We start from the raw sequence: 57,087 nt of genomic DNA on the forward strand, positions 1-57,087 counted from the left end.
CGTCCTTCATGCATGACCATGATGCGGTCGCTCATGCCAAGCACCTCGGGCATTTCCGACGAGATCATGATGACGGCGACGCCGTTGCGCGCCATCTCGGTAACGAGACGATGGATCTCGGCCTTGGCGCCGACATCGATGCCACGCGTCGGCTCGTCCAGGATCAGAATGCGGGGATTGGTGAGCATCCACCGGCCGATCAGGGCCTTCTGCTGATTGCCGCCCGATAGATTTTCGATGCGCTCGTCGAGGTTCGGCGTCTTGACGCGCAGCTTGCGTGCCATCTCCTCGCAGGCCTCTTCGATCGCGCCCTCCTGCACGAAGCCGCCGCGCACGAACTTGTCGTGCAGCACGGCCACCTGCATGTTCTCGAGTACGCTCAAGATGAGAAGACAGCCCGTATCCTTGCGGTCCTCGGTCAGGAAGGCCATGCCGTGGCGGATTGCCGCCGCCGGCGAGGAAATCTCGGCCTTCTTGCCAAAAAGCTCGATCGTGCCGGACGTAGCAGGCGTCACGCCGAAGATGGTCTCGGCAACATTCGACCGACCCGATCCGACAAGCCCGGCCACGCCGAGGATCTCGCCGGCCCTCACATCGAAGGACACATTAGAGAAGACGCCGTCGAGGCTCAAATCCTTGACCGACAGCACGGTCTCGCCGATTGGCACTTCCTCCTTCGGGAACATCTGCGTGATCTCGCGGCCGACCATCATGCGGATGATGTCGTCGCGCGTCACATCGGTGGAGGCATGCGTGCCGATATATTTGCCGTCGCGGAACACCGAAAACTCGTCGGCGATCTCGAACAGCTCGTTCATCTTGTGGGTGATGTAGACGATGCCGATGCCCTGGGCGCGCAGGTCGCGGATAATCTGGAATAGATGCGCCACCTCGCGCTCGGTGAGCGCCGAGGTCGGCTCATCCATGATCAGCACGTCGGAATTATAGGAGACCGCCTTGGCGATTTCGACCATCTGGCGGCTTGCGACAGAAAGCTCGCGCACCTGGATTTCAGGATCGATGGAAATATTGAGGCGCTGGAAGAGCTCCTCGGTCTTGCGGCTCATCTCCGCATGATCGACGAGGCCAAAACGGTTCTTGGGCTCGCGGCGGATCCATATATTCTCCGAAACCGTCATGAATGGCATCAGGTTCAATTCCTGATGAATCATGGCGATGCCGTTTTCCAGTGCGTCAAGCGGTGACTTCAGCCGGATTTCGACGCCCTTGAGGCGTACCTCGCCCTGATCGGGGATATAGATGCCGGCAAGGATCTTCATCAGCGTCGACTTGCCCGCGCCGTTTTCGCCCATCAGCGCATGCACCGTTCCACGCTTCAGGCGGAAGGAAACGTCATCGAGGGCGAGCACGCCGGGAAATTCCTTGCGGATGCCTTCGGCGCTCAACAGATAGGCGGCATTGGGGACAACGCCGCTGGCGCGCACCGCCGCCATGGTGGATGGGCTCACAACCATTTTTCCCTCCCGGGCAGATCGGATTTCAAAGGATACGGGCTTTTTAAGCCCGTATCCGTCGATCACTCTCGTCCTCAGTTCTTCTTGACGAAGTCCTTGACGTTAGCCGGCGTGACGAGCTGGAAGGGGATATAGACCTTCTTCTCGACCTTATCGCCCTTGGCAAGCTTGAGTGCGGCATCGACTGCACCCTTGCCCTGGCCGGCGGCATCCTGGAACACGGTGACCTTCAGGTCGCCAGCCTGCATGGCGGCAAGCGCGTCCTGCGTGGCGTCGACGCCCGCAACGACGATCTTGTCCAGCGACTTGCCGGAAGCTTTTAGTGCCTGGATAGCGCCGATCGCCATTTCATCATTGTTGGAGATGACGGCATCGAATTCGATGCCGCTGGAGAGCCAGTTGGTCATCAGGTCGGCACCCTGGGTGCGCTGCCAGTTGGCGGTCTGCTCCTGAACGATCTTAATGCCCTTGCACTCGTCGGTCGCCACGACATCATGGACGTCCTTGGTGCGCATGCGGGCAGCCTGGTTGGAAAGCTCGCCCATCATGATGACGGCCTTGCCCTTCCCGCCCAGCAGCCGGCAGACTTCCTTGGCTTCCAGCGTACCGGATTCCTGCTCGTTCGAGGCGACGAAAGCCTGCTTATCCGGAAGGCTGTCGACGTTTGCCGGCTCGCGGTTGACGTAGACGAGCGGGATCTTTGCGTCGGCGGCGAGCTTGGAAATCGCAGCCGTCGCGTCGGTATCGACCGGGTTCACGATGATGGCATCGACCTTACTGGCGATGAAGTTCTGGATCTGGCTCTGCTGCTTGGCGATGTCGTTCTGGGCGTCTTCGACCTGCAGGGTCACGCCCTTGTCCTTGGCGTAGTCCTGCATGCCGTTGCGCAGAACGGTCAGGAAGTTGTCGTCGAAGAGCGCCATCGAAACGCCGATGGTTTGGGCGTGGGCAGCGGTTGACAGCAGAAGAGCCATCGCGGAGCCAAGGATAAATTTCTTCATGTTTTCCTCCCAGATAAGGTGCCCGGCCACACCCCTCCAAAATGCCGGAGCCCCCAGTTTCGACTGCGGGGCCTCTAGTCAATTCAGCCGCCACTCCCATGGCGACCACATCGAAAAACGGAACAAACAAACCGTAAAATTCTCTATCCGGAATATTCATTCCATTTTTCAAGGGAAAGGTCAACAGCAAATTCTAGTCCCCGAAACGGGACCTCACGACGACGAGTTTTCTCGTGTCCGCTGGTGCAAGAATAGGCGGTCAAAACCTACATATGAGCGCCGATACCGTGGAACGATTATTCCATCGACATGGAAACGGAATAGAATGTCGGCAAACCCACCAGCCGCGCCGCGGCCCGCAATGGAGAAAACGCATGCCCTCGATGTACAGTTTCTCAGTCCCCATCTTTCAACGCGGCCTGCAAAACCTTTCGGCCTATCTCGACAAGATCGAAGCCTATGCCACGGAGAAAGGCATTGCGGCGGAGGAACTCGTTTCCGCGCGCCTGATCGACGACATGCTGCCGCTCTCCGGCCAGTACCAGCGCGCCTCGGATACGGCGAAGCTCACCATTTCCCGTCTCGCCGGGATCGATGCGCCGCGTTTCGAAGATAACGAGACGACCGTCGCAGACTTGCGGGAGCGTCTGAAGAAGACGCAGGATTTTTTGGCGACGATCACGCCGGCCACCATGGAAGGCAGCGAAACCCGGGAAGTGACGATCACGCCGGGAGGCAACAAGATCACCTTCAAGGGCGAAGATTACCTGGCGAAATTCGCGCTGCCGAACTTCTTCTTCCACGTCACCACGGCGCACGACATCCTGCGCAGCCGCGGCCTGGCGGTGGGCAAGATGAATTATCTCGGCGCACTCGGCTAAGACGATTCAGGGCCGGAGCGAGACCGGCCCTTTTTCCGTCAGTTCCGTATAGGCGAGCGTCTGGTCGAGATGCTCCGCCCGTAGGCAGAGCAGCTTTTCGGCATAGGCGAGCCTGATCGCCATATAGGCGCCGTCTTCGGCGACATTGGACAGCTCGGCCGGATCCTTCGCCAAATCGAAGAGCAGCGGCGGCAGCCCGGCGCAATGGACATATTTGAAGCGCTCGTCGCGAACGACAGCCAGATTGCAGGCGTTGGACCGCAAGCCGAAATGCTGCTCGGGGACACCCTCGGCAATATCGCGGAAATCGAACTCCCAGAAAGCCGCGTCGCGCCAGTTTTCCGGCTCGGAACCGGAAAGGAACGGCAGCAGGCTTTCGCCATCGACATGATTTGCCGGGGCGATGCCAAGCCGGTCGCACAGGCTCGGGAAAATATCCGCAGCACTGGTGAAATGCTCCACCTGCCGGCCGTGCGTGGCAAGCTGGCCGGGATTGCGAATAACGAGCGGCACATGATAGCTGCCGTCGAAGAAACCGCCCTTGCCGAGCATCCAGTGGTCGCCCATCATCTCGGCATGATCTGATGTGAAGACGATGATGGTATCGTCCCAGGCGCCGGCATCCTTCAATGCCTGCCAGATCCGGCCGAGCTGCGCGTCGACCTCGGCAATCATGCCGTAATAGATCGCGCGGATCGTCGCAAAGTCTTGTGACGTCCAGTCGCTGATGGAGCCTTTGCCGCCATAGATGAAGCCGCTCTTGCCGATCAGCGGTAGGCCAAAGGCGAGCAGCGGATGCGCTGCCATTTCCGTCTCGCGATCGGCGGCGCGCGCAAAGGCCGGGCCGTCGGCGGCCGAAAACATACGGTTATAAGGCTCCGGCACCGAGAAAGGCGGATGCGGCCTTAGGAAGGAAACATGCGCGAACCAGGGCTGATCCTGTTCGCCGAGCCAGCGGATGAATTCGCCCGCCAGAAAGGCCGTCTGCGTCTCCTCCTTGGAGTAGGCGGGTGCGTTGCTGGAAATCTCGCCGGCTCCGGCGCCGACGGGAATATGGATATCCCGGCTGACGGCATCGGCATGGCCGCGCGACCGCAGCCAGGAAAGCCATTGTTTCTCGTGCTCGGGCAAAAGCTGCCGCGGCGTGAAGCCGGGCAGTACGCCCTCATAGGTGGTCAGATGCGGATCGTGGGGATCGCGGCTGCGCGGATCGGGTGCCGTGTCGGTATAGCCGAACAGCGTCGGGTCATAGCCGGCCCGCCGCGCCGCGAGCGCGACATTGTCGAAACGGCCATCCAGCGGCGAACCATTGCGGCAAACACGATGGTTCATCTGGTAAAGACCGGTATAGAGCGTCGCGCGCGCCGGCGAACAGGGGGCCGTTCCGGCATAGTGCCGCCGGAAGAGCACGCCTTCCCGCGCGAGCGCATCGACATTCGGCGTCTTCACGCATTGATGCCCGACGGCGGAGAGGCAATCTCCCCGCCACTGGTCGGCTGAAATCAGCAGGACATTCGGGCGTTTGCCCTCAACACCAGCGACAGAACGCCGTTTAGTGCTGGTTGGATTTGGCATGCCAATTCCAAGCGGATTGGATGATCTCGGTCAGGTCATATTGCGGCGACCAGCCAAGAATATCGCGAGCCTTGTCGTTATTCGCGACAAGCGTCGTCGAATCGCCCTCGCGGCGGCCGACATACTCGACCGGAAACGGCCGGTTCGACACGGTCTCGATCGTTCCGAGCAATTCCTTCACCGTCGTACCGGTGCCGGTGCCGAGGTTGAGCGCGACGGAATCGCCGCCATCAAGCAAATATTGCACGGCTCGCACATGAGCGTCTGCGAGGTCTAACACATGGATGTAATCGCGCACGCAGGTGCCGTCGCGCGTGTCATAGTCGCTGCCGAAGACCTTGAAGCCCTGACGGCGACCAAGGGCGGCATCGATGGCGAGCGGGATCGCATGGGTTTCCGGCGTATGCCATTCGCCGATGCGCCCCTCGAAATCGGCGCCGGCAGCATTGAAATAGCGCAGAACCACGGAGCGCAGCCCCTTGTATTGGTCATAATCCGCCAGCGCCTGCTCGACGATATATTTCGTGCGGCCATAAGGATTGATCGGCACCTGCTGATGGCTCTCGTCCAGCGGCACGCTCTGCGGCAGACCGTATGTTGCGCAGGTCGAGGAGAAGACGAAAGCCTTCACACCGGCCGCCTGCGCTGCGGACAGCAGCGTCAGCGTGCCGATGACATTGTTTTCGTAGAAGGCGACGGGATCCTTGACCGACTCGCCGACCTCGATCAGTGCGGCGAAATGCAGGATAGCGGCAGGCTTGTGCTTGGCCAGCACCTCGTCGAGGCGCGCCCGATCGCGGATATCGCCTTCCTCGGCCGGACCCCATTTGACGAATTCGCGATGCCCATTGGAGAAATTGTCGTAGACGACGGGTTTGAACCCCTTATTCGCCAGATCCAGACAAGTGTGCGAACCGATATATCCGGCTCCGCCGACCACAAGCACCGTTTCTCCTGCCATGACCATCCCTTCTTAACTCACAAGGATTTGCCGCCTCGAACGCGGCGGACCGGTTCGATCCGACGCGTACACTTAGAGAGCTGTAGCCGACTTGCAAGGCGGGAGAAAGGAGCAAGATTGGTAGTCTCAAGAATGGACGTAGGCGAAAAAGCTAAGCCGGCTTCACCTCCGCCTTACCGCTATGCATGAGAATTCCCGCAAGCGCCAGAACCGGCGGCAGCAGGAAACAAGCCATGCCGACGATCAGGAAAAGCGCCGCCGCCAGCGCGCAGCCGAAGGCAAAGCCGCCGACGGCCGCTCCCATGCGGCGAAGCCGCGCCTGCATCGCCGCCTTTTCTTCTGGCTTGGCACCATGGAGCAGATCGGCGATGTCGATCATGATCTGCGTCGTCGTGCCCGTCATCATGGTCGTCGGTGGTGTCGAGCCGAGGTGAATGCGATGCGCCGTCGTCTGGATGGCCATGGCCGCGACAAGGGTCATGCCCGTCAGAAGCGGCTGCCAGCCGTCTCCATCGCCAAACGGACCGAAGCGCAAAGCGAGGATCGCCGCGAACGCTAATAGCAGCAATTTCAGCGAGAGGATGATCTGCAGCGTCGGCAGATTGCGCCGCGAGAGATCGCCGCCAAGGAGACGGGCGAGAATGACGACGACGCAGAAAACCGGCAACGCCAGAAGCTTGGCGAGAGCGCCCGACGTTCCAAGCGCCAGGGAAGCGCCGAGCGTGACGAAATTGCCCGTGACATGCGCCGTGAACAGGCCATGCAGGGCAAGAAACCCCGCGGTATCGACATAGCCGCCATTGATGCTCAGAAGGGTGGGCAGGCTCGGCTTCATTGCTTTCTCGCTCGCTTCGATCGTCTCCGACCTTATCGCGCCGAATGACCTCCGATGTCGAGACGTTTGCGCGCTGGAGAAGCGAAACATCGCCGTGCGGCGCCGGTCGGTCCGGATATAAGCCTATCGTTCCCTCTAAAATCTCCGGATGCTCTCAGCGATCAACGCCACGGGCATGGTTGATCGTTCGAAGTTGGCGCTCGGCGATAATCTCTTCTGCCCTATCTGTAGCGACGACACGTTGGACCATGCGCAATTGGCCCAGGATGGCCTTGAAGTCCGTCTGCTGAGACTTTGAGACCATGTTGGCAGCATCAGCTTCATTGCGCAAAATGACACCGGGTCCGAAGCGAGCATCAAGTGCCTTGCTAACGAGAGAAAATTCCTGACGGACATCTGCCGACAACGACCGGACCAATCGTGCCAGTTCGCGCGGCTTCTTCTCCGTCTCGGACGAAATGTGTCGCAGCGCTGTCTGAGCGGTTCTCGTCAACGCCGGAATAGGTATTGCCATCCGTTCCCGCTCTATCATGACCGCCGCTTTTTCGTCCTCAAAAGCGCTCAAGTAAAATCGCCCCAGAGAGCGTACATTAGCACCAACTGCTTCAACCGCCCGCAGAGCTTCCCTACGCTCGCGGCCACCAGCGAGCAGCCTATCCAACGTTCTGCCGCTACCGCGCAAAGGGCCATAGGCAGTTGGCTCTGTGGCGACGGCACGTGCAATACGCTCAGGGTCGATCTGCTTATGCACCAGATCTTCGATCATCGCCACAGCGGCTGCGGGATCGCGCCAGATCACGGACCCAGTCGCGGTGAGTGCTGCTCTCGCCTGTTTGTAATGCTCAGTCTCGATTACGCGTGTTCGGGCCTCCTCGTCGAGGCTTACATTGAATTTCGTGACCGCCGGCAACATCGCAGGAGATGCGAGTTGGGCGAGACGCGCCTCTTCTGCAAACGATGGGCTAAGGGAGTTCACTGCGGGTAATAGATCGGAAGCATCCGCCCCCGGAACGGGCAAGGCGTCTCTGTCGTGTGTTGAGTGAATAAAAGCATTCCCCCCTGAAGTTGCGACTGGCACCTCCAGGGGCACGTTCGCCCGTCGCCAGAGCCGCGCCACATGATCACTTTTTGCCGTGAGCCAATTGGATAGGCGCTCCACCTGTAACTCGACGGCGTAACCATACTCCGCGATAGTGTCGATGCCGCGCCGCCGTGCGAAATCGAAAGCTACGGATTGATAAGACGGCTCGTTTTCGAAATCGAGCGTCGTCGTCTTTTCGCCGGGGCGCGACAGCCGTTCAATCAATTGCGCAAAGAGCGTCGGCGGGCGGTGTTCGGCGTCAATTTGCTCCATCCGAGCCTCGGCCTTATCAATTGAATATGCCGTCCAAATATTGCGGCCGACAATGCGATCCTCGAAATGCCTCGCCCCCGTTTCCTCATCAACAACGGGCATTTTAACGGTAACTTTTTCAGTCCCCTCCTTGCGCATGGTCACTATATCCCCGACCCCGACGCCGGCCGTCTCAAGCGCCTTGGGCAGATTGACGCCCCAAAGGCGATGCGTGGTTCCATCGGTCGTTCTGACGTCGACATAAGGAGAAGGACCAGAGTCGTCCCGCTTGCGAAACTTCGCAAGTCCGATTTCAACAACCTCGCCGGTGATGCCAGTGGCATGCTCGACGCGTGTCGTCTTGGCCCGTTCGAACTTTGGCTGAAAATCTTCCCTTGCCGCATAAAGATCGACACGCTCGCAATGACGCGTCATGGCAACATATGTCAGGTGTCGGTCCATCATGCCTGTTGCCAGCACGAAAGCGCGGTTGAAGGTCGATCCTTGAGTCTTGTGAATCGTTGCAGCGTAGCCATGGTCGACGTTGCGATAAGTCTCCTCGGAGAACATGACATCCCGACCACTGTCCAACCGAACCAAAAGCAATGGTACCCCGCCTCGACCCGCTGTCGATATGACCGTTCCAAACATGCCGTTCTTGACGTGCTGAACAGTTAAGTGAGGGGCTTTGGGTTCGACGAACCGTGCATTTTCGAGGAAGATGATCCGGTCTCCCTCGCTAAACTCACGTATGCCGCGCTCTGTACGAAACGACCTACCCTCCCCAAGCGCATCCTGTTGCAACAGGATCGCACGGATCGCGTCGTTGAGGCGTCTCACATCGCTGTTGGTGTGGGCCAGAACCATCAACTCGTCGCCACGCAACTTACGACCTTCGACCTGCGCCTTGGCAATGACCTCAAGGCGAGCGCTGGCCCAGTCGGAGACGATGCGTTGAACCGCATCATTGCGCGTGTCACTTTCAAGGAGATGGCCATGGGCGCTATAGGCCTTCAAGGCTTCCTCAACATTTCCACGGGCAAACAGACGGGACGCCTCTCGCGCCCATTCGTGCCGCTGGCGGCGAACGCCGACCAATTCGGCAAAGCCGATCCGCTCGATGATGGCACGGAAGGAAGCCCCCGCCTGGATCGGCTGAAGTTGCATTGCGTCGCCAACAAGAACTGCTTTCGCGCCCGCATCCTCGACGCGTTTGAGAAGACCCGCCATCTGTTGCGACGATACCATGCCAGCTTCGTCTAGAACCAACACGTCGCCCTTCTGCAGCAGGTCATAGTCGTTTTTCCAGGCAAGCTCCCAAGCGGCAATTGTACGCGAACGGATCCCGGAACTGCTATTCAATGCCTCCACCGCCTTACCGGCGAGCGCCGCTCCGAGGACGCGCCTGCCGTCTCGCTCCCAGGCAATACGTGCCACGCTCAGCAATGTCGATTTGCCAGCGCCCGCAATACCGACGACTGCGGCAATGCCGCTATCAGCTGTGACATGCCGAACCGCATCGAGCTGCTCAGGGTCAAGGCGAATGGCCTTGTCGGGCGCCGCCTCAATCTCAACAATCGCAGCATCAACTTGGGAAGGTGATACCGCAAAGCCACCGATGTTCGAGAGATTGAATGCCGACCGCGCCATGTGGAATTCGGTTCTGATCGTCGCGCGCGTCGTGAAGACTGCCGGCAGCTCGACCGCACCAGTTTCCGCACTCACCTTCTGCGGCCGCAGCATTACCAATTCCTCAGACGCCATCAGTTTCGCGCGGATATTGGCAAAGACGATTGGATCATCAACATGGCGGTGCAGGGCGCGGGCAATCTCGGTTTCATCGAAGGTCGAGCGCTCATTGCTGAGTTGCCTAAGCAGTAGCCCGGGGTCGGCAGTGAGGCGTTCCGCCGTCTCGTAACGCTGTGCCAATGCCGCCGGCGCGAAATAGACATTGGCACCTTTGCGTAGAAGCGCCGTACGGGCAGGACCGATATGGCGCCGCCCCATTCCCCGCAATCCCTGCTCCTCGTAGGAGCGGCCGTCTATGCGGATATCGTGACCGGCAAGTGCCAGATGGCGCGTTAGCGTTTGAGCCCAGGCAAGCTTCCACTCCTCCATCGTTTCCTTGTTGCCTGCCCACGGACGGTAAATGATTGTTCCTTTCGGCCTATCTGGGCTTTTGAGGCGCAGAGGCTCGCCGGTGTCGTCGACGATAGCGATCTGCTTCGGCCCAAACCCTTCCGCGGTCAGCGGACGCAGTGTGGTCATAACGTGGACGTGCGGATTTCCCTTCTTATCGTGATAGACCCAGTCTGCAACCATTCCGCACGACAGGAGGTTCTCGCGAACGAAATCGCGCACCAGCGCAATATTCTCCGTCCTGCTGAGCTCGTTTGGAAGGGCAAGGATGATCTCGCGCGCAAGCCGTGCATCGCACCGGGTCTCGAAACGATCGACAACATTCCAGAGCGCTTCACTGGCGCCGGCAACCGATCGTCCGTCGATCAAAACTCGCAACCATGCCGGCGTATCATCAGGAAGAGCGAGTTCCTCGTATATGAGTTCGGCCGCGCCTGCGGAGTAGCGGAACTTGGTCCCCACCTGCTCATCCGTCATCTTGGTACGATGGCGATAGGCAGCAGCCGAGACAACGCTCTGTCCCGCTCCGCGGCTGATCATTTTCGCTCTCAAAAACATAATAGCCAAATTTGACTCTTCCTTTTCCAGCACATCGGTACCGCATAGATATCGAGAGACCTGGCGAAAAGGCCCATAATAGGCCGGTTTTCTAGGATGAATTCCACTTTCCTATATTATTTCAGTCCATTTGACTACTGCATTTAATGCAGTATAAAAGATTCCATTAGATTTGATCCCGATGAAAGAAAGGACAGGGCATGCGTGCAAGAAGCACGGCTTCCGAGATGGACACGCAGATCGAGCTGCTCAGGGAGAAGCGCAAGAGGATGGTCGCCAAGGCCAATGAACGTTTCGCTAGCGCGGCACGGAGGGCAGGTCTCGCGGAACTGGACATTTCCGACGCCGAGCTCAATGAGGTTCTCGCCGAAATCACAGCGCGATTTCGCGACGGTGAAAAAAGGAAAACGGGCGCATCCACTTAAGAGGCTAGATCAGCGGATTATGCTTCTCGAACGCAGGCAGCAGCGTGACATGATAAAAGATCGCAAGCGCGAAACGCGCGAAAAGATGATCTTCGGCGGATTGATCATCAAGGCTGGCTTGCGAAAGGCCGATCGTGCGTTCCTGCTCGGCGCCTTGATCGAGGCGAGCCGGATCCCGCCTGATACCGCGCAATACCGCCATCTACACAAGATTGGTATGGAAGCGTTCCGCGCCGATGCACGCATGACGAATTCGGAAAGCAAGGACCTAGCATGACGATAAAGTGAGGTGGCGCGCGCAAATCTTACTCCGCGCGTTCGGCCTCGAGAGCGGCAATCTCGTCGGAGATTTCCGCGATGCGTTGACGGAGCTCCGCCTCGGTACCGTCGTCCACCTCGCCTTCGCCAAAACAATAGCGGGCAATGTGCAGCTCAAGCTTGGCTTCAAGCTGCTCGCGCTGTGTGCGCAGATGTTTGAGATAGCTGTTTCGCATTGCGAATACGCTTTCAAAGAAATGAAGTCACTCCCAATAAATAGGTTCGAAATCAGAAAGTTTCGATAGACGTCCCATCACCCACCTGAAACTCTTGTCACGAAATGCCGCAATGCCGCCGTTTCACACTTGTTTCAAAGTGACCGACCGGTCATCACATTCATGCGACTGCGGCTGAAATGATCCCGAGGGCAAATATTAGGCGCTGACATCAGCTTCAAATTCGGGCTAATTCAGGCGGAGTGTTCGAGGTATGTTGTGTTGAACGAAAAAATTGCCGTCATTGGCCTCGGTTATGTTGGCCTACCTGTCGCGATTGCGCTTGCCGAAAAATTCCATGATGTGGTCGGCTTCGACATCAAAGCCTCTCGCGTCACTGCGCTGCAGGCGGGCAAGGACGATACCCGGGAGATTTCTTCTGAACGGCTGCGGTCGAGCGGACTGCACATCAGCAGCGAGATCGAGGATCTCAAGGATCGCGATATCTTCATCGTTGCCGTGCCGACGCCGATCGATCGGAACCGCCAGCCCGACCTGCGGCCCATGATTTCCGCCTCGCGCACCGTCGGCAAAGTCCTGCGCAAGGGTTCAATCGTTGTCTATGAATCGACCGTCTATCCCGGCGTTACCGAAGAGGTCTGCGGCCCGGTGCTGGCGGAAGTTTCCGGGCTGCGCCAGGGCGAGGATTTCCATGTCGGCTATTCGCCGGAACGAATCAACCCTGGCGACAAGGAACACACCTTTGAGCGCATCGTGAAGGTCGTCGCCGGCGATGATGCGGAAACCTTGGAAAAGATCGCCGCCATCTATGGTGCCGTGGTCGAGGCGGGCATTCATCGCGCCCCGAGTATTAAGGTGGCCGAGGCCGCCAAGGTGATCGAAAACACCCAGCGCGACGTCAACATCGCACTGATGAACGAGCTTTCGATCATTTTCGAGAAAATGGATATCCGCACCGCCGATGTTTTAAAGGCGGCACGGACGAAATGGAACTTCCTGCCCTTTACTCCCGGCCTGGTCGGCGGCCACTGCATCGGCGTCGACCCCTATTATCTGACTGCCAAGGCAGAAGAGCTCGGCTATCATCCCGAAGTCATCCTCTCCGGCCGCCGCATCAATGACGGAATGGGCGCCTTCATTGCCCAGAAGCTCATCAAGATGCTGGTTGCGGCGAAAAAGCCGATCAATGGCGCGCGCATCGGCATATTCGGTCTGACCTTCAAGGAAAATGTGCCTGACCTGCGCAACAGCCGCGTTCCCGACATTATAAGCGAACTGCATCAGTTCGGCCTGGAGCCGCTGGTGCACGATCCGATGGCGAGCCATGCGGAAGCCGAGGAGGAATACGGCATTCGCCTGATGGAGCTGAAGGATTTCGGCAAGCTTGATGCCGTCGTGCTTGCCGTTCCCCATAAATCCTATCTGGCGGAAGGTGCAGCCACTATCCTCGATCTCTTGAGCGAGAACGGCGTCGTCGTCGACGTGAAGGCAGCTCTCGATCGGAGTAATCCTCTGCTGGAAGGTCACTCAGTCTGGAGTCTGTAAGGCTGAAACGCTAGCTCAGCGCGCCTTTATCCCCGCCGGCGACCGTTGCCGCCAACCCTTCTTCGACGGAGTAAGGCGGCGACCAGCCGGTGAGCGCCCGCGTCTCGCCAATATCGACCTGAAGCGAGCTAAGCAATCGCCGCGCGGCGGCTCGACGTCCCAGAATTGCGGCAAGTCCCTCAAGCAGCGCAGGCGGCAGCGGTAGTATCCAAGCCTTGCGCCCTGCAGCCAGAGATAGTTTGGAGATCAGCTGGCCAATCGAAAGATCTTCGCCATCGCTGACCAGGAATACACGATTACTGACGGCAGAGTGGCTGGCGCAGAGCAGCATGAAATCGACGAGATTGCCGATATAAACGAGCGACCTGCGGTTTCGAACCGCCCCAAACGGCCAGGGAAACGGCCGCGCAGCCCACCTCATCAAGCTTGCGAAATTCGCCTTAACGCCGGGACCATAGACGAGCGGCGGCCGGATGATGACGACCTCCATGCCCGTTTCCGCTGATATCGCGAGCAAGGCCTCCTCCGCCTCCAGTTTCGAGCGGCCGTAGGCATCTTCCGGATTCGGTATATCGGAAGCCTTGAAAGGCTCCCCCTCCGCCGTCTCCTCGCCATTGACCTTGATCGAGCTCAGGAAGACGAAGCGTTTTACGCTCGCGGCCGCGGCTTGTCGCGCCAGGTTGACGGTCGCATCGACATTGACGGCTCGGAACGCAGCCAAGGGATCGGCGGCGCTCTCGTTCATGACATGGACGCGGGCCGCCAGATGCATGACGACATCGACGCCGGCAAGCGCATCGGTCCAATCCGTATCGCGATCCATCGTCCCGATGGCGACGAAGCCTGGGCGGAAGTTGCGGCTGACCGGCCGATACTCCATTCGCCGGCGGGAAAGCTCCGTGCACAGAGCTTGTCCGACAAAACCCGTCGCACCCGTCACCAGGATCATCCGCCAGCTGCCTCCACTTTTCCGCACCATGATTAATTGGGACATGCTTTGCACGGGATGTCTGCTTAGAACAAGGGCGGGGAATCTTGCCGGGACTGGTTGTGCTTGAAATCGCGATATGAGATGGACGGAACACTGACGACCTTGATCACCCTCAGAACAGAGGGTGATGCAACGACAAGAGACGATGTTTTATACGATCGCCAAGCGCCTTTTCGATTTTCTCGCCGCTCTAGCCGCGACCATCGTTTTTTTCATCCCGATCCTGATCGTCGCACTTGCAGTGCGTCTGACCTCACCTGGTCCGATCCTCTATTGGTCGGATCGGGTCGGCCGGAAAAATAAGATCTTCCGCATGCCGAAATTTCGAAGCATGCGTACGGATACGCCGGCGGTTGCGACCCATCTGTTGAAGGACCCCAAGATCTATCTGACGCCGATCGGCTCCTTCCTGCGCAAGTCGAGCCTCGACGAGTTGCCGCAGCTTTGGTGCATCCTGAGAGGCGAGATGAGCATCGTCGGCCCGCGCCCGGCGCTATTCAACCAACACGATCTCGTCGCACTGCGCACGGAACGTGGCGTCGACGCTTTGCTACCGGGCTTGACCGGTTGGGCGCAGGTCAACGGCCGCGACGAGCTGCCGATCCCCGAGAAGGTGGCGCTGGACGAGGACTATCTGCACCGACGCTCCTTTCTTTTCGATCTGAAGATCATTTTCCTGACGGTATTGAAAGTGGTCCGGCGCGACGGAGTTGCTCATTGACAAACAATCAGCGAAATCGGCATCAGTGACACAACGGCGCGGGAAAATTGCCGTATTCCTGCCCCTTTGCGACCATACGGCCCGTGACGGGGCGAGGAATGCCGGATGGTGAACCGATTCTGGACAAAGGCGGATGACGACATTGGACGACTCGCGCATCAACAAACCGCATGCTGATCTTGCAGCCGAACCGATCGGCGTCACGAAGGCAGGAAGCAACATGACGAAGCCGCTCGCCATCATCGGCGGCATTCTCTGGCTGCTTGTCGCTTCGCCGACCGTCGTCGAGAGCGACGCCTACCGGTATGCCACCGCGCTCCTCTCTCTGATCGCCCTCTACTACTATATGAAGGCGCCGATACGGCCGCGCACCGATTGGATCGGCTGGCTCTGCATGGGCTGGGCCTTCTATGTCATGGCGCGTTTCTTCATCACCTTCTGGCTGACGCCGCAGCACGATATCGGCGCTTCGGATTGGCTCTATGCCTTCCCCTTCTTCTTCCCCATCATGGGCGTCGCCTTCCTGCTCTACGAAGAGCTGATGGAAAAGATCGTCGCGGCCTATTTCGCCGTGGTGCTCGTCATGCTGGTCGCCACTCAGCATCTGCGCGAGGTCTTTGCCGGCGAAACCATCCGCCCGCTGATTATGAACAACCAGATCCACGGCGCCGTCGCCTGCGGCATGATCGTGATCTTCACCCTATTCTGGCTGTTGCATTACCTAACGAACAAATCGAGCGACCGCCGGATCGCCCGCTTCGCCTATATCGCGTCGCCCTTCATCTTCGCGCTCTGTTTCATCGCCATTTACGGTGCCAAGTCGAAAGGCGTCTGGCTGGCACTCGGCATCACACTGCCTGTCCTTGCGCTCATTACGCTGACCTACCTGCGCCTGAGGAGCGGTGCCATCATTATTATCGCCGTCGCGGCCCTGTTGATCGCAGGGATCTATGGCGTCAGGCACAATCTGGACAAAACGGCCGGCCCAACTGTATCGGCAGCCCTTTCCATGGTCGAAAATGTGGCCAATGGCCATGAGATGGGCGGCGTGGTTTCAAACGCCATCAGCTCCAGCAATACACCGGTGTCGATGGACGAACGCCTGCAGCTCTGGTCGAACAGCTGGGAAGTCTTTTCATCGGCGCCGATCTTCGGCTGGGGCAATCGGTGGCTCGAACGCTGGGCCGAGACGCGCTACTCGCATGTTCAGTACACGCTGCTGCACAACGGCTATCTGGAAATCCTAGTACGTTACGGCCTGTTCGGTGCGGCAATCATGGGCTTTATGCTCGCCACCTTCATCCGCGCCGTCTGGCGCGCCCGCACGGCCGGCATTATTCCGCGCGCCGCATGGCACGCCTATATCGCCTGCCTTTTCTTTTTCTCATTGACGCTCCTCAGCAACTCCAACAACCGCCTGGCGATCGGCGAAAGCCTAGCCTTCGCAAGCTCCGCCTTCGCCTGCTGGTGTCACATGCGGCTGAAGGGGGAGTATTTGACGATCTCTAAAGGGGAACGGCAAGAAGCGGCCGTGAGAGCGTGAGCATGATAGTTGCACGACTGCTTCGGGTAGCTGGTTGGCATAGCGCACAGGCCGCCGTGACCGATCCGTCAGCGCCTCCAGGCCATCGTCCTTGTAGCGGTTGAAAACCTTGTAGCCGGTCTTGGGCGAGATCCCGAACTCCCGGCACACATCGCTCATGCCTTCGCCTCCAGCAGCCGGGCGACAGAGCGTAGAGGTTCCTCGATCACCGAAGGCTCTCTCCACGGCATCAACACCTCCCGCCAAAAAGCCGAAAGTGTTACCACCCATATCTCCGGTACAATTCGTCACCTATCTCTCAGGTCGGGCACCGAGGCCTCCAAAGCCGTCCATACCCGCCGAGCTACGACGCACGAAGAGCGACTGATGGCCCCCGCGTGAAAAGCGTAGAAACTAGCGCGTTTGGTGGTGGAAAAGTTCGAACGCTGCCGGCGAGAAGTCGTTTTTGACGCGAGGCGGAATTCAAGTTCATCGTTGGATGATCTAGGCAACATTTCATCACAAGCAAACTCAGCGCCTTGAGATCACCCTTCTTCGCGATTGGCGACAAAACGTTCGATCTATGTCGTATCGGGCCAGGATCGTTCCCGACAAATCCGCGTCCTGCGCATGCAGGAAGTATTCGGTTCCGAAAATGCACCCTCTGCCAAAGCGGTGATGTCTAGCAGACCTTGTAAACGCCGATCGAATACCTTCCTCCATATCGGTGGTTGAGCATCGTCCGCTGAGCCCGAAGAAGCCATTCGCTGACACAGCTACCCGCCCAAAATGGTATCGCTCCGCCATTTAAGGGCGCTTAACTTAGCTCAGCCCCTATTTAAGCCAGGAGCCAATTGCTTAAATAACACTGCACTCTCGTAATTGGACATGTCCGTTTCAGCTTCTAACCTTCGGCTAGGCCGCTTCGTCGAGACCCCTATAGCGGGCGAATCGTGCGCGCCTTCGTGCCGCCCCCCATTACCGCTTGAACCGTCGATCGACGTGCTGGCCCTATTGGAAAGGCTGAGCCTAGCCGAGCGGGCCTTTGGGCGCGCCATCCTCATTCGATAGGCTGATGTCGAAGGCGTCGCGAACCACCGCTTCCGCTGACGTTACCTCCTCGTCCGTCATCTTTTCGAATTCACGACTGCGCCGCTTCTTGGAAAGCGTACCCTCGTTCTGACGGATGAAATTGATGAGACTGGAGATCATCCCGTCCGGCATCTCAAGGAAATCCTGAATGCGTCCCTTCGCTTCATCGAAGCGCGCGAGGTGATCGATCTCATTTGGCAGGTCATGCCTGATCGTCTGTACGACGCAAGCATAGAGAAATTCCGTCAACTTCGTATAATCCCCGAACCTGTAGAGATCGGCAGTGTCGTTGAGGACACTCACGTTTTTCTCCGGTGTCGGCACCCATTCGATAAAGGGCAACAGCGGTCCGGTGTAACCGCGCAGGCGCTCGCCATACTCCTCCTGGCGTTCAAGAAGTACGGAAGAAATGGGAAAAATCATGCCAGCGGGCGTATATCCGCGCTCAGACAGAACATGGTGTATGAGGTACCGATGCAGGCGACCGTTTCCGTCTTCGAAGGGATGGACGAAGACGAAGGCGAAGGCCATGACCGAGGCTTGAAGTACGGCATCGACCCCACTCTCCGCCATCCTGCTTCCTGCGGCTATGATCCCTCCGAGCAGATCGCTAATGTCTTCGTGCCGGGCTGAAATGAATTCGGGGAGAGGATCGTCGTTCCAGTCGCGATCGCCAATAAAGCCGCCGGCGTCTCGCAGCCCGCGCTTGATGAACCGGCTCTCCTCGATCACAATGTGCTGGAGGCGCACGAGTTCGTCCACTGTGATCGGCCGCTTTCCCGCTTGAGCAACAGCCCTCATCCAACGCTCGAGGCGGCTTCGCGGCGGGCGTTCGCCTTCGATCTGGTAGGATGCCTGGCTATCCGACAGAAGCAGAAAGCTTGCCGCGCGCGTAACGATCCCCTTTCCGATCTTTCCGATGAGCTCTTTGGCTTCAGCGTCCCAGCGGTGGGCGACCGTGTCGACGAGATATTCGGTACGCCTTAATACGGGGCAGAATGCTGGTGTGCCAAGGAGATTGTCTCGCACGCGGTGACGGGGCGAATTCACGGGGGACGATGTGAAGTAGCTCGCGGTGTCAAGCGCTTCAACATAGTTCCCCCGTTCCGCGTCCGGAATGTCAAGGCGCGTACCTGTCAGCCATTCATAGAAAAACCAGATCCTGCGCGTCGCACTGCTCGTCGGTTCGGCTTCGATCAGCGCTGCGATCTCACTTGCCGGGACGATGTGAAATAGCTTTTTTAGGATCAACAGATCGATCGTCTCGTGCCTCAATGCGAAAGACAGATGTCCAAGCAAGCTGTCCTCTGGAGCGAAGCGCTTGTCGAAGATCGTCCAATCCTCATGTGCTCTCCTCGAGCCATAGACGAAGCCCTTCGCGACGCATGAGGGGTGACGAACAGGGGCTGCAATTCCGTATTTCTGAACGAGAGCTGCATACCCAACGGGGACCGTATCCATTGGCACAATACGTTCTTGGAAGACCGTTGGATTTGCGGGATTGGCTGTCATGCCGACTTCCTTCCTCATCGAAAAACAAGTTACACCATCGAACGATGATTATTTTCGAGGCATAATATCGAAAATCGCTTACATCGGAAATCAGTTATTCGCATCGAAAAACGCTTATATACGATTAATTATATCGAAAATTGATTAACAGTGGGCATAAGCCTCATCGAAACCGTAAGTTTTTATCGAAAATCGATTAATAACGGACGCCGTTATAGAAAATCAATTAGAATCCCAAAGCGACTGACGAAATCGCCTTTTCGCTCAACAACACACTAAAAGCGTCATTGCCAAGTCGATGATGCTGCGACCGACCGGCTCGCCACCGCGAAATTAAAGTATTTGCACGCCAATGCTCTCGATATTTTTCGGATAACCTGCGGGCAACTACGAGGCTGCGCGACGAAAGACGGCGTGTGGCCCTGGAGAGCGCTCACGTACCCGAATTCGCATTCACATCGGCCATTTTTCAGCTCAGTTTTCCGATGAGCGAGGCGGTTCGCTTGAACCCGAAGAAAAGGAAAGCTCTAGAAAATCGGTTAGGCCTGTTTTCCGTTTACAAGGAACCTCGGCTGAAGCGAACAAACCAAAATGCAGGAACTAGTCATTTCTCCGCTCGATCACGGCTCAAAGTAAATCTCGCTCACCCGAAACTTCCCGTCGATCCGCCTGCACTGGACAATGATATCGACCGCGACCTTCAGCAAACCATGAATATCGCCGCGCTCAAGGTCACGACCTCCCTCCGACTCTTTTACGAGCAACGTCAGTTGCTCAAGTGCCAGCGCCGCAGAATCGGCATGCACCGTTGTGATCGATCCAGGATGTCCTGAATTGACATTGCGGATGTAGTAGAAGGCCGAGCCGTCGCGCAGCTCCTGTAGAAGAATGCGATCGGGTCGCATCCTGAGGCACGATTCGAGCAGATCTTTCGCGCTGATTTTCGCCAGCCCCTGCCCTCCTTTCGAATAGAAAAGCTTGACGTGATTGGGCTGCGAGATGACTAGCTCCGGCGTATCCTCGATCGAGATTATCCGCTCATGCTCCGGGATATGCCGGATCAATGCCTTCGACAGGGTGGTCTTGCCCGATCCGGTCGCCCCCGAGATGATAATGTTCTTGCGCGCAAGAACCGCCGCACGCAGAAACGTCGCGTAATCGCCTGCCTTGAGGATCTTGTCCAATCTCGCATCTGAGGATTCGCTATGACGGTTCGACGAGGAGACATTGGAAAATAATTCACCCCTTTCGAGATCATCCAACGTCAGCGTCACCGACGACGGCTTTCTGATCGTGACGCTGACCGTGCCCTTGCTCGTTGCCGGCGGAACAACAATCTGAATCCGCTCTTCATCTGGCAAGGTGGCCGACAGGATTGGCCGGGCCTCGTCGATTGCCTGGTTCGAATAGCTTGCAATGGCCCGGGCCAGACGCATGAGCTTCTCGAAGCTAAGATCCGGCAGCGCATGGCGTCGCCATCCCTCCGTTCCCTCGGTCAGGACTTCACCTGGGCGGTTAACGACGATCTCATACAGCGACGTGTCCTTCAGGAAGCGAGACAATGGCAAAAGCAATTCACGCACCACACGAGCATCTGAAGCTTCCGCCATCTTCCGCCCTACTTGGTCACGAGCGTTGATCGAGGCCCGAAATCCCCCGATACCGCGCGATCGAGGATCCTGTTGCGGGGTTCGGTGACACGCAGGCTATAGACGTCGGAAAAATCGAGATCGCGGGCGACAAAAATCGAGACGAGTTCGCCTTGATGCTTTGTCAATGTCGGCACAATATTGATGGATTGCTCGACGGCGATCGCTGCCGCCTGCTGGCCAGCCGTCGCCGTATTCTGCGCTTGAACGTCACTATCCTGCAGCCGGCTGCCGGCATAGGTCGTCGCGTCCCCGACGATGGAGAGCAGTATGGCACTGCCGAAGCGCTCCCACCAATGCGTGTCAACATAGCCATCCATGCCCGCCCGCCCGAGTGCGTCGGTCGCAGGCGAGGCGAGTGTAATAATCACACCTTTTGGCGTCTTTGCGCGATTCCAAAGCACGAACAGGCGCTTCTGGCCCCGGTTCAAGCCGCCTCGATATTCTCCGACGATCTGAGTTCCTTTCTCCATCAGGACCACGCGGCCGTTGTCGGAAAGAACATCGCGATTGATGACGCAGCTGGCGAAGCCCGGCTGATCGGAAGCGAGCGCCGTCTCGAGCACGCATGGAATGGAAGTTCCCATAGCGACAATGAAGTCGCGGTTGCCGAGCGTGCCGGCGCGTGATCCTTCCAGATGAGTCGGCGTCAACATCCTGTTGAACCGCTGGTCCTCGGTTTCAGGTTGGGCGCCCCCAAGGCTGCCAGGAACGGGCAGGTAATTGGAGCCGGGGTCTTGCGACATCGCGGCTGCTGTGTCGCGGCGTTGCGATGATGACTGCTGTCCATTATAGGCCATGACGGGCGCACGCCGGGCGGAGTCCAACAAGGTGTCCTCAGCGGGTGTGACCTGCTCCTTTGATGCAGGCGTCGGTAGCAACACCTCAGGAAGGGGTGTGGCCGGCTTTACCTCTTCCTTCGCCGGCTCGAAGTCAGCCGTCTGGCGAATGACGACATGGTCGGGCTCTTTCGTCTCAGCCTTTTGCCGGTCACGCATCGACCACAGCGAAAACGCAACAAAGGCGACCATCGCTAGAACCACGCCACCGCGCTTCAGGAATGGACGGCCCTCAGTTCGCTGGTTGACATCCGTCTCGGCGCGCTCACCTGGGATAGGGTATTCCGCCTCATCCGCCATGGGCTCCTCCTGTTGCAGCGCTTGGGGCCTGCGCTTTCATGACGCGCTCCACCGAAGGTGATGTTGTATTGGTGTTCGGATCGACGCCCGTCGGATCGTAGGCTTCGTTGAAGATGCAGAGCACGTCTCGTCCCCGCCTCAGGATAAATTTGCGACTGATCGCATGAACGAGCACGAGGTCACCGGAAACCGACTTAGGTACCAGGCTCTCGGTGCCGTCGGAGTTTTCCATATAGATTGCCGGGATTTCCTGATTGCCGGTAAAGGCGATGGTCGTGATCTTGCCGTTGTCATAAACAGCGTTCGGCTCCAACGCTCCTGATCCCTGCGCTGAATAACGCCAATTGCGTGGTCCATATTGCTCATGCAAAGCCAGCACTGTGTCGGCTTGTCCAGCTTGTGCTGCCTGGGTTTGCGCGAGTGCCTCCCGACGACGGCGCTCGGCATCATCGGCTGGATAGCGATATTTGACATAGAAGTAAGTGTCCTGGCCGGCGGCAACCGGACCGTCTCGGACCGTCAACTCCATCTGGTAACTGCGCGTCGAACCGTCACGACGTGTCGTGACCACGGAGATGTTCGTGACGGGCTGGTTCTCTCGCGCCTTCAGGAAGAGTATATTGCCGGCCGGCGCCACTTCCCATGCGACCGTATTACCAAGCGCTACATGGGCGATTTCCTCGTCGGCGGCAAACTCCACCTGGACGGAGGAACGCAGCGAGCCCACGATCCTGGTGATATTGTAAGGCTGATAGTCGACGAAACGGATCCGACTGTCTTGGGATGCGCCGCGCGGCGTTTCCAGTGCAAGGGCTGCCGATGGCCAGCCAGCAGTCAGAAGCAGTGCAATCAAACAATGATGTTTCAGATGTTTCAATTGATGGCCTCCGGATCGGATCGATAGTCGCTGACGGCGAAGCCGAGCGGATTTATCAACCGGTCGGTCGAGGACATTGGAGCATTCACATAGGAGAAGGTAAGCGTTGCCACCCAATGGGTCGTATGGGTCTCGTCACCGCGGGTGATGGTACGCATATAGCGAACAGACAGGACATTGGCGTTGATCAGCGAGATGGAAACGATGTTGATCCGCGATGTGGCGCCGCGACCGTAGATATTTTGCGGGGAATCTGGATTGCCGCCGCGATAAATCGCGGCAAAGCGGGTCTGTTCCGGCGCCGTTGAGAGCAGCGAGACCGTGCGAAAATTCTCCTCCGCCTCGCTCCAGACATAACCTTCGCGGGCACGAACATAGCGGGCGGCGAAATATTTGGTCACCGCTTCGTCGTAGGTGCCAGCGGTCGACTTGAGTGCCGAAACGACATCGACGATACCGGTGGAATTGTCGACTCTCACGACAAAAGGCTCGACTGTCTTGAGCGGTGTCAAACCCGCGACGGCGAGGGTCGAAATCGCCGCGATAATGCCCGCCCCGGTGGCTACGAACCAAGCGATCCGGGCCGAACGTTCTATCTGGATCATGCGGTCCTGGTCGAAACGCCGGGCCTTATCGAAATAATCCTTGAGACTGTCCGTCGTCACCATCACTGCGGCCCTCCGCATCGGCGATAGGAGTGGCCGACATCAAAATGCGCGAAGGCGGCGGGAACGATACCTGGCTTTTCCTCGACATAGGCGGGTGGCTTGCCACCGGACTGTGCCGGCGGAGAGTGACGAGGTTGCGGCGTGGACCGACTATCGCTGTCCCATTGCCACATGGCGCGATTGAGCGGCCGGCGCGAATAGCCGTCGCATTTGGGCAAGGGATAGGAATGTGACGCGCAACCGCCGAGCGTCGATGCCACACAAAAAAGCACGAATATTCGGATCATCGTGAACCATCTTGTTGCTTGCTTGAAGTTCCACATCAGCCGGCTCTTTCGGAACGAAAGCTGCGGCGAACGGCACGTGCACCCCGACCAGTCGCTCGCGCCATGTAGGTAGCACCTCGGGCGAGCGTGCCTTCATGCGCGTCGCGTGCCGCGCCATAGCCGTAGGTGAGCGACACTCCGCCCGCGGCGAGTGCCGAGGCGATGCCCGGAAGCTGGTAAAAGACGTAGAGGGAGGCCAGGCAAATGGCGCCGAGCGCAACGGGTCGCATGAGCACGTCGCTGTAGCTCTCGATCATTGTGAAGGTGGAGTCGATACAAGTAATGAGTAGCGAGCCAACCGCCACGACCAGTACCTGCAGGATCACGAAGTTGGCGAGTTGCCCGATCCAGGCTTCGGTAAAGCGGCGGGACGAGCGAAACATGGCGAGCGCCACGAAAATCGGGCCGATAGCGAGCACGATTGCCAGTGCGAGACGGGCATAGAGCGAGACAATGTAACCGATCGCGGCAACCACGAAACTTGCCAAGATGACCAGCATGCCACCGAAGCCAGTGACGATGTCGACTCCCCATGAGGCGCGCGCCCAGATCTCGTGTGCGCATTTCTGACCTTTATCCAATAGGCTGTCGAAGGTCGAGGCGCTTGGTATCGTGCCAGAGTTCAACGCCTGTGAAATCTCCTTGGGCAATGTGTCGAAGAAGATGCCGCCGACATAAGTCTGGTACTCGCTGGCATTCGTGACCAGCATCAGGATGATGGCAAGCTTCATTGCCCGAAAAGCGAAATCCATGATCGGTTCGTGGACTGATCCACGCAGAATCAGGAAACCGTAGAGGATGACATAAAGTGTCAATGCCGCCGTCAATGGCCCGGTGACCCAGCTGGCGATATTCGACGTACCTGACGATATGAAATTCTCCAGCGGTGCCTTGAACTGCCCATCGACGAAGGCAAAGATCTGATACATGCCTCAGCCTCCGAGTGCTTTGCCCATGCGTTCCATGCGGGATTTCCAATCAGCCGCCTCGGCATTCACGCAATTCGGCGTCGCTCGCAATTCGCCGGGATTGCTTTTGCATTTGGCGATGAGATCCGACAGCAGCGTCTGGTTGGCCATCAACTCATCGACCGAATAAGTGCGCTCGGGCTGCTTCGAGCAGCCGAACAAAGAGACACCGAGTGTGAGGAGAACAAGAAACTTCATTGAAGGGCCGCTCCCATTGTATCCATGCGCTTGCGCCAATCCTCGGCCCTGCGCTGTTCATCGACCTGAACCTGGGCCTGCTGCACCATCTGCAATCCCTGCATCCTCAGCATATCGGTCTGGAGAAAGGCCGTTTCGGCCTGCAGCCGCGCCTGCAGATCGGCGATGTCCTTGGCGTCGCTCGCCGAAGAGATTTGCCGGCGTAATTGATCGATCCCGTCGATCCGCTTGGTCGCGGTATCGTAGATTTGCTGGGCTAGGCTCATCTGCCCTGCATTCTTGTTCTGAAGACGCGAAAGTTCTTGAGCATAAAAGTCATTGGCGCTCGTTTTGTAGGTCGAATTGTCGGTCAAGAATTTGGAGGCGGCATCGCCAAGCGTGCCTGAACCCGAGCCCTTGAGCAGGCTTTCGACGGTAGAAAAATCCCCTGGCAATGCCTTGCGGATCGCCGGATCGTTCAGCAGGCTGGCGACGTCGGCCATATTGGTCAGCTTGTTTAACGAGCCGTAGAGCTGCTGGGCCTGCTGGAGTTGTTGGTTCAGCGCATCAAGCTGCGATTTCAGCTGGGTTATGCTTTCGATCTGCTTGGCGATCGCCGTTTGGTCGATCACCGGGATACCCTGCGCGTCAGCGACGTGGAAAGAAAGAAACAGTACTATCGCTGTGATGGGAATCGTTCTGCTCTGCGCCATCAGCTTGCACTCCTTGTCTGTTGGAATATCCGCAGCCATTCGTCCCGGTCATCGCCAAGCTCCGCCCGGATCGCCTCGGCAAGTTCGACGTTTGCCGTTCGCCCGGACAGGATTGCGAGCTCATCGCCGAAACCGTTGAGATTGAGCTCGGCGACAACGCTGTTGTGACCCTGTTTAACGATAAAGCGCCGGCTTTCGGCGGAGAGCTCGCGGGCAACCAGCTCGAATTCGCGTTCGGTGAGCTTGAAGCCACTGACGTAGTCGTCTCGATCACCGCGGGAATTCGGCAGGAAAACCTGTGTTGGGCACTGTTCGATGATTGTGTGCGCGATCGGCGAGTTGATCACGTCTCGCGGGCTTTGCGTGGCGAAGAGCATCAAGCCGTTCTGCTTGCGAATGGTCTTGAGCTTATTCTGGGCAAGATCAAGAAAGCTCTCGTCCTGCAGCGCCTTCCAGAACTCGTCGATAACGATGATGATCCGTCGGCCATCGATCAATTGCTCGACCCGATAGAAAAGATAAGCCATCAAGGGATTACGGATTTCCTCGTTGTCGAGAAAATCGGTCATGTCGTAGCCGAGAAATTTGGCGCCGATACCGATCTGATCGGCCTCGTTGTCAAAGACCCAACCCAGCGGCCCGCCTTTTTCCCACCGACGCAGGCGCGCAGCGATCCCTTCCGGATCAGTATTGTTGAGAAAGGTGCGCAAAGCGCCGATCGTGCGCTGATTTTTCGGCAGATCAGCAAGACCATCGATCGCGAGCGCGATATCGCTGACATCGCCGACCGAAAAATCACGCACCGCCGCACCGGCTAGCTTGGCGATAAAACGTGCCAGGAATATCTTGTTCTCCGGTGTCAGCTCTAAGGCTTTCAGCGGTGCGCATCCGGTCGGCAGCCCGTTCTTCAGCGGCAAATAGGTACCACCAGCAGCCCGGACGAAGAGGTCGGCGCCACGATCCTTGTCGAAGAAGACCATGTGCGGGTCATGCTTTTCGAGTTGCGATAGCATGAAATTGAGAAGTACGGTCTTGCCAGCACCCGACGGACCGCAGACGAAGGTGTTGCCGAGATCGCCATAGTGGAAATTGAAATAGAACGGCGAGCCCGACGCCGTCTTCAGCATGGCGACGGCCGGCCCCCATTCGTTGCCATCCTCCCTACCCATGGGATAGGAATGAAACGGAGAAAGCGCTGCAAAATTCCGCGAAGTGATCGCACCGGAACGAGCCCGATACCGAAAATTACCGGGCAGTTGTGCCCACCATGCAGCTTCGAGCCCTAGATCCTCGCGGGCCACGACAGCGCCGCCATTGGTCAGATGCGAGCGCGCCTTTGCAAGATTGTCAGCAAGGTCTTTGACAGACGAAGCGAAGACCCCGAGGGTGAGATGGTGTTCGCCGAGCACGAAACGGTTCGATTCCAGCTCGTCCATTGCCGCATCAAGCTCTTCAATCTGGGAGGCTGCCTTGTCGGCCGCACTCACCATTTGGTTCTGCTTGCGGCCCATGATGGTGCGGGCATCGGTTTTGGACCTGAACGCGAAGGACTGAGTGAGGATCAGTTCGAAAGGTGCCGTCAGGATGCCGTCCAGCATACCGACGCGGGTTCTCGCCGGATATTCCTTGAAACCGAACATGCCCGCATAACGGCTTGTCCCTTCATCGCGGATCTCGACGGTCTCGCGCCCGAAGATCAGACGATCGGAATAGATCGCCGAGGATATCCTCCCTTCCGTCAATGGGATCGGTTCTCGGCGGCCGCCGATCAACTGATGCAGCACCTCGCTCGGTTCGGAAAACAGGATGCCGTTCCGATCGTAGAATGACAGCACACGGGGGCCGAAGCGTCTCAGTCCCGCGGTGACATCGGTGACCTTGTCCCGCAGATGCTTCAGGCTGTCCTCATCGAGCTCGACCGCAGCTCGTTGGGCCTTGCGAAGCCGTGACAGCAAATTTGCAAGCCGCTCGGCCGGATCGTGCCCGGGATGCCAAAGCAGGGTGAGATAGAGATCGTTGCGAAACAGGTCTTCTCTTATCATCCGCTCGCGATATTTGCGGTTCAACGTTGCCGAGAAGGGATTGGTGAATCCACCGTCGGGATAAGTGTTATCGCGGCGGCGGATGAGGTGGGTCCAGATTGCAAGACGCTCGTCCGCAATGTTGCGGTAGAGCGTGTTGAGATCGCCCTGCAGACTGTTCAGGTCGATAGCATCGATTGTCTCGAACGATACGCCCTCCACAGCGATCATCGCTAGCAAAGCCCTGGAATCGAGCGCGATCACGGCCTCGTCCACGTGCCGGACATAGGGGATGAAGGTTTCCGGCTCGAGTTCACGGGATTTGAGACGGGACACATTAGGCATGACCAAGGTCCCTTTCGTCATAGTGTCGCACCAGCCTCAACGGCGTCAGCGAAGCACCCCTCCAATAGGCGCCGTTGCGCGAACGACCACGGGTTTCGATCCAGGCCAGCAGAATACGGAACATGTTGTGGTCATGCTTGACGAGCGAGCGAAAAACGAAATGAAAGACCACACCGACAAGCCCATAGGCAATCGAGCCAGCTACAATGTAGAGGATCGTCGTCAGCATAATGTTGACGCCCATGGCCTCCATCGTCACCCCGGCGATCATCGCCGGCCGAGTGCAGGCCAGGAACAGGGTATCTTCCTCAAGCGAAACCCTCTCCACCATTCCCTTCAGCCCCCGGAAATCGTGCTGACGATCTGCGAGGCGCCAAAGAGAATGCCGATACCAAGCACGACATAGGCGGCCTTGCGAAGATCGAGATAGCCGAACATCCAGGCGATACCGACGATGATGACGGCGATCGTTGCCAAGAGCTTGGCGACGTTGCCGGTGAGCAAGGTGACGATATTCTGCAGAACCGTCTCGATCCCGCCGGCGCTCTGCGCGAAGGCTGGCTCGATCATGGCGATCGAAAGAACGGTTGCCATCGTAACGGTGGCGCCAAATGCACGAATATTGATCCTCGACATCATTCAGACTGCTCCGGTTGATCATTTTGGAAGACCAGCGCAGATGATTGCCGCGCTACATGGAAGACATCCCAAGAAGGTGGTTTCACCGACCGTTCGGGCGAAGGCTTTTCCTCACCGTTCAAGGACAGATCATTGGTCTGGAGTTGGGAAACCGTCGGCCGCCGCGCACTCTGCCCTATCGCTATGGTGGACAGGGTCTTCGAGAGCCGCTTGGCCTCGCTTTGGACCTGATCGTCATACTGAGCCATCTTTCCGACCGAAGGATCGGAGCGCCCGTAGTAGGATTGCAGCATCACGCGCTCAGCCTGTTGCAATGTCGCGCCGGCGCGCACGGCCAAACGATAATAACCATCAAGCAGTGTCGCCGTTGCCTTAAGGTTAAGGCATGGATCGAAGGCATCCGCGATACTGAAATCAAATTTGCGCAATTCGGCGATGCCAATGCCGCCAAGCCCTAGCTGGACATCTTTATGCTCCGCCATCAGTACCGTTGCGGTTTCGACCGCTTCGGCTTTGTTCTTTGGCTGTTCATGGAGAGATGAACTTCCTCGCACGCGAATATCAAAAGGCTGGAACTGGCTTTCGAGACTGACAACCGCTGCAAGCGTTTCGATGGCAATCGCCGGCGCGCAGGTCTGGGCAAGATCGGTAAAGGAGACGGCCATGGTCAGTACCAAACCCGCTGGCTTCCAACGCCGTCGATGGTCACATCGACATAATGGGGCTCGGATCGCACATTCGGCCGCGCCGTCGGATAGCCCATGCACTGTACGTTCCGGCCATCCCGCTGCCAGCGCGCCGATATCACCAGCCCGTCGTCTCTAGCGCTACCATCACGGCCGGAAGCGCAATAACCGCCGTCAACCTTGGAAAGGGTTCGCGAAACGCAGGTCTCCTGTTGGCCGCGCTCACCATAGCGTGTCGTCAGGCGATAGCTGTCATCGCAGAAATAGGGCTCGTAACCAGGACGCGATGCCCGGAAGCCGACACCGTTGCAGGTGGGAAAGGAATGCCCCTTGGCAAGCTCCTGCCAGAGCTTGTTGATCGGGAGACGGCAGGCGGCATATTGTGTAGGCCCACCTGGATTGGAAAGGCACAGGATAACCTGACATCCCCAATCATCGGCGCGCGCATGCCGCTCGGAAATGAGGTATAAAGGGCTGCAGCCGGCAACGGCGAAGATTGTTCCAACCAGAAGGCGTTTCATCAGCATGATCCTTCGATGTGGCGATATCAAACGATCCGTCCGACGACGAATCAGGCGTCGTTGATAATTTATACTTACTTATATGATGCAGTTAAAAAGATGACAAGTACCCTAACCACGCAGTGGCACAGTCTTTCGTTCGCAGCCTTCATCCTGCACGAGATCATGGATAATCCGCAGGAGGACGAGACACCGCAATCGCGGCTGAAACAGGTCGGCATGATGAGTGTTCTCTACATCATGAACCAAGCTCACCAGGCGCTAACTATCTCAAATATAGTCGAAATTACCAAGCTCACGCGCATGGGCGTGACGGAGACAATTGAGCCGCTGGTAAAGCGCGGGATCCTGACGGAGACGTTCGTGAAGAATTCCATGGGGCGCGGTAAGGCCCGTCAGTTTGAGATCGCGCCAGAGATTTTCGAGAAGTTACGGAGCTTTCAGGCGCGGTGATTGATCACCTTCGCGGCCGAATCAAACTGAATCAAAATAATCAATAAAGACCCGAAAACGTCCAAACAAAGCGGCTATGCTGATCTGCCTGACCCGCTCTTTCGCAAGTCCCGTGGCTTGAACACATAGCCGGCTGCATGGACGGTGCGAATGGCCGCACCACATCCGGGCAACTCTCCCAGCGCCTTGCGCAAGCGACCAATGTGAACATCTACCGTTCGCGGCGTGACTTCGGCGGAAGCCGGCCAAGCCGAAGCAATCAGTTCGGAACGGCTGCAGAGCTGTCCCTCCCTGTTCATCAGGTGACGTAGAATATTGAACTCGATGGGTGGCAGCGCAAAGTCGCGACCGTTGCAGTGTATTCGGCGACTGTCGACATCGACTTCCAGGTCAGCAAGAGCCGGTGACGCAACTATTTTCGAGTTGACCGTTTCCATGGCCTCTTCCGTCGCCTGCCTGAGAGATGTCAGCAACTTCTCCGGTGAAAGCGGCCTGAACAGGCAGTCATCAACACCGGCTTGCAGCAAGGCCAGATGAAGCGGCTGCGCTTCGCTTCGCAAGATCGCAATAAGACGGACCTCGTTGTCGTGTGTTGTGGATCGCCTGATTTCGCCACATATGGAAACGGCATCCTGGGTTTCGTGGGTGCAATCGAAAAGGACGGCACACGGTAAGCGTTTCGCGCAGGAAGCCAGAACATCGTTGGCACTGCAAGCCAAAGAGGGAATAAAGCCTTCCGTCTTCAGAATATAACTAAACGGCAGAAACAGCTCTGCATCGGAGGTCCAGATAATGACTTCGTTGCAGGCCGCCACTTCGAGCTTCGCCGCCGCATCGGAGCGCTTGAAGTTGGGCGCGCCGGTCCGTGTTACGGCTCTAGGCTGGCGCATATTCGCCCCCGTTGATATCGAGGATTGCCCCATTAACGAAGCCGGCTTCCTCTGACGCCAGGAAGGCAACGGCAGCGGCGATATCCTCCGGCGTTCCCAATCTGGCAGAGGGAATGCGTGCAACCGCGTCCCGATTGGTTGGCGTATCGGGATCGCCAGTCAAGGGCGTCAAGATCCTGCCGGGCGCCACGAGATTAATGGTTATGCCGAAAGGACCACACGACCCGACAAGCGCGCGCATCAGGCCGGCCAGTGCTGCCTTGCTGGCGGCGTAAGCGCCACTGGCGATGCGAGGGCGCGTGCGCCCAGCGAGCGATCCGATCAAAATGATGCGTCCAAATCCCGCGTCTCGCATTCCCCTGACGACTGCCTGACAACATAACATGGTGCCGGTCAGATTCACGGCCAGCACTTCGTTCCATTCCTCCAGCCCGATATCCTCGAACCGCCGTGGACCAGCAAGGCCCTTGGGCGATATCCCGGCGTTGCAGACGAGAATTTCGGCGTCTCCCCAGTTGGATGAGAGCTCATCGAAGAAATTGGCAACAGCCGGAGGATCCGACAGATCGACAACTCGGCCCAAGACCCGTCCAGATCCAAACTCCGCGGACAGCGCCGCAGTTGCGTCAGCCACAGTTTTAGCGCTGTGACTGAAGACGGCGACGCAATGCCCCGCCGCCAATAGCTTTCGCGCCGTCGCCAATCCAATACCGCTCGTGCCTCCTGTCACGACGGCGATGCGAGACGGCTCTGGCATCATGCTGCCTCATCCAAGCCGGCAAACAAGGACAAAGCGGGATGAGCTTCAGGATCTGTCATGACCTCGATAAACAGCGGCCCCTTGCCTGCCAGGCCACCCTGTAGATGAGCCGTGAGCTCGGCTGGATCCTCAACGCGAACCGCCGGGCATCCGCAGGCTTGAGCGATCTTCATATGATCGACAGGCGCAAAATGGCACGCCGACGTGAAGCGCCCGAACTTCACGGTCTCGGCATCCCGCTGGAAACCGAGGATACCGTTATTGAGAAGGATGATGGTTACCGGAAGTTCGGAGCGAACCATGGTTTCCATCTCCGCCCAGCTATGGGCGAACCCGCCGTCGCCAATGATGGCGACCACCGGATGCTCGGGTCTAGCTGCCTTTGCGCCAAGAGCCAGAGGCAGGCCCCATCCCAGCCCCGCAAGACCGCGCGGCGTCAGGAACCGCATTCCTGAGTCAAGCGATCGCAATTGGCCGACGACCCACATCGATGAATAGCTTGCATCCGCAACGACGGTCGTCTGCGGTGTCAATGACGCCTGCAGTTCTGCCATGATTCGTTCCGGGCGGATCGGCGAGGCAGTAGCATGCACGAGCTGATGCCGATCCTCATCGAACCGCCGCCAGCACTCGGCTATGCGGGTGGTAACGGCGGTCCGTTGGTCTCGACGTTGGGATAGATCTTGCTCGTTCAGGGCATGAACAAGCTCTCTGAGGGTCTCGCGCGCATCCCCGACTAGGCGCAGCGCTTGATAATTACGGCCGATCTCCTGAGGGTCGACATCGATGTGGATCACCTGAGTCCCAGCAGGAATTTGTCGCCAGCTATCCGTGCCATTTTGATTGGTTCGCGTTCCAATTAGAATGACAAGGTCTGCCTCGCCGACGAGGGCAGCCGTATGGTGCCCAAGTGACCTGGGACCCACGAGTGATCCTAAGACGCCAGCAGAAAGCGGATGATATTCATTAACGGCACCCTTGCCCATGTTGGTGGTCAAAATTGGGAGTACAGCCAGATCCCGCAACATGGCCAGTTCATGGCACGCATCGCTGCCGAGGACACCCCCACCCGCGATGACTACGGGATTGTGAGCATTCGCGATCAACTCCGCTGCCCTTTGCAAACTCGCGCGATCGGGGCACGACCGATCAAGCGGCCAATGGCCAAGATTCAGAGATCGTGAAGGCGTTGTGAGACCAAGCTCCGAGCGCAACAGATCGGCAGGCAACAGCAACGCAACCGGCCCGGGTCGACCGGAGGCAGCAGCAGTGAAGGCGGCATCAACATAGTCCTCGATTCGCTCCGGAACCATGACCCTGCGCACCCATTTCGTGCAGGATTGGAAGAGAGCGATATGGTCGAGCTCCTGGAACGCGTTCCGATCCATCTGATCGCGCTCGACTTCCTGCACGAGTGCTACGATCGGAACGCTCGCCTTCAGCGCTTCGGCCATGGGGGGCACGAGCAGCGTGGCGGCTGGACCATTCTGGGCGGCCACCACGCCGATCTTTCCGGATCGTCGAGCATAGCCGTCGGCCATGGCACCGCCCATATTCTCCTGGCGGTAGGCGACCTGGCGAATGCCTGCCGCTTCGGCAGCCAGGATGAGCGCTGATGGTAGGCTTTGGGCAAATATATGGGTGACGTCATGGCGCACCAGCGAGCGAGCCAGGCATTCGGCGACAGTTTCCAAGGAATTCGTGGTCATGCGATTGCTCCAGCAAAATCGGCTTCGTGGGTTTCGAGGAAATCGCCGAAGACTTCGACGATCAAATCGAGATCGGTATTTGTCATTGCCGTGGAGAGGCACGCGGCGGCTCCAAAGGGCAGGAGGATATCGTGCTGACGGAAGTGGCTTGTCAGATTGGTCATCCAACTGTTCTGTTCCGGTGTCGGGAAGGCCTGCCGATAGTCACGGGGAACCTGCCGCTTCGGGTGGATGCGGAAAAGCGAAGCCGAACCGGTGACGATAAATGGGGCGTCGTGACGCACGATCGCGGCAGAAAGGCCATCGCGCACACGTGCCCCCATTTCATCCAGACGCTCGAAGCTTGCCGATGTCAGTGCCTCCATGGCCACCCTTCCCGCGACCATCGACACGGGATTGGCCGAAAAGGTTCCGCCCTGTGGCACCGCCGGCCTCGCGCCCAAGCCTGAAAACACCCCCATCACTTCCTTACGGCCACCAATCGCGCCGACCGGAAAGCCGCCGCCGATGATCTTTCCGGCAGCAATAAGATCCGGCACGAGCCCGAAACGCGCCGATGCACCGCGATATCCCTGACGCAGATTCAGCACTTCATCGGCTACGACGAGAACGCCATATTGCCGGGCAAGATTGGAGACAGCTTCGATGAAGGCCGGCTCAGGGGCGAGCAAACCCGCCCTGCTCGGCATGGGATCAATCAGGATGCAGGCAAGGTCGCCGCCCGACGCGGCCAGCCGTCGCTCCAGGCCTTCAACATCATTGAAACGGATTACATCGACCTCTTCGGCAACGCTTTGGGGTGCCCCGGCATATGAGGTTGCGGACACAGGGCCGTCGGCTGGTCCCCAGGATGCGGGCGACGCGCCCTGGCTTACCTCGGCCCAATCATAGGCACCGTGATAGGCTCCTTCGACGCGAGCAATGCGCGACCGCCCTGTAAAAGCGCGTGCCGCCTTGATAGCGAACATGACGGCCTCGGTGCCGCTATTGACGAAGCGGATCTGCTCGATCGCGGGTATGCGCTGCACAAGCAATTCCGCCAACCCAAGCTCGTGCTCCGTTGGATTGGAAAAGCAGGTTCCTTTCTGCAGGAGATCTGCGATTGCGTCGGCGACGGGCAGGTAACCGTGACCATGGATCAGCGTCGTGAAATTGTTATTGAGGTCGAGGAGCCGATTGCCGTCGACATCAATCAGATAGGCACCCTCTCCGCGGGAAATATACGTCGGCAGAGGATCGCGCTCGACGGTGACACGCGTGGTTCCATCGGGAAACACGATCTGCCCTCGCTCGAAGAAATATTGCGAGCGCGATCTGAGCGCTGCGCGCCGAAATGATGGAAAATCCTGATGAAGCATGCCTTGCCCTCTCCATGGACAGATGCGCGTTCGCATCCCGTTCACATTTTTGTTGCAACAAAAAAACACGGGGAGAAGGAAAGTGCAACATAATTATTCAGCGGCGACAGAGATTCCTTTGATCGCGGTCTGCGGTGATTTTTTTCATCTGGCGAAATCCATCACGAATGTCGTTCTCGATGGCAGCGCGCGCAGCGGCGGCATCCTTTTCGACAAGCGCCTCTATCGCGGCACGATGGTTGCGAGCACCGTGGCGGGTCTCGGAAAACTCTGGGTAGAGGCCATTAAATGACGCACCAACCCGCAGCCAAAGGGTCTCGATCGTCTGCAAAAGATAGGGCATACCGCTCAAACGGTAGATCGCAAAATGGAACTCCTTATTATGCCAGAGGGCGTCAAAATAACGCTTTTCATCCAGTGCAGCGTCAATTTTCGCCTGAAGTAGCTCCAGTTCTTCGATCGTCGCCTCGCTTGCGGCCTTGACGGACAGCGCCGCCGCAAGCCCTTCCAGGGCCAGGCGCATCTGCGTGATCTCCTCGAGATCCGACAATCTTAAGTGAGGAACGATAACGGTTTTCGGGCCGGAGTAAATGAGCGCCCCATCAATCACCAGGCGGTTGATGGCATCACGAGCGGGCGTCGTGCTGACATCCAGCATTTCCGAAACCGCACGGATTGTGAGCTTATCTCCAGGGGAAAAAGCGCCTCGGATCAGTCGCTCCTTCATGTTGCCATACGCCATTTCGCCCAAGCGATTGGGCTGATGTCGATGGTATCCTTCGTCTTCCGGTGCGACTTCCATTGAAAATTTCTCCAATTTCCTTTTGACAAACGTTCATTTTGTTGCAACAAAAATGAAAAGCGACGCGCTTGCAAACGTTATGTGACATTAAAATCATAACACGTTCGCAATTTTCCGTCTTCCCAAAGTTCAACCTGGGAACCGGACCAGAAGCCAGCGATCGCGGTGAACGACTTGCTGGGTCGTCGCAAACGAACACGTTTCACGAGACAACAATAAGGAGAGGAACTTTGATTGGTGAAGCACTTACGCTGCAAGGGCTTGAAAAGCGATATGACACATCGCTTGCCGTGGATGGCATTTCGCTGGCCATCCGGGCGGGTGAATTCCTGTCGATCCTTGGTCCTTCGGGCTCCGGCAAGACGACGCTACTAACGATGATCGCCGGCTTCGAGAGCCCGAGCAACGGCCAGATAATGATCGGCCGTCGTGACGTTACCTACATGGCGCCAAACAGGCGCAACATCGGTATGGTGTTTCAGCGCTATGCGCTTTTTCCGCATTTGACGGTGGCAGCCAACATCGCTTTTCCGTTGCGCATGCGCCGAATGGACAAAGATCTCATCAGCCGCAAGGTCGAGGCGGTACTGGCGCAGGTCCACCTCGACGGCTATGGCGATCGATATCCCCATCAACTCTCCGGAGGCCAGCAGCAACGCGTCGCCGTCGCTCGGGCAATCGTCTTCGAGCCACCTGTTCTCTTGATGGACGAACCCCTTGGCGCCCTCGACAAGAAACTGCGCGAGGCGCTGCAATTGGAAATCAAGAGCTTGCAGCAACGCCTTGGGGCGACCGTCGTCTATGTGACGCATGATCAGGAGGAAGCACTCACCATGTCTGATCGCGTTGCGGTGGTGGCAGAAGGCCGGCTGGCTCAAGTAGGATCGCCGCTCGATCTTTATCGTTCGCCTGCCTCAGCCTTTGTCGGAGACTTCATTGGTCGCATGAACTTTCTCGACGGCGAATATCTTGGTCAAGATAACGGGAAGTACATGGTGCGGCCAAAAGGCGGCAACGTCGTTGCAACGGCGGCTGCCGAAGACGGGGCCAGTCCGTTTGCCTCTCGTCAAGCTGTCACTATCGCGGTTCGCCCCGAACGGTTGTCGCTAGCGCCCCATGGTCGCGACCGCGGCGCCATTCTGACGGGCACCATAGATGCGACTGTTTTCGCCGGTTCGTTTTTCCTCTTCTTCGTGCGAACCCAGAACAGCGATGACCGCCTCCTCCAGATCCAGATGCCCGTCGGAAATGTAGCGGGAGGCCTTCATCAGGGAGACTTGGTTGACGTCATCCCAGAAGCGAACGCCTTGCGGCTGTTTGCAAAAACGGAGGTCTAATCCATGGCATCATCCTTCGCGAGACAATCGATCGGCACTTTCCGCAACTGGATCCTCACAGGATCGAGCCAGCATTATTCGCCACTATTGGCCATCTTGCTGATCCTGCCGCTGCTCCTCCTCTTGGCGGGAGGCTTCGTCTATCCGGTGGTCAGGCTTATCGGCATCAGCCTTTCCGGGGAAGCTCCGCTTGTCCCCTACCAGCGTGTCTTCGACAGTCCACTTTATATTCAGGTCCTGCTCAGAACCTTCCGCATCGCGGCGATCGTGACCGTTGCCTGTTTTGCAATCGGATATCCGACCGCCTATGCGATCGCGCGCATGCGCGGCAAGTTGGTAAAGCTCGGAACGGCATGCCTATTCATTCCGCTATGGACCTCGGTGCTTGTCCGCTCCTATGCCTGGATCGTGCTGCTAGGTCGCAACGGCATCATCAACGACGGGCTGATCCAACTCGGTATTATCTCGACGCCGTTGAAAATGCTCTATACGGAGGGCGCTGTCATTCTCGCGATGACGCACGTGCTAATGCCCTTCATGATCCTGCCGATCCATTCGGCCTTGCGTTCGGTGCCGAGCGCGTATGAGCAGGCGGCACGAAATCTCGGCGCCAGCCGGATCGTCGCCTTTTGGCGCGTGACCTTTCCACTCAGCCTATCGGGCGTCTTCGCCGGCTGCGTGATCTGCTTCATTCTCGCCATCGGGTTTTACATCACACCCGCCCTGGTCGGGGGACCCGGCGCGCTGATGATGGCGACCCTGATCGGCCAGCAGACAATCGTCCTTCTGGATTGGCCATTTGCGGCCGCCCTGTCGGTCATCCTGCTCACCGCGACGTTGCTGCTGGTGCTGCTCTTCCGCCGCGCACTCTCTTTCAGCAAAGGTTTGAACAGTGTCCATTGAATCTGAACCCTTGACGCAACGATTGGCAACACCGTCATCCGAGGCTCGCCGGTATCGTTCAGTCTGGCCATGGATGGCGCAACATGCATCCAATTTAGTGATTGCGGCGGTGCTGTTCTTTCTCGTCCTTCCGACGCTGCTGGTGATACCACTGGCACTCAGCGACGCCTCGTATATCACGTTCCCGCCGCAGGGACTGACCCTACGCTGGTTCGAGGCGTATCTGTCCGATCCCGACTGGCTGCGCTCGACCGTTTTCAGCCTACAGATCGCCGCACTAACCACTGTAGTAGCGACGATCATCGGGACGATGGCGGCCGTTGCTCTTGTACGTGGCAAACTACCGGGCAAGGCGCTGCTCCAGGCCCTATGCCTTGGGCCGATGATCGTCCCGGCAATCGTCTTCGGCGTGGCGCTCTATCTGGTCTTCTCGCCTTTGCAACTGACCGGGAATTTGACGGGATTCGTCCTTGCCCATTCGGTGCTGGCGGTACCTTTTGTCGTCATCGTCGTTTCCGCAGCGCTGGAAAGAATGGACCCGCTGTTGGAACTGGCGGCCTTGAGCTGTGGAGCAGGGCGGCTCAGGGCCTTCTTTGCCGTGACACTTCCCAATCTCGCGCCGTCCGTCGCGACCGCCGCGGTCTTTGCTTTCCTGACCTCCTTTGACGAAGCGACCGTAGCTTTCTTCATCTCTGATACCGGGGGCAAGACGATCAGCCGGAAAATGTTCGAAGACATCGATTTCAACCTGACACCTGTCATTGCCGCCGTCTCGGTCATCATTGTTGCCGTTTCGCTGCTTTTGATGGGTTCCATACATCTCCTGAACAGCCGCCGGGAGCAGCACTAGCGGCAAAAACACCCGTTGTGGGCGGGATAATAAGAGGGAAACATTGATGACAAAAAGAGCAGCTATCCGGCTGAGCGGCATCGCTATGCTTTGCGCAGCCATTCTTGTGGGAGAAACGCCCGGTTCAGCATTTGCCAGCGAGCAGGTCGTGATCGCCACGACCGGCGGCGCTTATGATGCGGCACTGCGCAAATGGTGGTTCGAGCCATTCACCGCCAAGACCGGCATCCAGGTGGTTTCCGTAGCGGCAACCAACGCGGAGATGCGCGCCAAGGCGACCGCGATGGTGAAAACCGGCAATGTCAGCTGGGATCTCTACCCCGATGGAGAAATCCAGGTGAGCTCAAAGGATCATCTCGCGATTTCCGAACCGCTTGACGGTTTTTGCGCCCAGTTTAAGGACCGCCAGGATCTTGTTCCCGATGCCTGCATCCCGGCCGGCGTGCGGCTGTTTTCGACGGCCACATTGATGGCCTACGATCCGCAGGCTTTCAAAGGCAACCAGCCCGTGACTTGGGCGGATATGTGGGATACTTCAAAGTTCCCGGGCGGACGCTCGTTTCCGAATTTCGATGATCCGTGGCGCGTCATGGCGGCTGCCCTTTTGGCAGATGGGGTCAAGCGCGAGAACCTGTTTCCGCTCGACGTCGATCGTGCTCTCAAGAAACTTGACGCATTGCGGCCGTCCATCTCGCTCTGGTGGAAGACCGGAGATCAGAGCGTCCAGGGGTTCCGTGAAAACGACTACAGCATCGGACAGATCTGGCTAACGAGGGCAAGTGCGCTCAAGGCAGAAGGGCGCTCGATCGCCTGGTCGAACAAGGCGGCATTTCTGGTGGGCGATCGTCTCACGGTTATCAAAGGGGCGCCCAATCGGGACAATGCTCTGAAGCTCATCGCCTTCTGGCTGGATTCCCCGGACATCCAGGCCAAGGTGTGCGAGGCACTATTGTGCACGCCACCGAGCAGCGCGGCGATTATGATGATGCCGCAAGCAGTTCGCGACCAGATGCCGAGCGCCGAAGACGTGCGCGACAGTATCGTCATTCCAGATGCCAAATGGATAAACGATCATGCCTCGGAGCTATTGGAGCGGTGGAACAACTGGGTTCGCTGAAGCAGGATGACGATACCAAAACATTGTGCATGATCATGGGATGCCGCGACGTTTAGAAGATAAGCGTTCAGCGATGGTTCATTGAATGAACGCTAGACGCCTACGCACCCCGGTGCACCTCCGCGAGAGGTCCGTCTGCGAGCAGAAAAGCTCGAAGCCGGACGGGCCTCTCTTGCCTAACGAGGCCTCGTAACGACGCAGAAATTACCCCTTTTGTCGCGCGCCGCTACCTTTTCAAAGCGTCGGATCAATCCATGGGTGGATGCCGAGGGACTCCGGCGAACGGATATTTCGCAAAGACATCGGCAACTTAATGCTCAGAAGTCAAACTTGACTTCTCATTTGCAATATAAGAACATAAAGGGAACAAACCAAGTTGCCGTTACCTGCGCAGAGCAGATCATTGAGCAGGCGCCCTCGAAATCCGAATTCGATCGAAGGGCTGAAAGATCTCTTCTGCTACCCTATCCGCTTGGATAGAATTACTATCGGACTGGCGTTGTAGTTGGATCGTACCTACAACTGGAATCATCAGAAAGGGTCCCGCTCTCCATGAAGTTCAGTCTCGATCATCTGCCGGAACGCAAGCGCTTGGAATTGTCGCGAATTGTCGAGATTGTGCATGAGGAATTCGAGGATGCGCTCAAGGAAGGCACGGCCGATTTCAAGAAGAAGGGTCGCATCCTCAAGATCATTCTTTTCGGCTCCTATGCTCGTGGCGATTGGGTCGATGAAGAGCATACCGGCAAAGGCTATAAGTCCGACTACGATCTGCTGGTGATCGTCAACAATCGCAAGCTGACCGACTTCGGTTCATACTGGCGCAAGGCGGCCGACCGCTTTCCCCGCATCGTCAAGCCGCCAGTCAGCCTCAACGTGCATTCGCTCCGCGAGGTCAACACAGCACTGAAACTCGGCAATTATTTCTTCAGCGAAATCCGGCGCGACGGTATCGTTCTCTACGAACTCGACGACGAGGAACTTGCCGAGCCAAAGCCGCTTACACCAGCGGAAGAATATCGTGCGGCTCAACAACATTTTAAGAGATTTCACAAAAGCGAGAAATTTTTTAAGGTCGCTCGCTTTTCCGCAAGCGAAGGCGACACGGATGAAGCAGCATTCCTCCTCCATCAAGCGATTGAACAGGCATATTCGACCTTACTGCTGACATTGACGAATTACAGCCCTGCCTCGCATAACCTCAACCATTTAAGGACACTTGCCGAAGGCCGCGATCAGCGGCTTGCTGAGATCTGGTCACAAGATCGGCAACGCCGCCATACTGCCTGGTTCAACATTATCAACCAAGCCTATGTGAAAGCCCGCTATTCCGAGCATTTCAAGATCACCGAAGAAGCGCTTGTCTGGCTTGGCGGACGTACGGACGCACTGCAGCGATTGGTAAAAGCGATTTGTGAAGAGCATATCGAAAAGCTGCGACAAAAGCTCTGAGCGGTGTTGTCAATCGCTTATCGGCGTTCTTTCCTCCGTCCGCCACGTCGCGATCTATCTCCAGACAGTTGGCACTTATCGGATCGCCATCCGCTGCTGCTCCCCACTTCGGAAACTCCCCTCTATCCGCATTCTTATCGCTTAGCGTCGGGCCGATACCCGAGCGTGGGACGTTACCGAGAAGTACAAAGATACATCGGTCCCGCCCGACCAGTTTTGGCCACAGCAAACCTAATTCAGTTTGCCGTCTGCGTTACTGAATCCGCGCCGCGCCGGTCGAAGAGCCCGCGCCTGCGTTTCGTCAGCACTCAGCAGGCAAAAAACCTCGAACCAGAAGTGGCTGTCGGCAGCACGTCCATCCACCTTCGCGCCTAAAGCGCACCAAGCCACAGCAAGCGTAGCATCAGGACCATAGGCCGCCTTGGCGGCTAAGACCGCGGCCGCCATGTCCGTGCCACACCAAATAGAGATGTCATCATCCGAGGACCGTGGGTGGCGAAATTTTGATGTATCCGCGAAAATCATAGGAAGCTCTCCCGTGAACGTCCGGCACGGGACGAAAGTTTGGCCGGACTTTGTTCTCACAAGTGAGTCACGACCGCGGATGTCGCATATGTCGTGTGATCCCTGGCCACTTCCTATTTCATTTCAAGATCCGTCAAGCGCATATCCTAAGCAAGCCGACTGAACTCGCTCCCAAAGATCCTCCTTTTTGATGCAACAAAATTGTGATGAAAAAAATACCATTTTCCCTCTTTACGTGCAATGCAAATTTGTGACAGGTAAATCACAGCGATTTTTGAAAATAATAAGAGAGAATCGCAATTGATGCGGGTATTTTTGTTGCATCAACATACTGCGAGGTTACGCGGAATCTCTGACCATCTCATCTTCCGCGTGCTGCCGCCCACTGATCGAAAGGTTGTCATCAATGAAGCCACTCATCCTCATTTGCTCCACGGATTATGAATTCTACCTTCTGCTCGCCCAGATCCTCAACATGAGAGGTTTTGAAGCTTCACTGGTGGAAGGAGCGGAGGAAGCTCTCGCCAGCGTCAAATCCCATGATTTGGTGGCCGTGATAATAGACTATCATAGCGATGCCTTCCGCATCGGCGAGCTTGTCAGCCAGATCAGAGAGACACCGGCCGAAAAAACCCCACCGATCGCGGTTTTCGTGGGAGCGGGAAATCAGCAACTTTATCTGGAAGTGCTCAAAACCGGGGTAAGTGAGATTTTCATGCGCCCCTTCAACCCAGAGCGCTTTCTATCTTATCTGTCCCACTTATCGCCAGACGACAATGCAAAAACTTGCACGGAAAGAGCCTCCAGCAATTCGCTTATTTATGCGGAAATCACAATGCACCTCGATAGCATGCGCGTCGAATGCAACGGCATGGAGGTCCAACTCAGTCCGATCGAATTTCGCCTTCTTCAGCATTTTCTACAAAAACCAGGCTACGTCTTCAGCCGAGACGCTCTCATCGAGGCTGCATGGCCGCAAGGTACCTTTGTGGAGCCCCGCACCGTCGACGTTCATGTCGGGCGCCTTCGGCGGGGCGTGAGACGCGTGCTCGGTCGCGATATTATCCGCACGGTACGGGCCACCGGTTATGCGCTCGATGACCGTCAGAACGCAGAGCGAGCTTCTTAAGCACTGAGATCACGGAGAAACTCCGTTGAGCATCAATGTGACATTCCGCTTGCTGTGTTTATCAAGCCGTTCACTTTCGAAATATTGGCGTCACGGAACCTTCGGACAATATTACCGAAACGATCGTTGTTCGCGGACCCATTCCACGGCAATAAAATAGCATCGCCTCGCCAATGAGATGCGATGTGCTGCGGCAGATGTCCATTTTCTGCTGTGTCGCTGTTCCGCTACCAACAATTTGGATATTCCCATGAGCGATGATCGTCATTCGCGCACCGCTACGGCTTTGTCGCGATCCTACCGCAATACACTCAGCGTGATCGCTTCCGCCGATCAAAATCTTGCTGCTGCCGAGCAGGAGGGAGTGATGGCGCTTTACGCGGACCCGGATGAGGATCGCTCCGTGCTGTTGCCCAAGGTGCGTCACAAGAGAAAAGTGGTTGACTTCGTTCGTTGCTCTTATCTGGGCCTCGACAATCATCCGCTCATCCTCGAAGGAGCAATAGCGACGGTACAGCGATACAAGGCGCTCCATTGGTCCTGCGCAAGAACGAGGCTTAATTTCAGCCTGCTAGGCGAACTGGAAGAAGCACTCTCTGACTTGTTTGCGGCACGGGTTATAACCTACACGACCGTCCTCGCCGCCAATATGGGAGCCCTACCGCTCCTCGCCTCCGGATACCTCACTGACAACAAAAGACCGGTGGTCGTTTTCGACCGATTAGCCCATGCGACGCTAGCGTTTCACAAGCCGGTCGTCGCCAACGAAGCACCGGTCGAAACGATTGCTCATAGCGACCTGAACGCACTGGAGGATATTTGTCGGCGCAATGATCGCGTAGCCTATGTATGCGATGGCGTCTATTCCATGGGCGGCAGCGCGCCAATTGCGGACCTGCTCGCACTCCAGGATCGATACGGCCTGTTTCTTTATATCGACGATGCCCATGGCATTTCCCTGTTCGGGAAGTCTGGGGAGGGATTTGTACGATCCCAAGTCGGCGCAGCCCTTGGCGAGCGTACGATCGTTGCCGCATCGCTCGGCAAAGGCTTTGGAGCATCGGGCGGCTTGCTGATGCTCGGCACACCTCGGCAGGAAGAATTGTTCCGGCGCTTTTCGATCGCCTATGCCTTTTCCGCGTCGCTTAATTTAGCGGCAATCGGCGCAGCCATGGCGTCTCAGGCGCTGCACCGCACCGATGAGCTCAAGTTGCGCCAGGATGCGCTTGCGGATCGGCTAGCTGTTTTCGACAGGATGGTTGCCAGCGAGCAGGCAGGCTCGAAACTACCAATCCGCACCATAGAGATCGGCGACGAAAGACAGTCGATTCGTGCCGCAGCCCATATCCTCGACAAAGGCTTCTACACCTCGGCGATCTTCTTTCCCACCGTCGCAAAGGGCAAGGCCGGCTTGCGGGTTTGCCCTACCGCCAGGCACAGCATTCGGGAAATTGAAGCGTTGGCACGTGCGATCGACGAGGCACTCGCCGAACGAGGAACAGATCTATGATCGACCCAATCAGCATCATTCTGAATGAGGCCCGGGAAATTAGCCGCGTTACCAAATTAAAGGCTGATGGGATCGAAATGTTAAGATATATCGCCCAAGCCTACGTCACCTTGCCCGATTCCGTTATGTGGCTTGAACAGATTTGCGGACACGCTGCCGAGCTATACCCTTGCATAATCTCCAACGGGCCAGAAAAAAGGTTCGACTGCGAGGAAGGACACCCAATTGTCAGCGCTGCCTATATGAATGCTGAGAGAGCGTGCATGCAAATTCGGGATGGCAGCAGATCTGCAGTCAGCGACGGAGCCGAGAGGTTTCTCAACTTCGGCGACGCTTGCGTCATCATACGGCCAACCAAAGATGGTTTATTTGTTCGCATTTTCGCCCGAGACCTGGTCATTTTTTACGGAGTTCGAACGCTTCTGGAAGGTAGTCTCTCGAAACTCGCGGCCATCTCCAATGAGGCAATCGAGTGGTGCCCCGCCGGTCTTGAACCATCTCACGTGCCGTCACATGGTACGGGGCATTAGTTCAGAGATCCGTTGAAGGCTGGCAATTGGATTGGTGCCGTTGCGGCCCTTGATGTTGCTCGCCGCCGCGGCCTCGTGGGCGCGAACCAGCTGCATCAACTCCATCAACACCGCAGTCTCAATGTTGCGCGCTTAGCGCGCTGCCCGGCCGTCGAGCAGAAAATTTGAACCACGCAGACACCCGAGCCGGTCCGGCGCAGTGAGCAGATCGTCAGCAGATTAGAAGGACGGTGTTCAAAAATGCCTTAATACGAACGGGAAACACTAAAGCCCGAGAAAGCCTATTGATGGCGCTGAAGAACAGAATACATCCGAGCTTGTTTCTTATGCTGGTGCCGATCGTAGTGACAACGCTGACACTCTGTATCACTAGATGGCAGTGGCAGGATTTGGCGATCGGCATGCCAGCACGAATCGCCTATTGGTTCTTGCGAGCGGGTCTTCTTCCCAATCTCCTTCTCGGACCTATCGCCTCACTTCTGACGGTTTCGGCATTGCCGCTGCATCGCCGTCCGCCGATCGCTTTCGCGAGCCTTCTTTGCTTTTCATGCGTGGCAGGCTTTTACATTCTGCGGGAGTATGCCCGTCTAGTTCCATGGGTGGAGAATGGCGTCGTCATCTGGAGCGAGGCGCTCGCTTATCTGGACGCCTTCGCGGTTGTCGGGATCATTCTCGGATTTGGTATTGTCGCAATCTCCGCGCGCATCTCGATCGTCGTTTCCGATCCGATCAAGCGTGCCAAGCTGGGCATTTTAGGCGATGCAGATTGGCTGCCCATGCCGGAAGTGGCTAAGCTCTTCCCCTCGGACGGAGAAATCGTTATCGGCGAGCGCTACCGTGTCGACCGTGATCGCGTGCACAAGTTGCCTTTTGATCCGAACGATCACGGAACTTGGGGGCAAGGTGGCAAGGCACCACTCATGACCTTCAATCAGAATTTCGATTCCACCCATATGTTGTTCTTCGCAGGCTCCGGCGGCTTCAAGACGACCAGCAATGTCATCCCGACCGCGCTGCGCTACAAAGGGCCGCTGATCTGTCTGGATCCATCAACTGAGATCGCGCCGATAGTTCTCGAACATCGTGCTCATGCGCTCGGTCGCGAAGTCATGGTACTCGACCCTACCAATCCAGTCATGGGCTTCAACGTTCTTGATGGGATCGAGCGATCGATGCGTAAGGAAGAGGACATCGTTGGGATCGCCCATATGCTTTTGTCGGAGAGCCTACGCTTCGACACCTCGACAGGTTCATATTTCCAGAACCAGGCGCACAATCTGCTAACTGGGCTTCTCGCACATGTGATGTTATCGCCGGATTATGCTGGCCGCCGTAACTTGCGTAGCCTGCGTCTCATCGTTTCCGAGCCGGAGCCATCGGTGCTCGCCATGTTGCGCGACATCCAGGAAAACTCCCCGTCCGCCTTTATCCGCGAGACTCTCGGCGTCTTCACCAACATGACGGAGCAGACCTTCTCCGGCGTGTATTCGACAGCATCCAAGGATACGCAATGGCTGTCGCTCGACAATTATGCTGCGCTCGTCTGCGGTGATGCGTTCAGATCGAGCGACATCGCTTCCGGACGGAAGGACGTCTTCCTTAATATTCCTGCATCAATCCTGCGCTCCTATCCAGGCATTGGCCGGGTGATCAGCGGCTCGCTAATCAATGCTATGGTCCGGGCCGACGGCCACTTCCGCCAGCGGGCGCTCTTCATGCTCGATGAGGTCGATCTGCTAGGCTACATGCGCATTCTTGAAGAAGCGCGCGACCGCGGGCGCAAGTATGGCATCACACTGATGCTGATGTACCAATCCGTCGGCCAACTCGAGCGTCATTTCGGAAAGGATGGAGCAACCTCCTGGATCGAAGGTTGCGCCTTCACGTCCTACGCTGCAATCAAGGCGCTTGACACGGCGCGTAATGTCTCCGCCCAATGCGGAGAGATGACCGTTGAAGTCCAGGGACGTTCGCGCGATGTCGGCTGGAGCAATTCCAACAGCAGCGCCCGCAAATCCGAAAGCATCAGTTTCCAGCGCCGGCCGCTGATCATGCCGCACGAAATCACTCAGTCGATGCGCAAGGACGAGCAGATCATTATAGTCCAAGGCCACAGTCCCATTCGCTGCGGCCGAGCGATCTATTTCCGTCGCAAGGAAATGGATAAGGTGGCGAAGATCAATCGCTTTTTAAAACTCTAGGCTCAGGCTTTGACCGCGTGCCAGAATGGTTGTGTCGGACGCCTTACAAAAGAGAGCGTCCATGGAAAAGGTTAGCATAATCGGCGGGGATTTAGCCAAGAGTCTTTACCGGCTGCGGGTTTCGGCAAAGTCCGGACAGGGTTTCCGGTAATCTCCAGACACAGTTGGAGCGCACCCTCAAACTGAGACAGCCTGAGACCGAGAAAATAACGGACAGTTCCTCGCAAGTCCCAATCGTGTATGGAATCTTGGGTACAGAATTTTGACAGCCAACCGCCTTCATATCTGATTGAAGCTGTCGCCCCAATCTCGCCCAAGCTTGACGAAGAATTCTAGTTTTTTGATATTGATCGGCCTATAGAACGACGATGATTTGGTGCTGTCGAACCTCCAGCGTGAAGGGTGAAAACAATGATTTCCAACAAGACTGCGGCTCGGGTTGGTTATGTGGGCGCTTTCGGAGTAGGCAATCGCGGCGATGACTATCTCATTCAAGCGTTCGCAGCTGAACGAACGCCTGATCTTTTGATTGGATTTTCTCCGCTTCCGTTCATGTCAGATATTCCATTCTTGCATTTGGAAGATGCTGCCGGAATTAGCGATATCGCTGCAGATGATGTAACCATATGTGGAGGAAACTTCATCTGGTCCGTTGATCAGCTCAACAAAGTGCTGGCCATTGCTCATAAAATCAAAGCTGCTGGTGGGCAGTTCAATATCCGATGTGTTCACGTGGCAAGCGAAACGGTTTGGGCCGCCCCCTCAACTTTTATAGAACTTGCCAATGTTGCTCACCACTTTAGTGTCAGGGATCAGGCATCCATAGAACTATGCGCCGATTTTGGAATCTCTGTCGAATTTGAGCAGGACGCTCTCGCGAAATATGTTGCGGCAAATTTCAAGCGTTTTCAGCAGAGTCATTCGGTTCAGAGGGTCGGATTTAATTTCCACAATTGGGGCCCGGAAAGCATAGACTGGTATTTTGAGTTTCTCGGTACACTTAATCATCTGGCCCCGCGCAACTTGCAATTTACATATATTCTTCAGTGTCGGCATCTTACGCATCCGCCTTCTAACGAAGCGGCGTTGGCTGAGCATTTGTTCTCACGATTTACGGGGAAGATTGAGATAACGCGTACCGACGGCTCTTTAGACGAACTTATTAATCATTATCTCGCGCAAGACTTGATCATTTCTAACCGAACCCACGGGGTTTTTATTGGAGAAGCTCTCGGTATTGGCACAGCGCCAGCCGGCATCGGCGACCAGAAGACCTTGGCGGTTGCCAGAGATCTCAAACTTCCAGTTTTCATGTTGAAGGAAAATCCCATCGAGGCAGGGAGAAGGTTAGCTTCCCGGCTATGGTAAAATCGCTTACGAACAATGTTGGAGCATGGTCGACAAAAAGCCGTCAATATCGTTGGTAAACGGCTCGTCGGGTTAGTCGACATTTGACATTCGCGCCGAATTATCGGTGCCGGCTATGTTTTATCTGCGGAGTTGAACTCGCTGCCACCGAGAACATTAAGAAACGAGTGCATCTTATCGTTGCCTCCTTTCTGCTATCGCCTCATCGAATATTTTAATTAATTGGCGGGTGCTGTTGCTCCAGTTAAACCGGTTGGCGTTGAGCGTAGCATTGCGCGAGAGTTGAGCATGCAAATTGTCATCAACAGCAAGGGAATTGAGCGCATCTGATATGTCAGCAACATCCAGCGGGTTCACCAGTAATGCAGCGTTTCCAGCAACCTCGGGCATTGAGGAGCAATTGGAGGTAATCACAGGAACGCCCATTGCATGCGCCTCGATTATTGGGAATCCAAAACCTTCATAAATCGACGGCATAACGAGCAACCTAGCATTTCTATAAAGGGTAGAAAGATTTTCGTCCGAAACATACCCGGTTAAATGAACGCAATCATCGATTTTCAAACGTGTAATGTAGGAGCGAAGACCTTCCATATGCCAACCTGTTCCGCCCGCAATGACAAGCATCATCTTTTGCTTAGTCAGGTCCGGTAACCGCGCATAGGCCTCCAACAAACGCAATAAATTCTTGCGAGGCTCCAGTGTTCCTATGAATAAAGCGAAAGGACGACCAATTCGATTTTGCTCAAGAAACGCATCCGATCCATCCGAGAGTAGGGATGTAAGCCCAGGGTAAACGACTCGCAGCTTTTTTTGCGCTCTTGGAAACATCGAGCTTACGGAACTAGCCGTGGCTTGTGAGACCGCAACAACCCTATCCGCAGCACTTATTGCTGGGCTCATCAAGTACCGATCCCCGAACCATCCTTGCAGACGCATAGTCGATGCCGCATGATGCCATACCAGATCATGTATCGTCACCACACGCGGAATTCGATTGTTGAGAAAAGATGGTAAGCGGTGTGCGGGTCCCCAAAATACGTCAACGCTATCGCGTTTGGCTAAATAGGGCAGAACAGTTTGTCCCCATATCATCCGCTTTGTCCCGCCGCTATAATTCGCTATTCTTGTGACTGCGCCCTTGATTTCGGGAAGATCTGTCTTAGGCTTCTCAGGCAGATAAAGAATTATTTCATGTCCCAAAACCGATAGGACACGGCAAGTTTCAAGAAGATAACGAGAGATTCCCGTAACGTTATGAACAAGGTTACGCGCGTCTACTCCAATTCTCATCCTAGACGATGTCCTTTATCGCGTTAAGAATGAGGTAGCTGCGCTCCGGGAGACCGCATAAAGTCCATCTTGCACAAGCCGAATTTCGGTGAAAATTGCCGCGTCTTAAATTCATATCGACGTTATCATGCGTCGCTATTAATACGCGTAAGAAAATCAGCATAAGCCAATGCAATTCCCTCGCGAAGTGAGACATTGGCTTGCCAGCCGAGTTCCTTCATCCGGTCCACATTCAATAATTTTCTAGGTGTCCCGTCTGGCTTCGACTGATCGAAGACAATTGTGCCATCGAAACCAACGACCTCCATCACGGTCTTCGCGAGTTCGCGGATTGTAACATCGACGCCTGTCCCGATATTAAATAAGCCATTTTCGACACCGGTTTCCATCAGGAAAACGCAAGCGTCTGCCATATCGTCGACGTAAAGGAACTCGCGCATTGGCTTACCCGATCCCCAAACCACCAACTCGGAATCGCCGCGTTTTTTCGCCTCATGAGCCTTACGAATGAGCGCCGGCAAGACGTGGCTATTGTTCAAATCGTAGTTATCATTCGGTCCGTAGAGATTGGTAGGCATGGCGGAAACATACTTGGTCCCATATTGACTATTGTATGTTTCGCATAATTTCACGCCGGCAATCTTGGCAATTGCGTACGGCTCGTTTGTTTGCTCCAGGGGGCCAGTTAAGAGATATTCCTCCCTGATTGGCTGAGGACAATCGCGCGGATAGATACAACTGGAACCTAGAAATAGCATATGTTCAACGCCGGCCCTCCATGCTGCTTGCACCATGTTGGCCTCGATCATGAGGTTTTGATAAAGGAAATCAGCACGGTAAACATTATTGGCGTGGATACCGCCAACCTTCGCTGCCGCCATGAATACATAGTAAGGTTTTTCCATGTCGAGAAACGCACACACGGCAGCCTGATCGGTCAGATCAAGCTGCGAATGCGTACGAGTCACAATATTTTGGTAGCCAGCAGCGTGAAGGCGACGAACGATGGCCGACCCGACCATCCCCCGATGTCCAGCAACATAGATTTTGCTGTTCTTTTCCATTGGTCTACTCGTGGAAGTCATAGGCCGGATAACCGTGGCTCTTGACAAGCTCATCTCGCTCAGCAGCCTTCAGATCCTCTCGCATCATTTCGGCAACTAGTTGATTAAACGTTATCTTCGGTTTCCAGCCAAATCGCTCCATCGCTTTCGATGGATCACCAAGAAGCGTCTCCACCTCGGTCGGGCGGAAATATCGGGGGTCAACCGAAATGATGCAGTTGCCGTTTGCATCAAAACCCTTTTCATGAACACCCTCACCGCTCCAGGTAATGGTGATTCCGACCTCCGCCGCCGCCGCTTCAACAAATTCGCGGACACTGTATTGGACACCAGTTGCAATAACAAAATCTTCCGCCGTCTCCTGCTGAAGCATCAGCCATTGCATTTCAACGTAATCTCTCGCGTGCCCCCAATCCCGTTTGGCGTCTAAGTTGCCAAGGTATAGGCAACTTTGGAGACCAAGTTTGATGCGCGCAATGGCGCGGGTAATTTTTCGCGTTACGAAAGTTTCACCTCGCACCGGACTTTCGTGATTAAAAAGGATGCCGTTACAGGCATAAATGCCATAAGCCTCCCGATAATTGACCGTAATCCAGTACGCATAGAGTTTGGCCACCGCGTATGGCGAACGAGGATAGAACGGCGTTGTTTCTCTTTGCGGAATCTCCTGAACCAAGCCATAAAGTTCCGAAGTCGAGGCTTGGTAGAAACGTGTTTTCTTTTCAAGACCAAGGATGCGGATCGCCTCTAGGATTCGCAATGCGCCGAGCGCGTCAGAATTTGCAGTATATTCCGGTTCCTCAAACGAAACAGCAACATGGGATTGAGCTGCTAGATTATAAATTTCGTCCGGCTGAACCTGCTGAATGATTCGGATGAGACTCGATGAATCCGTCATGTCACCATAATGAAGGATAAATCGTGGCTTCTCCTCGTGTGGATCTTGGTAAAGATGATCAATTCGGTTCGTATTGAAAAGCGATGCACGGCGCTTGATCCCGTGAACTTCGTAGCCTTTCTGCAGCAACAGTTCAGCAAGGTATGATCCATCCTGCCCTGTAACCCCCGTGATGAGTGCAACTTTCCGCACATCCTTCATATTCTGATTTCCCATCGTTGTATCGGGACTTCCTACATCTAAAATAATCGCTTTTGCAACATATAGCTCAACAATGGGGCGTTTTCCTCGCCAAGATGTTGTTTGAAGTATGGTTTTAAAGTGAGCGTCCGGCGAACGCATTTTTGGGTGTCGAGAGATGGAAGCTATAGGCCGCGTTTCATCTCATCGGCCATGATGCGGTCGATTATTTCAGGATCGCACTGTGTGTCGATGAGGAACTCGCGGATACAGCCGTCCCACATCCTGATGTCGGCGAGTAGGCTTTGAAGTTCTTCGATGCCATTCTCGGTCAGACCCTTCGTGCCATCTTCAGTGCCATCGCTAACGTAAACCAGTTCGCCTTCGGAGATGTTGTCCGAGTTGGCCGTCACTTCCTCTATCAGTTCAAGGTTTTCGCCGATCTTGCTGGCGACTTGCCTTAGCGTGTAGATGAACCTTGAGCGTGCCATCAGGCGGCCTCGCACCGAGCGTTTGCCGGCACCCAGTTCCAAGGCATCAGGTCTTCAATTCGGTCTTTGGGGTGATTCTGAATCCGGGTCAGGACATCTGTCAGATAGACCTCCGGATTATGACCTTGCAGTTTGACCGTCTCGATGATGGTCAGAATGTTGGCGATGCACTCACCGCCCGTGTCCGAGCCGGCAAACAGCCCAATTGCGTGATAGCCGTGGGCGCAGGTAGCACCGTGCTGGCGGATGGCAGCTATGGTCTGTCGGCTGTATTTCGTCACGTGCTCAGTGCCCGCAATCTGGCATGGCCGTAGGCATTTCCAGTGCATCAGAAGGTTTATCCTCACGATGTTGAGACCTGTGCGCGGATAATTGTAGACGAATCATTGATGATTCAATGCCTTTGTCAAATGATGGAGGTGCGTGGTGAGCCGTCGCCGGATTGAGCAGGAAGCATTCGGCTTTTCAGTTGATCGGCATGGCGCGTCCTCGCTCGATGATCTTGTCGGTCTGATCGATTGGGCGCCGATTGATCAAGCGCTGGTCGTGATATCGAGCGCGGCCAAGGGCGAGCCGGCCTGGTCACCACTGGCCCTGTTCAAGGCGATGCAGCTGTCAATCTGGTACCACCTTTCGGACGTGAAGCTGGCCGAAGCTCTGGACGATCGTGCCTCGTTTCGTCGGTTTTGCGGCTTTTCCCGCTCGGAACCGACGCCAGAATGCACTGCCTTCGTTCGGTTTCGCCGGAGCCTTGTCACTCACGGTCTGGATAAACGCCTGTTCGATGCGATCACTGGCCAGCTCAAGACCAGGGCAATTCGGGTGAAGACCGGCACCCTTGTCGACGCGACGATTATTGCTTCGGCAAGTGAAGCCGCGACAAATGCTTTGCATTTGCGCTGCGATGGCGAGGGTCATTGGGTCAAGCACAAGGGACGCCCGGGTCCATGGTTTCAAGGCGCATGTAGGCGCTGACGCCGATACGGCTCTTGTCGAGGAGATCGCCGTTACGCCAGCCAATATCAATGACGGAAAGGCTAGTCCTGATGCACTGCCGGACAATCCCGGCGATGTTTATGCCGATAGCGCTTATCGCGGTGACCATTTTGGCAGGGCGGTCATCGCCAAGGGCGGCATCCCCAAGATTGTCGCCACTGGCATGTGGGGACGCGACGAAGTCGAGACACAGGCGCGCCTTGATGCTTGGAACCGACCCATCCACCGTATCCGCGGTCGGATCGAGAAGATCTTCGGCACATGGAAACGAAGCTATGGTCTGCGCAGGATGCGATGGCGAGGGCTTGCAAAGGCAGGCGTCCAAATTCGCCTGACCGCCATCGCTTACAATATGAAACGCAGTTTGAAGATCGCCGCCATATCCGGATAGGTGACAATCAGAACGGGTCTGCCGACAGTCACCGGTCCAAAAAGGTATGCCGACGCCTGCGATCTGCTTTCCTTTGCGAAGAAAATGCAGAAAATTCAACTGGAAAGCCTACCCGCGCACAGGTCTCATGTTACATTGATCGTTCGATCGGCAGCCATCAACGGCCGCCTTGATCAGCCAAAGCGAAAAAAGCAAGAGCCACGGACCGTCTAAACCGTCATTGTAAGTCATCCGATGCACGGTCATCACGACACTTTTACCCTCGCCAGCCGGGGAACGATGTCCATACTACCGAACTCACCTCCGTATGCCAAAACCATTTACCAACGTAGTGGTAGACGCTGAAATCGCTGGGAATCGCCTTTCAAGGCACCTTTAGCGCATCAAAAATTGTCACCCATTTACTAAAACGGCTGTTTGCGATAGACCCCCGTCAAATTTTGGCTCCCGGCCGGTGAAAGCGTAAAAATGGGTTTCGTCGATGTTGACCACTCACGACCGTATGAATGAAGCCGTAGCGGATATTACTGAAGCGCTCCGAAAATATCACCTAGCTGCGGTATTTGGGTGGCAGGATATTGCTCAACGATATCGTAGGTCGAAGGTCGGAGCCTTTTGGCTTTCCATTAATATGGCTGTGCTAATTGCGGCTATCGGTATAATTTTCGGTACATTGTTCCGAAGCCCAATGCAGGATTTTCTGCCATATCTATGTGCAGGCCTAATCATCTGGGGCTTTATATCCACGACGCTCGCTGAGAGCTGTGTTGGCCTGATCTCGGCAGAAGGTATTATTCTGCAGGTAAGGATGCCGATCTTTACGCATATCATGAGGTTGGTATGGAGGAACGCGATTATGTTCGCCCATAATATTGTCGTTTTTCCTTTTGTGTTACTTGTCTTCCTTCATGCGCCCAATTGGATCGTGCTACTTGCACCAGTTGGATTTATTCTTGTTACATTGAACTTACTGTGGATTGCATTGATTTTAAGTGTAATTTGCACGCGCTACCGTGACATGACCCAAGTGGTACAAAACGCACTTCAGGTGGTTTTTTATGCGACACCCGTCATATGGAAACAGGAAACCTTGCCGCCAGGTATTGTTCAGGATCTGTTGATGCTTAATCCCTTTTACCATTTTGTTAACGTCGTGAGATCGCCCTTGCTAGGCGTCTATCCCTCAACGCTGAACTGGGTGGTATGTGTATTATTAATGTTTTTAGGTTGGGCCGTCGCAATTTTATTTTTTGGCAACTACCGCAAACGCATTGCATATTGGCTGTAGCGCGGAAAATTTTATGACCTCAATCTCGCTTCAAAATGTTTCCGTTGAATTCCCGGTATTTAACGCCCGTGCGCGGTCTCTTAAAAACCGCGTGTTGGATATAGCAACAGGTGGAATAATCGGCCAGCGTTCAGATGGCCATGTCGTCGTGAAGAGCTTAGAAGATATCAATCTTACGCTCGCCGAAGGAGACCGCCTTGGCTTGGTCGGACACAATGGAGCCGGCAAGACGACGTTGCTGCGCGTTTTAGCAGGAATTTATAGCCCGACACGAGGAGCCGCATTGATCAATGGGGAATGCGTGTCGCTGATCAATATCTCCTTGGGGATAGATCCAGAGGCCACAGGCCGAGAGAACATCCGCCTTCGCGCCGCGATGATGGGGATGGCACCTGCCGTCTTGAAGCGAGAATTTGACCAGGTAGCCGAATTTTCGGGACTGGGCGATTTCCTCGACATGCCGTTCCGCACCTATTCATCAGGCATGCAATTGAGGCTAGCGTTTTCGATATCGACCGCCGTACGACCGGAAATTTTGATTATGGACGAATGGCTCTCTACCGGCGACGAAGAATTTCAAACAAAAGCCAATGAGCGCTTGCATCAAGTAGTTAACGCGACAAAAATTCTCATATTGGCAAGCCATTCAAAGGATTTGCTGCTGAATAATTGCGATCGAATCATTTGGCTCGAGCACGGTCGCATAAAAATGGATGGGCCAAGTCGCGATGTCGCGGCTGCCTATTTCCGATAGGAGAATGCTACCTTTGGATCGGGCGATGGCAACGCGTGCGGAAATGGCTAATGGAAAATAATGTTGCGTTACAATCGAGTAGGGTACTGCTCGTCGATCATATGTGCGTTTTGCCGTATGGCCATAATTTAAATGGCTTGGTTCTCTTTCAGCAGGCGTTGCGGCCTTTTTTTGGGTCATCAATATGTCTCGCAGCTCGTAAGTTGCCGGATGAGGCTGAGCAAGCGTCTTTAGTTGATCGAGTGTTGAGCTACCCATATGATGGTCTGATTCAGGCGCCCACAACACGCGCCTCAAAGAATCAGCGCAATACTGTTGCAAAGGAAGTCTCCTATTTTCCTCTGCTTAAGTTATTAGCGCGCCGCGCATTCTACACCGGCCTCAATATCTTTCTTCGATATGATTACGTTCGAGCAAGGACCCAGCGTGATTGGCGGAATGTGTTTAAGCGATACAAAGTCGGTCCGGATGATGTAATTTTCTTTCCAAGTGCCGAATATTACGGCTGCCTTTCTTTGCTTGATGTAATTCGAAAACTTCCTTTGGCACAGAGACCGAAAGTTCATTTTCGTATGATCGGCGTCATGGAAAGCGCGAATTATACGTTGGAATCGGGGCGCCCGCACTTTGTAGCAGAAATTCGTCGAGCGTTGGCCGACAAAATTCATTTATCCGTTTCGGCTGAGACGCCGCCATACTGCGAATTGCTGGAACGACTAATTGGATGTCCAGTGACCTATATGCCCTATCCTCTGGCAAGCAAGCAAGAGGTGATTACGTGGGATAGCGTTAAGGTTGTGACCTCTCCCGGCCAAGGAAGAATCGATAAAGGATTCATGCGCCTCTATGCGATTATCTGTGGACTGCAAAGTAAGGGTGCTCTGGATAGATTTTACTTTGATATTCAGGACATGAGGCGCACCGATAATCAGTTTCGTGCGAGATATCAGAGCATACTTAAACATGTTCCGAATCTAATCCTTCGACCGGCGAGATTGAAACAAGCGGAGATCGACGAGATCTACAGAAAGTCGGACATTCTAGTTCTC

General features: G+C 56.1%; 54 protein-coding genes and 2 pseudogenes (2 of these 56 cut by a window edge). 22 read left to right on the forward strand and 34 right to left on the reverse strand.

What is annotated here, in order from left to right; all coding sequences use genetic code 11:
- Together AC13QY_RS20580 and AC13QY_RS20585 are read right to left on the reverse strand one after the other, a co-directional pair.
- Window positions 1–1,475, reverse strand: the 5' portion of a protein-coding gene (locus tag AC13QY_RS20580; protein WP_113352746.1) for a sugar ABC transporter ATP-binding protein. The gene continues 67 nt to the left of window position 1, outside the view; the window shows 1,475 of its 1,542 coding nt (coding positions 1–1,475); the start codon lies at window positions 1,473–1,475; its stop codon lies off the left edge, out of view.
- 74 nt (window positions 1,476–1,549) lie between these two features.
- Window positions 1,550–2,476 carry a sugar ABC transporter substrate-binding protein gene (locus tag AC13QY_RS20585; RefSeq protein WP_113396414.1) on the reverse strand — a complete coding sequence of 309 codons (927 nt, stop codon included), beginning with the start codon at window positions 2,474–2,476 and terminating at the stop codon, window positions 1,550–1,552.
- A 374-nt stretch (window positions 2,477–2,850) separates the two neighbouring features.
- Between AC13QY_RS20585 and AC13QY_RS20590 the strand changes: the two genes are divergently transcribed.
- Complete coding sequence (locus tag AC13QY_RS20590; RefSeq protein ID WP_113396415.1) at window positions 2,851–3,357, forward strand: DUF1993 domain-containing protein; 507 nt, start codon at window positions 2,851–2,853, stop codon at window positions 3,355–3,357.
- Between the two features lie 6 nt (window positions 3,358–3,363).
- Here AC13QY_RS20590 and AC13QY_RS20595 read toward each other — a convergent pair whose 3' ends face one another.
- From AC13QY_RS20595 to traA, 4 genes are all read right to left on the reverse strand, one after another.
- Window positions 3,364–4,932, reverse strand: a complete 1,569-nt coding sequence (locus AC13QY_RS20595) for an alkaline phosphatase family protein (protein ID WP_113352749.1) — start codon at window positions 4,930–4,932, stop codon at window positions 3,364–3,366.
- Window positions 4,910–5,893, reverse strand: a complete 984-nt coding sequence (galE, locus tag AC13QY_RS20600; protein WP_069611643.1) for a UDP-glucose 4-epimerase GalE — start codon at window positions 5,891–5,893, stop codon at window positions 4,910–4,912. Before galE ends, AC13QY_RS20595 begins: the two co-directional genes overlap by 23 nt.
- 151 nt (window positions 5,894–6,044) lie before the next feature.
- Entirely contained in the window at window positions 6,045–6,728 is a 684-nt protein-coding gene (locus AC13QY_RS20605) for a YoaK family protein (protein WP_113331396.1), read from the reverse strand.
- A 154-nt stretch (window positions 6,729–6,882) separates the two neighbouring features.
- Complete coding sequence (gene traA / locus AC13QY_RS20610; RefSeq protein ID WP_488493911.1) at window positions 6,883–10,767, reverse strand: Ti-type conjugative transfer relaxase TraA; 3,885 nt, start codon at window positions 10,765–10,767, stop codon at window positions 6,883–6,885.
- Between the two features lie 191 nt (window positions 10,768–10,958).
- Here traA and AC13QY_RS20615 point away from each other — a divergent pair, with 191 nt between their 5' ends.
- Both AC13QY_RS20615 and AC13QY_RS20620 read left to right on the forward strand, forming a co-directional pair.
- Entirely contained in the window at window positions 10,959–11,183 is a 225-nt protein-coding gene (locus AC13QY_RS20615; RefSeq protein WP_113352751.1) for a TraC family protein, read from the forward strand.
- On the forward strand, window positions 11,152–11,460 hold the full coding sequence (locus AC13QY_RS20620) for a conjugal transfer protein TraD (protein ID WP_308936556.1): 309 nt from the start codon (window positions 11,152–11,154) through the stop codon (window positions 11,458–11,460). The genes AC13QY_RS20615 and AC13QY_RS20620 overlap by 32 nt, the downstream gene beginning before the upstream one ends.
- Before the next feature lie 28 nt (window positions 11,461–11,488).
- Here AC13QY_RS20620 and AC13QY_RS20625 read toward each other — a convergent pair whose 3' ends face one another.
- Entirely contained in the window at window positions 11,489–11,677 is a 189-nt protein-coding gene (locus AC13QY_RS20625; RefSeq protein WP_113352752.1) for a hypothetical protein, read from the reverse strand.
- A 258-nt stretch (window positions 11,678–11,935) separates the two neighbouring features.
- Between AC13QY_RS20625 and AC13QY_RS20630 the strand changes: the two genes are divergently transcribed.
- Entirely contained in the window at window positions 11,936–13,222 is a 1,287-nt protein-coding gene (locus AC13QY_RS20630; RefSeq protein WP_113352753.1) for a nucleotide sugar dehydrogenase, read from the forward strand.
- Window positions 13,223–13,232: 10 nt separating this feature from the next.
- On the opposite strand, the gene AC13QY_RS20635 is transcribed toward AC13QY_RS20630, so the two are convergent.
- The gene (locus AC13QY_RS20635; protein WP_113389760.1) at window positions 13,233–14,171 is read right to left on the reverse strand and encodes a UDP-glucose 4-epimerase family protein; all 939 of its coding nucleotides are present in this window, start codon (window positions 14,169–14,171) and stop codon (window positions 13,233–13,235) included.
- Window positions 14,172–14,358: 187 nt separating this feature from the next.
- Here AC13QY_RS20635 and AC13QY_RS20640 point away from each other — a divergent pair, with 187 nt between their 5' ends.
- Window positions 14,359–14,934 carry a sugar transferase gene (locus tag AC13QY_RS20640; RefSeq protein WP_113352755.1) on the forward strand — a complete coding sequence of 192 codons (576 nt, stop codon included), beginning with the start codon at window positions 14,359–14,361 and terminating at the stop codon, window positions 14,932–14,934.
- 133 nt (window positions 14,935–15,067) lie between these two features.
- Window positions 15,068–16,477 carry an O-antigen ligase family protein gene (locus tag AC13QY_RS20645; RefSeq protein WP_113352756.1) on the forward strand — a complete coding sequence of 470 codons (1,410 nt, stop codon included), beginning with the start codon at window positions 15,068–15,070 and terminating at the stop codon, window positions 16,475–16,477.
- A 15-nt stretch (window positions 16,478–16,492) separates the two neighbouring features.
- Here the strand turns inward: AC13QY_RS20645 and AC13QY_RS20650 are convergent.
- The 15 genes and pseudogenes from AC13QY_RS20650 to AC13QY_RS20720 form a co-directional block, all read right to left on the reverse strand.
- Window positions 16,493–16,707 (reverse strand): annotated as a pseudogene (locus AC13QY_RS20650) (helix-turn-helix domain-containing protein); the annotation flags it as partial.
- 778 nt (window positions 16,708–17,485) lie between these two features.
- Window positions 17,486–19,060: a Fic family protein gene (locus tag AC13QY_RS20655; RefSeq protein WP_113367170.1), complete on the reverse strand. Its 1,575-nt coding sequence runs from the start codon at window positions 19,058–19,060 to the stop codon at window positions 17,486–17,488.
- 620 nt (window positions 19,061–19,680) lie between these two features.
- Entirely contained in the window at window positions 19,681–20,670 is a 990-nt protein-coding gene (gene virB11 / locus AC13QY_RS20660; protein ID WP_113352757.1) for a P-type DNA transfer ATPase VirB11, read from the reverse strand.
- 8 nt (window positions 20,671–20,678) lie between these two features.
- Window positions 20,679–21,848, reverse strand: a complete 1,170-nt coding sequence (gene virB10 / locus AC13QY_RS20665) for a type IV secretion system protein VirB10 (protein ID WP_113389758.1) — start codon at window positions 21,846–21,848, stop codon at window positions 20,679–20,681.
- Window positions 21,838–22,716 (reverse strand): P-type conjugative transfer protein VirB9, encoded by an 879-nt coding sequence (gene virB9, locus AC13QY_RS20670; protein WP_472517190.1) that lies wholly within the window; start codon window positions 22,714–22,716, stop codon window positions 21,838–21,840. Before virB9 ends, virB10 begins: the two co-directional genes overlap by 11 nt.
- A gap of 5 nt (window positions 22,717–22,721) precedes the next feature.
- On the reverse strand, window positions 22,722–23,393 hold the full coding sequence (locus AC13QY_RS20675; protein ID WP_113501601.1) for a VirB8 family type IV secretion system protein: 672 nt from the start codon (window positions 23,391–23,393) through the stop codon (window positions 22,722–22,724).
- Window positions 23,393–23,680, reverse strand: coding sequence for a hypothetical protein (locus AC13QY_RS20680; protein ID WP_095436093.1), 288 nt, complete (start codon window positions 23,678–23,680; stop codon window positions 23,393–23,395). Before AC13QY_RS20680 ends, AC13QY_RS20675 begins: the two co-directional genes overlap by 1 nt.
- A gap of 35 nt (window positions 23,681–23,715) precedes the next feature.
- Window positions 23,716–24,648 (reverse strand): type IV secretion system protein, encoded by a 933-nt coding sequence (locus AC13QY_RS20685; protein WP_113501602.1) that lies wholly within the window; start codon window positions 24,646–24,648, stop codon window positions 23,716–23,718.
- Between the two features lie 3 nt (window positions 24,649–24,651).
- Complete coding sequence (locus AC13QY_RS20690) at window positions 24,652–24,885, reverse strand: EexN family lipoprotein (protein WP_095433288.1); 234 nt, start codon at window positions 24,883–24,885, stop codon at window positions 24,652–24,654.
- Window positions 24,882–25,577: a P-type DNA transfer protein VirB5 gene (gene virB5, locus AC13QY_RS20695; protein ID WP_113501603.1), complete on the reverse strand. Its 696-nt coding sequence runs from the start codon at window positions 25,575–25,577 to the stop codon at window positions 24,882–24,884. Before virB5 ends, AC13QY_RS20690 begins: the two co-directional genes overlap by 4 nt.
- Complete coding sequence (locus tag AC13QY_RS20700) at window positions 25,577–27,943, reverse strand: VirB4 family type IV secretion system protein (protein WP_113501604.1); 2,367 nt, start codon at window positions 27,941–27,943, stop codon at window positions 25,577–25,579. The genes virB5 and AC13QY_RS20700 overlap by 1 nt, the downstream gene beginning before the upstream one ends.
- On the reverse strand, window positions 27,936–28,274 hold the full coding sequence (locus AC13QY_RS20705; RefSeq protein WP_113501605.1) for a VirB3 family type IV secretion system protein: 339 nt from the start codon (window positions 28,272–28,274) through the stop codon (window positions 27,936–27,938). Before AC13QY_RS20705 ends, AC13QY_RS20700 begins: the two co-directional genes overlap by 8 nt.
- A 5-nt stretch (window positions 28,275–28,279) precedes the next feature.
- Window positions 28,280–28,582: a TrbC/VirB2 family protein gene (locus AC13QY_RS20710; RefSeq protein ID WP_113501606.1), complete on the reverse strand. Its 303-nt coding sequence runs from the start codon at window positions 28,580–28,582 to the stop codon at window positions 28,280–28,282.
- Window positions 28,579–29,247 (reverse strand): lysozyme family protein, encoded by a 669-nt coding sequence (locus tag AC13QY_RS20715; RefSeq protein WP_113501607.1) that lies wholly within the window; start codon window positions 29,245–29,247, stop codon window positions 28,579–28,581. The genes AC13QY_RS20710 and AC13QY_RS20715 overlap by 4 nt, the downstream gene beginning before the upstream one ends.
- A gap of 2 nt (window positions 29,248–29,249) precedes the next feature.
- Complete coding sequence (locus tag AC13QY_RS20720) at window positions 29,250–29,789, reverse strand: hypothetical protein (protein WP_113501654.1); 540 nt, start codon at window positions 29,787–29,789, stop codon at window positions 29,250–29,252.
- Between the two features lie 99 nt (window positions 29,790–29,888).
- Here AC13QY_RS20720 and AC13QY_RS20725 point away from each other — a divergent pair, with 99 nt between their 5' ends.
- Window positions 29,889–30,242, forward strand: a complete 354-nt coding sequence (locus AC13QY_RS20725; protein ID WP_095436095.1) for a helix-turn-helix domain-containing protein — start codon at window positions 29,889–29,891, stop codon at window positions 30,240–30,242.
- A 74-nt stretch (window positions 30,243–30,316) separates the two neighbouring features.
- Here AC13QY_RS20725 and AC13QY_RS20730 read toward each other — a convergent pair whose 3' ends face one another.
- From AC13QY_RS20730 to AC13QY_RS20750, 5 genes are all read right to left on the reverse strand, one after another.
- Window positions 30,317–31,132, reverse strand: a complete 816-nt coding sequence (locus AC13QY_RS20730; protein ID WP_488493902.1) for a winged helix-turn-helix transcriptional regulator — start codon at window positions 31,130–31,132, stop codon at window positions 30,317–30,319.
- Entirely contained in the window at window positions 31,119–31,892 is a 774-nt protein-coding gene (gene fabG, locus AC13QY_RS20735; protein ID WP_113501608.1) for a 3-oxoacyl-ACP reductase FabG, read from the reverse strand. The genes AC13QY_RS20730 and fabG overlap by 14 nt, the downstream gene beginning before the upstream one ends.
- Window positions 31,889–33,601, reverse strand: a complete 1,713-nt coding sequence (locus tag AC13QY_RS20740) for an acetolactate synthase catalytic subunit (RefSeq protein ID WP_488493912.1) — start codon at window positions 33,599–33,601, stop codon at window positions 31,889–31,891. Before AC13QY_RS20740 ends, fabG begins: the two co-directional genes overlap by 4 nt.
- Window positions 33,598–34,959, reverse strand: a complete 1,362-nt coding sequence (locus AC13QY_RS20745) for an aspartate aminotransferase family protein (RefSeq protein ID WP_113501610.1) — start codon at window positions 34,957–34,959, stop codon at window positions 33,598–33,600. Before AC13QY_RS20745 ends, AC13QY_RS20740 begins: the two co-directional genes overlap by 4 nt.
- Before the next feature lie 97 nt (window positions 34,960–35,056).
- Entirely contained in the window at window positions 35,057–35,761 is a 705-nt protein-coding gene (locus tag AC13QY_RS20750) for a GntR family transcriptional regulator (RefSeq protein WP_113501611.1), read from the reverse strand.
- Between the two features lie 230 nt (window positions 35,762–35,991).
- Between AC13QY_RS20750 and AC13QY_RS20755 the strand changes: the two genes are divergently transcribed.
- From AC13QY_RS20755 to AC13QY_RS20775, 5 genes are all read left to right on the forward strand, one after another.
- Entirely contained in the window at window positions 35,992–37,098 is a 1,107-nt protein-coding gene (locus tag AC13QY_RS20755) for an ABC transporter ATP-binding protein (protein ID WP_113501612.1), read from the forward strand.
- Window positions 37,099–37,101: 3 nt separating this feature from the next.
- Window positions 37,102–38,001: an ABC transporter permease gene (locus AC13QY_RS20760; RefSeq protein ID WP_113501613.1), complete on the forward strand. Its 900-nt coding sequence runs from the start codon at window positions 37,102–37,104 to the stop codon at window positions 37,999–38,001.
- Between the two features lie 73 nt (window positions 38,002–38,074).
- Entirely contained in the window at window positions 38,075–38,851 is a 777-nt protein-coding gene (locus AC13QY_RS20765) for an ABC transporter permease (RefSeq protein WP_113501614.1), read from the forward strand.
- A gap of 85 nt (window positions 38,852–38,936) precedes the next feature.
- Complete coding sequence (locus AC13QY_RS20770; RefSeq protein ID WP_113501655.1) at window positions 38,937–39,968, forward strand: extracellular solute-binding protein; 1,032 nt, start codon at window positions 38,937–38,939, stop codon at window positions 39,966–39,968.
- 552 nt (window positions 39,969–40,520) lie between these two features.
- The gene (locus AC13QY_RS20775; RefSeq protein WP_113501615.1) at window positions 40,521–41,420 is read left to right on the forward strand and encodes a nucleotidyltransferase and HEPN domain-containing protein; all 900 of its coding nucleotides are present in this window, start codon (window positions 40,521–40,523) and stop codon (window positions 41,418–41,420) included.
- Between the two features lie 231 nt (window positions 41,421–41,651).
- Here AC13QY_RS20775 and AC13QY_RS20780 read toward each other — a convergent pair whose 3' ends face one another.
- A complete protein-coding gene (locus AC13QY_RS20780; protein WP_488493903.1) occupies window positions 41,652–41,945 on the reverse strand; it encodes a hypothetical protein in 294 nt (97 codons plus the stop codon).
- Between the two features lie 406 nt (window positions 41,946–42,351).
- Between AC13QY_RS20780 and AC13QY_RS20785 the strand changes: the two genes are divergently transcribed.
- The 5 genes from AC13QY_RS20785 to AC13QY_RS20805 all read left to right on the forward strand — a co-directional run bounded on the left by AC13QY_RS20785 (window position 42,352) and on the right by AC13QY_RS20805 (window position 48,683).
- Window positions 42,352–43,074 carry a response regulator transcription factor gene (locus AC13QY_RS20785; protein WP_113501616.1) on the forward strand — a complete coding sequence of 241 codons (723 nt, stop codon included), beginning with the start codon at window positions 42,352–42,354 and terminating at the stop codon, window positions 43,072–43,074.
- 250 nt (window positions 43,075–43,324) lie between these two features.
- On the forward strand, window positions 43,325–44,584 hold the full coding sequence (locus AC13QY_RS20790) for an 8-amino-7-oxononanoate synthase family protein (RefSeq protein WP_113501617.1): 1,260 nt from the start codon (window positions 43,325–43,327) through the stop codon (window positions 44,582–44,584).
- A complete protein-coding gene (gene rctB / locus AC13QY_RS20795) occupies window positions 44,581–45,114 on the forward strand; it encodes an SMa0974 family conjugal transfer regulator (RefSeq protein WP_113501618.1) in 534 nt (177 codons plus the stop codon). Before AC13QY_RS20790 ends, rctB begins: the two co-directional genes overlap by 4 nt.
- A 287-nt stretch (window positions 45,115–45,401) precedes the next feature.
- Complete coding sequence (traG, locus tag AC13QY_RS20800; protein ID WP_113501619.1) at window positions 45,402–47,315, forward strand: Ti-type conjugative transfer system protein TraG; 1,914 nt, start codon at window positions 45,402–45,404, stop codon at window positions 47,313–47,315.
- Window positions 47,316–47,726: 411 nt separating this feature from the next.
- A complete protein-coding gene (locus tag AC13QY_RS20805) occupies window positions 47,727–48,683 on the forward strand; it encodes a glycosyltransferase family protein (protein ID WP_113501620.1) in 957 nt (318 codons plus the stop codon).
- A 174-nt stretch (window positions 48,684–48,857) separates the two neighbouring features.
- Here AC13QY_RS20805 and AC13QY_RS20810 read toward each other — a convergent pair whose 3' ends face one another.
- The 5 genes and pseudogenes from AC13QY_RS20810 to AC13QY_RS20830 all read right to left on the reverse strand — a co-directional run.
- Window positions 48,858–49,976 (reverse strand): glycosyltransferase family 4 protein, encoded by a 1,119-nt coding sequence (locus AC13QY_RS20810; protein WP_113501621.1) that lies wholly within the window; start codon window positions 49,974–49,976, stop codon window positions 48,858–48,860.
- Window positions 49,977–50,101: 125 nt separating this feature from the next.
- Entirely contained in the window at window positions 50,102–51,040 is a 939-nt protein-coding gene (gene fcl / locus AC13QY_RS20815) for a GDP-L-fucose synthase (RefSeq protein ID WP_113501622.1), read from the reverse strand.
- Between the two features lie 4 nt (window positions 51,041–51,044).
- Window positions 51,045–52,139 carry a GDP-mannose 4,6-dehydratase gene (gmd, locus tag AC13QY_RS20820; RefSeq protein WP_488493913.1) on the reverse strand — a complete coding sequence of 365 codons (1,095 nt, stop codon included), beginning with the start codon at window positions 52,137–52,139 and terminating at the stop codon, window positions 51,045–51,047.
- A gap of 164 nt (window positions 52,140–52,303) precedes the next feature.
- Window positions 52,304–52,609: a hypothetical protein gene (locus AC13QY_RS20825; protein ID WP_113501623.1), complete on the reverse strand. Its 306-nt coding sequence runs from the start codon at window positions 52,607–52,609 to the stop codon at window positions 52,304–52,306.
- Window positions 52,609–52,809: pseudogene (locus tag AC13QY_RS20830) on the reverse strand (transposase domain-containing protein); the annotation flags it as partial. The pseudogene AC13QY_RS20830 and the gene AC13QY_RS20825, both read right to left, overlap by 1 nt.
- 226 nt (window positions 52,810–53,035) lie before the next feature.
- Between AC13QY_RS20830 and AC13QY_RS20835 the strand changes: the two are divergent.
- The 5 genes from AC13QY_RS20835 to AC13QY_RS20855 all read left to right on the forward strand — a co-directional run.
- Window positions 53,036–53,584 (forward strand): transposase, encoded by a 549-nt coding sequence (locus AC13QY_RS20835; protein ID WP_113501624.1) that lies wholly within the window; start codon window positions 53,036–53,038, stop codon window positions 53,582–53,584.
- Window positions 53,514–53,996: a transposase gene (locus AC13QY_RS20840; RefSeq protein WP_113501625.1), complete on the forward strand. Its 483-nt coding sequence runs from the start codon at window positions 53,514–53,516 to the stop codon at window positions 53,994–53,996. The genes AC13QY_RS20835 and AC13QY_RS20840 overlap by 71 nt, the downstream gene beginning before the upstream one ends.
- A 481-nt stretch (window positions 53,997–54,477) precedes the next feature.
- Window positions 54,478–55,284 carry an ABC transporter permease gene (locus AC13QY_RS20845; protein WP_488493904.1) on the forward strand — a complete coding sequence of 269 codons (807 nt, stop codon included), beginning with the start codon at window positions 54,478–54,480 and terminating at the stop codon, window positions 55,282–55,284.
- 13 nt (window positions 55,285–55,297) lie between these two features.
- Entirely contained in the window at window positions 55,298–56,038 is a 741-nt protein-coding gene (locus AC13QY_RS20850) for an ABC transporter ATP-binding protein (protein ID WP_069611446.1), read from the forward strand.
- A gap of 50 nt (window positions 56,039–56,088) precedes the next feature.
- Window positions 56,089–57,087 carry the 5' portion of a glycosyltransferase gene (locus AC13QY_RS20855; protein ID WP_162764047.1) on the forward strand. Its footprint extends 297 nt past the window's final position, so only the first 999 of its 1,296 coding nucleotides appear in the window; the start codon lies at window positions 56,089–56,091; its stop codon lies beyond the right edge, outside the window.

It is taken from the genome of Martinezella sp. CNPSo 3795 (assembly GCF_057784475.1).

Bases quoted from the DNA above. Each gene is read 5' to 3' on its own strand.
- gmd (WP_488493913.1), bottom strand. From the start codon at position 52,139: ATGAAGGATGTGCGGAAAGTTGCACTCATCACGGGGGTTACAGGGCAG.
- AC13QY_RS20740 (WP_488493912.1), bottom strand. From the start codon at position 33,601: ATGACCACGAATTCCTTGGAAACTGTCGCCGAATGCCTGGCTCGCTCG.
- AC13QY_RS20690 (WP_095433288.1), bottom strand. From the start codon at position 24,885: ATGAAGTTTCTTGTTCTCCTCACACTCGGTGTCTCTTTGTTCGGCTGC.
- virB10 (WP_113389758.1), bottom strand. From the start codon at position 21,848: ATGGCGGATGAGGCGGAATACCCTATCCCAGGTGAGCGCGCCGAGACG.
- AC13QY_RS20765 (WP_113501614.1), top strand. From the start codon at position 38,075: ATGGCGCAACATGCATCCAATTTAGTGATTGCGGCGGTGCTGTTCTTT.
- AC13QY_RS20705 (WP_113501605.1), bottom strand. From the start codon at position 28,274: ATGGTGGAGAGGGTTTCGCTTGAGGAAGATACCCTGTTCCTGGCCTGC.
- AC13QY_RS20625 (WP_113352752.1), bottom strand. From the start codon at position 11,677: ATGCGAAACAGCTATCTCAAACATCTGCGCACACAGCGCGAGCAGCTT.
- AC13QY_RS20680 (WP_095436093.1), bottom strand. From the start codon at position 23,680: ATGATCCGAATATTCGTGCTTTTTTGTGTGGCATCGACGCTCGGCGGT.
- AC13QY_RS20760 (WP_113501613.1), top strand. From the start codon at position 37,102: ATGGCATCATCCTTCGCGAGACAATCGATCGGCACTTTCCGCAACTGG.
- AC13QY_RS20805 (WP_113501620.1), top strand. From the start codon at position 47,727: ATGATTTCCAACAAGACTGCGGCTCGGGTTGGTTATGTGGGCGCTTTC.
- AC13QY_RS20595 (WP_113352749.1), bottom strand. From the start codon at position 4,932: ATGCCAAATCCAACCAGCACTAAACGGCGTTCTGTCGCTGGTGTTGAG.
- AC13QY_RS20730 (WP_488493902.1), bottom strand. From the start codon at position 31,132: ATGCGCCAGCCTAGAGCCGTAACACGGACCGGCGCGCCCAACTTCAAG.
- AC13QY_RS20785 (WP_113501616.1), top strand. From the start codon at position 42,352: ATGAAGCCACTCATCCTCATTTGCTCCACGGATTATGAATTCTACCTT.
- AC13QY_RS20845 (WP_488493904.1), top strand. From the start codon at position 54,478: ATGTTGACCACTCACGACCGTATGAATGAAGCCGTAGCGGATATTACT.
- AC13QY_RS20585 (WP_113396414.1), bottom strand. From the start codon at position 2,476: ATGAAGAAATTTATCCTTGGCTCCGCGATGGCTCTTCTGCTGTCAACC.
- AC13QY_RS20605 (WP_113331396.1), bottom strand. From the start codon at position 6,728: ATGAAGCCGAGCCTGCCCACCCTTCTGAGCATCAATGGCGGCTATGTC.
- AC13QY_RS20615 (WP_113352751.1), top strand. From the start codon at position 10,959: ATGCGTGCAAGAAGCACGGCTTCCGAGATGGACACGCAGATCGAGCTG.
- AC13QY_RS20640 (WP_113352755.1), top strand. From the start codon at position 14,359: ATGTTTTATACGATCGCCAAGCGCCTTTTCGATTTTCTCGCCGCTCTA.
- AC13QY_RS20850 (WP_069611446.1), top strand. From the start codon at position 55,298: ATGACCTCAATCTCGCTTCAAAATGTTTCCGTTGAATTCCCGGTATTT.
- fabG (WP_113501608.1), bottom strand. From the start codon at position 31,892: ATGATGCCAGAGCCGTCTCGCATCGCCGTCGTGACAGGAGGCACGAGC.
- fcl (WP_113501622.1), bottom strand. From the start codon at position 51,040: ATGGAAAAGAACAGCAAAATCTATGTTGCTGGACATCGGGGGATGGTC.
- virB11 (WP_113352757.1), bottom strand. From the start codon at position 20,670: ATGGCGGAAGCTTCAGATGCTCGTGTGGTGCGTGAATTGCTTTTGCCA.
- AC13QY_RS20840 (WP_113501625.1), top strand. From the start codon at position 53,514: ATGGCGAGGGTCATTGGGTCAAGCACAAGGGACGCCCGGGTCCATGGT.
- AC13QY_RS20790 (WP_113501617.1), top strand. From the start codon at position 43,325: ATGAGCGATGATCGTCATTCGCGCACCGCTACGGCTTTGTCGCGATCC.
- AC13QY_RS20775 (WP_113501615.1), top strand. From the start codon at position 40,521: ATGAAGTTCAGTCTCGATCATCTGCCGGAACGCAAGCGCTTGGAATTG.
- AC13QY_RS20590 (WP_113396415.1), top strand. From the start codon at position 2,851: ATGCCCTCGATGTACAGTTTCTCAGTCCCCATCTTTCAACGCGGCCTG.
- AC13QY_RS20770 (WP_113501655.1), top strand. From the start codon at position 38,937: ATGCTTTGCGCAGCCATTCTTGTGGGAGAAACGCCCGGTTCAGCATTT.
- AC13QY_RS20825 (WP_113501623.1), bottom strand. From the start codon at position 52,609: ATGGCACGCTCAAGGTTCATCTACACGCTAAGGCAAGTCGCCAGCAAG.
- AC13QY_RS20700 (WP_113501604.1), bottom strand. From the start codon at position 27,943: ATGCCTAATGTGTCCCGTCTCAAATCCCGTGAACTCGAGCCGGAAACC.
- virB5 (WP_113501603.1), bottom strand. From the start codon at position 25,577: ATGGCGCAGAGCAGAACGATTCCCATCACAGCGATAGTACTGTTTCTT.
- AC13QY_RS20725 (WP_095436095.1), top strand. From the start codon at position 29,889: ATGACAAGTACCCTAACCACGCAGTGGCACAGTCTTTCGTTCGCAGCC.
- AC13QY_RS20655 (WP_113367170.1), bottom strand. From the start codon at position 19,060: ATGACAGCCAATCCCGCAAATCCAACGGTCTTCCAAGAACGTATTGTG.
- AC13QY_RS20675 (WP_113501601.1), bottom strand. From the start codon at position 23,393: ATGGTGACGACGGACAGTCTCAAGGATTATTTCGATAAGGCCCGGCGT.
- galE (WP_069611643.1), bottom strand. From the start codon at position 5,893: ATGGCAGGAGAAACGGTGCTTGTGGTCGGCGGAGCCGGATATATCGGT.
- AC13QY_RS20645 (WP_113352756.1), top strand. From the start codon at position 15,068: ATGACGACATTGGACGACTCGCGCATCAACAAACCGCATGCTGATCTT.
- AC13QY_RS20715 (WP_113501607.1), bottom strand. From the start codon at position 29,247: ATGGCCGTCTCCTTTACCGATCTTGCCCAGACCTGCGCGCCGGCGATT.
- AC13QY_RS20780 (WP_488493903.1), bottom strand. From the start codon at position 41,945: ATGATTTTCGCGGATACATCAAAATTTCGCCACCCACGGTCCTCGGAT.
- AC13QY_RS20810 (WP_113501621.1), bottom strand. From the start codon at position 49,976: ATGAGAATTGGAGTAGACGCGCGTAACCTTGTTCATAACGTTACGGGA.
- AC13QY_RS20710 (WP_113501606.1), bottom strand. From the start codon at position 28,582: ATGATGTCGAGGATCAATATTCGTGCATTTGGCGCCACCGTTACGATG.
- AC13QY_RS20745 (WP_113501610.1), bottom strand. From the start codon at position 34,959: ATGCTTCATCAGGATTTTCCATCATTTCGGCGCGCAGCGCTCAGATCG.
- traG (WP_113501619.1), top strand. From the start codon at position 45,402: ATGGCGCTGAAGAACAGAATACATCCGAGCTTGTTTCTTATGCTGGTG.
- AC13QY_RS20685 (WP_113501602.1), bottom strand. From the start codon at position 24,648: ATGTATCAGATCTTTGCCTTCGTCGATGGGCAGTTCAAGGCACCGCTG.
- AC13QY_RS20635 (WP_113389760.1), bottom strand. From the start codon at position 14,171: ATGATCCTGGTGACGGGTGCGACGGGTTTTGTCGGACAAGCTCTGTGC.
- AC13QY_RS20750 (WP_113501611.1), bottom strand. From the start codon at position 35,761: ATGGAAGTCGCACCGGAAGACGAAGGATACCATCGACATCAGCCCAAT.
- AC13QY_RS20720 (WP_113501654.1), bottom strand. From the start codon at position 29,789: ATGAAACGCCTTCTGGTTGGAACAATCTTCGCCGTTGCCGGCTGCAGC.
- rctB (WP_113501618.1), top strand. From the start codon at position 44,581: ATGATCGACCCAATCAGCATCATTCTGAATGAGGCCCGGGAAATTAGC.